Source organism: Actinoplanes sp. NPDC021490, from assembly GCF_055562135.1.
Window position 1 is genome coordinate 127634 of the sequence record NZ_JBVHFW010000018.1, and the last position, 55160, is coordinate 182793.

The following is a 55160-nucleotide window of genomic DNA, read 5'->3' on the forward strand; positions in this document are numbered from 1 at the left end:
GGCGGCTCGGGCGGGCCAGCGGCCGGGGCGGCTCGGGCGGGCCAGCGGCCGGGGCGGCTCGGGCGGGCCAGCGGCCGGGGCGGCTCGGGCGGGCCAGCGGCCGGGGCGGCTCGGGCGGGCCTGGCGGGTTGAATGGGAGCGGCGGGCGGCGGGCGGGTCCGACAGGCAACGAGCCAGCGCGGGGTCGGACGGGCTGCGGGCGAGCGGGTCCGACGGGCTGCGGGCGGGTGCGGGTCCGACGGGCTGCGGGCGGGTGCGGGTCGGGCGGGGTGCTGGGGTGAGGGAGGATGTGGCTGTGCCGCGGATTCGGGGAGCCAGCATTGAAGAGCACCACGAGATGGTATGGGCGGACCTGGCCGAGGCGCTGCGGCAGCTGCTGCTCGAGCGGGACTACGACTCGATCAATATGGGGCACATCGCCTCTCGGGCCGGGCTTGCCCGGAACACGCTGTACAACTATGCGCCGGACAAAGGGGCTCTCGTTCGGGCGCTGACCGAGCGGGCCGCCCGGCCGGCGCTCGCCCGGATCGCCGCCATCGCTGCACGGTCGGCAGAACCGGCGGCCGGGCGGATGCGGGAGATCGTCGAGGCGTTCCTGGAGGCCTCCACCGACCAGGCGTTGCAGCCGATGTTCCGGCCCGGCTCCGGCCCGCTGGTGGCCGAGGTGCCCAAGGGACCGGACAATCCGTTCAACGCGATCGTGGCCGAGGTCGAGAACGTCGTCCGGCAGGGCATCGCGGGCGGCGAATTCCGCGACGTCGGCGACGTGCCGCTGACGGTGGAGATGCTGTCCGGCGTCATGCGCGCCGGCGCCGAACGGATCGGCCGCGACCCGGGCTCCTTCGCCACCACGGGCCGCGCCGCGCAAGAGATCATCCTGGCTGCCCTGACCTGAGGGTTTGGGCGTTACCACTCACTCACGTCGCCCGGGTGGGGGAAGCGTCCTGGACGCGCCAGCGGCCAGCTTGCCGCGCCCGGGCCCTCGGCGTGAGCAGCGATCTGCAACCCCCCACCCCGCTACGACATCTGCCGTTGTCTTTGAATCTCGGCCTCATCCACCTCGTCTTCTCCGTCTCGGCTTCATCCGCCGTCGTCTGAGTCTCGGCCTTATCCGCCCTCGCCTTCTCCGTCTCCGCCTCATCCGCCGTCTGCGTCTCGGTCTCCGCAACTAGTGATGCGTCGAACTACCAGTTGCCATATGGAGTTCAATTGCCAAGACTTTGCAACAGCAGGTTTCGCTCATAAGCTGCGGTCAAGATCTGCGGTGGGAGGCGTCATGGAGACGACGGCGATGCACATCGCCAACGGGATCGTGGATGGGCCGGTGTCGGCGGTGTTCGCGGTTCTTGCGGTGGCCGCGCTGGCTTTCTGCGTACGGAAGGCCCGAAACGATCTCGATGAGCGGCTCGCCCCGATGGCGGGGCTGGTGGCGGCGTTCATCTTCGCCGTGCAGATGCTGAACTTCCAGGTCCTGCCGGGCGTCTCCGGGCACCTGCTCGGCGGCACGCTGGCGGTGATTCTGGTCGGGCCGTGGGTGGGCGCGCTCTGTGTGTCGACGGTGCTGATCGTGCAGTGCCTGCTGTTCGCGGACGGCGGCCTGACGGCGCTCGGCCTCAACATCACGAACATGGCGCTGCTCGGCACGGCCGCCGGATATCTGCTGGTCGCCGGGCTGATGCGGGTCGTGCCGCGTACCGCTCGTGGTCTGGCCGTGGCCGCGTTCGTCGCGTCGGTGATCAGCGTGGTCGTGGCGTCGCAGGGCTTCGTGCTCGAGTACGCGCTGGGCGGCACCACCCAGCTGTCGCTGCCGTGGGTGTCGGGCACGATGGCCTTCTCGCACGTCCTGATCGGCATCGGTGAGGGCCTGATCGCCGCGACCACGGTCGCCACCGTCGCCAAGGTCCGGCCCGATCTCGTGTACGCCCTGAGGCGCTACCGGCAGGCGCCGCTCGTCGAGGCAGGAGTCAAGGCATGACCAGAAAACTGGGCTGGTTCCTGGCCGGCGGGCTGCTCGTGGCCCTGCTGCTGGCCGGCGTGGTGAGCAACTTCGCGTCGTCGAGCCCCGACGGGCTGGACGCGACGGCCCGCGAGGGCTGCACGTTCAACGCCGCGGGCGAGATCACCGGCGGGCACTGCATTGCGCAGGAGGAGAGCGAGCACCAGATGGGCGACTCGCCGCTGGCCGACTACGGCATCCGCGGCGTCGGCAACAGTTTCGTGTCGACGCTCCTGGCGGGCACGGCCGGGGTGCTGATCACCTTTGGCGTGGGGGCCGGGCTGTTCTGGCTGGCCCGTCGCCGCTCCCCGCAGGATCAGGACGCCTAGATGGGCGCCGGTCACGCCCACCCGCTGCATCTCGACAAGGCCAGCCCGGTGCACCGCCTGGCGCCCGAGGTGAAGATCGCCGCCGTCCTTCTGTTCACGATCATCGTGGTCATCACTCCCCGTACGGAATTCTGGGCGTTCGGGGGTTACGCGCTGTTGCTGGCGATCGTGACCGCGGTCGCGCGCGTCCCTGCCCTGTGGCTGGCCAAGCGGGCCAGCATCGAGCTCCCGTTCGTGCTGCTGGCCGTCGCGCTGCCGTTCGCCGGGCAGGGCGAGCGGATCGACTGGTTCGGGATGTCGCTGTCGCTCGACGGGTTGCACGGGGCGTGGAACATCTTCGCCAAGGGCACCCTCGGCGTGGTCGCGTCGCTGCTGCTGGCGGCCACGACCACGATGCGCGACCTGATCCTCGGGCTGGACCGGCTGCGCTGCCCGGCCGTGTTCACGCAGATCGCGACGTTCATGCTGCGCTACCTGGACGTGCTGGCCGACGACGCCCGCCGGATGCGGATCGCCCGGCTGGCCCGCGGCTACGACCCGCGCTTCCTGTGGCAGGTGAAGGCGTTCGCGGTGAGCGTGGGCGCCCTGTTCCTGCGCGCCTACGAGCGGGGGGAACGCGTGTATCTGGCCATGGTGTCGCGCGGGTACTCGGGGCGGTTGCCGCGGGCCTCCGAGGAACGGGCGCCGGTGTCGCAGTGGGTGGCGGCCGCGGTGCTTCCGGTCGCTACCGCAGGGATCGCCCTCGCCGCAACCCTGGGCTGAGCCGCCTGTGGACAACCGGCGCCCTGTGGACAACTCGAGCCGCTTCTCAGCCGCGGCGTAGGCTCAGATCCCCAGGGTGGGTGGGGGCTAGGGATGGCCGTACAAGGATCTTGAGCAAACAGGAGCAACGATGAGTGACGGGGCAGAGGCTGCTCTCCGTGTCGAGGGCCTGCACTTCGCCTACCCCGACGGCACGCCCGTGCTGCACGGCATCGACCTCACGCTGACGCGCGGCGAGCGGGTCGCGCTTCTCGGCCCGAACGGCGCCGGCAAGACCACGCTGGTGCTGCACCTGAACGGCATCCTGCACGGCGGCCCCGGCACGATCGATGTCGCCGGCGCCCGCGTCAACCCGGCCGACCGGGCCGGCCTGGCCGAGATCCGCCGCCGCGTCGGCATCGTCTTTCAGGACCCGGACGATCAGCTCTTCATGCCCACGGTGGCCGAGGACGTGGCTTTCGGGCCGCAGAACCTGGGCGTACGCGGCGCCGAACTGGACCAGCGCGTCGACGAGGCGCTGGCCGCGGTCGGCATGAGCGAGCACCGCGACCAGGTCCCGCACCACCTGTCGTTCGGTCAGCGCCGCCGTGTCGCCGTGGCCACCGTGCTGGCAATGCGGCCCGAGATCCTCGTGCTCGACGAGCCGTCGTCCAACCTCGACCCGGCCAGCCGGCGCGAGCTGGCCGAAATCCTCGAGCCACTGCCGGTCACCGTGCTGATGGTGACCCACGACCTCCCGTACGCGTTACAGCTGTGCCCGCGCTCGGTCATCCTCGACGCGGGCCGCATCGTCGCCGACGGCCCCACGGCCGACTTGCTGACCGACGAGCCGCTGCTGCGCGCGCACCGCCTGGAGCTGCCGTTCGGCTTCAACCCGGCCGTGGCTGGGCTGCACCGGGCGGGCTGACCCACGTGGACCTGCCCACCGACGACGAGATCCGCGCCCTGCACGAGCGGTTCGCCCCTACGCCCGAGGCGTTCGACCTGGTGTGGACGCACTGCCTGATCGTCCGCGACCTGACCGCCCAGTTCCCGGCGGCGGGTGCCGACCCCGATCTCGTACGGGCCGGGGCCCTGCTCCACGACATCGGCGTCTACCGCCTGCGGCAAGGCGAGGCCTACATCCGCCACGGCGTGCTGGGCCACGAGCTGCTGCGCTCGCTCGATCTGCCCGAGCCGCTGGCCCGCGTCTGCTCCCACCACACGGGCGTCGGCATCACCCGCGACGACGTCCTCCAGCAGGGCCTGCCGCTGCCCCCCGACGACTATCTGGACGAGACACCGTCGGAAACCGTCATCATGTACGCCGACAAGTTCCACAGCAAAACCACACCGCCCCGCTTCGTCACGCCGGAGTCGTACGCGACCTCGGTCAGCCGTTTCGGAGAAGCGAAGGCCGCGCGGTTCGCCGAGCTGGTGGCGGCGTACGGGAAGCCCGATCTGAGCAGGCTGGCCGTTCGTTATGGCCACGAGGTGCGCTGACCCTGGCGGAAGCCCCACCGGAACAAGCAGGGTCAGGCATCGTCGTCGCCGGGCCGGTCGTCGTCTCGGCCCTTAGGAGGAACGCGGTGAGCGATGGAGAGGGCAGCCGCGATGGCACTGAGCAACGCGGCGACGAACTCGATGGCGGCGACTGGATCGGGCAGCCACATGATCGGGGACTCCTTGCCAACATCAACGTGAATGAGTCGGGATGAACCGAATTTCATTCAGATTGACGGGTCGGCAAGTGTCCATGGCCGCGCCGGACGAACCCGGACGGCACGATGGTCGACACGGAGAGGAGTTGGGAGATTACATAGAGACATGTCTCCCCGACCACTCGATCCACGCGAACTTTACGCCACGCGGCTCCGGTTGTGGCGAAACCAATGCGGCAATCCATCCTTTCGAGACCTCGAGCGCGCGACCGGGATCCCACGCGCGACGATCCACGACCGGTTCGCCAACGGCCGCGCCCTGAACTGGAACTTCATCGAGACGATCGTTCAAGGCATCCATCAGTTCGCGAAGCACCTGGAACTGGACTTGACGGTCTGGCGGCGCCACTACGACCAGATGGTGCGAGCAGTCGAGCTCGCCGAGCGACCCGCCGTCCGCCTCGGACCGATCGTGCCGCCGGCCGACGCCTACCAAAGCCGCGAGGCCGTCGCGGGCGTCAACCTCATCGAGGACACCGGATGCACCTACGTGATCCAGGGAACCGGCGGCGCCGGAAAGACCCAGATCGCCGCCAAGCTGGTCGATGAGGTCTGGCGCAAGAATGCCGCAGATGCGGTGATCTGGGTTACTGCTACCTCACGAGCCGCAATCTTGAGCGCTTACGCGGAGCTGGCGGAAGCCCTCGGGCTAGATCAGGAGGCCTCCCCTGTCCGCATCCTCGCCAAGCTTGCCGACCCCACCTGCCCGCGGTGGCTGATCGCACTCGATGACCTGCAGGATCCCGCCGACATCCACGGGCTTTGGCCGCCTGTGGGAAATGGGAACGTGCTGGTGACCACGCGACGCCAGGACTCGATCCTCAAGACCAATGGCCGGACAACGGTGCGAGTGGAGGAATACACGGCGGCCGAGTCGCAGGCCTTCCTGCTGGAGAGACTCGGAGTCGAGGTGGCGGACGGCGCGAACCGGGTCGCCGCGGAACTCGGCCACTTGCCCCTCGCCCTCGACCTGGCTGCGGCATACATGATCGATTTCCACCTCGACTGCGACGAGTTCCTCCGCCGGTTGCGTGGGCGCCAGCTCGAGGTTCTCGACCCGGAGGATGCCTCCCGGACCGGGGTTACCTCCCTGTGGACGATGTCGGCGCGCGACGCCGATCGCCATCAGCCCACGGGTGTGTCCGGGCCCCTGCTCGACGTGGCCGCCGTCCTCGACGCCAACGGCATCCCGATGGAGGTCTTCTCCAGTGCCTCCGTGGGCGCCCTCATCGCCCGCCGCCGCGGCCGGAAGACCGACGAGGACGACGTCAGGGACGGACTTTCCTGCCTGCAGCGGTTCAGCCTGGTCCGGCTGGGCGACGAGCCCCACCGGACCGTGCGCGTTCATCAGCTGCTGCAGCGAGCGGTCCGCGAGTCGCGTCCCAGCGACTGTCTCGACGCGGCGAGGGTAGCCGCGGACGCACTCGAGCAGAGCTGGCCGGAGCATGAACGCGACCGGCCGCTCATCCAGTTGCTTCGAGACAACGTCCAGGCCGTACGCCGGGCATGCGCCGACGCCGTGTGGGGCGAGAACCTGCACCAGGTGGTGTTTCGTGCGGGCAACAGCCTGACCCGTGACAGCCTCTTCGCCGAGGCCGTCACCTACTGGACCGGTCTGCGGGCCGAGGCCGAGCAGCGACTCCCTCCCGACCACCCTGACACGCTGACCGTCCGGAACAATCTCGCCTGGTCGCGCGGCCGGGCCGGGGACTCTGCCGGCGCACTGGCGGATCTCGCCGAGTTGCTGGAGATCCGGCGCCGTGTGCTCGGCCCGGAGGCCGTGAACACCCTCGCCACCGCACACGGTGTCGCCGTGTGGCAGATCGTGCGGGGTGAGGTGGACGCGGCGATCGCGATCCTCGGCGAATTGATGAAGAGTTACCAGCGCCTGCTCGGCCCGGATCACCAGGACACCCTCAATACCCGCCTGACTTCGATCGACCTCGTGGGCACGAGATTTCCGGCACTCGCAACGAATGATCTGCGCTTGCTTCTCGACGACTACCGCCGGGTGTTCGGCCCGGACCATGAACGGACCTGGGAAATGGAAACGCACCTGGTCGACAACCTTGCCGAGGTCGGCGCCGTCGACGAGGCGATCCTCCGGAGCGAGCAGATCATCTCGGCTCAGATCCGCGTCCTCGGACCCGAGCATCTCGACACGCTCGAATCCCGCTTCCACTTCGCCGTTCTGACGGCCAGAGCGGGGCGATCGGCCGAAGCCGCGGAGCTGATGCAGGTGCTGCTCGAGGACGTCGCTGAGCCGGGTCTCCCGACCACGTACGGATTGCAGCAGCTCCAGCGAAGTATCGAAGACTGGTCGAGGTCGCACGGCGTCGAAGGGTGACCGGCCGACGCGGGACGAGGGTGGGGAAAACCGCTGGAGCGCCCCACCGCGTTCACGCGATCATCACCGGGTGAACGACATTCCGCGGCGGCAGATTCGGGCCGTCCATGACCGGGACACCGTTGTGGTCTATCAGGCCTACTCGCCCGCTATTGCCGGGCCCGCGGTCGCGGCCGGGCGGTTCGTGCCGCCGTTCAAGCGCGACCGGATGACCTGGGTCAAGCCCTCGTTTCTGTGGATGATGTATCGCTGCGGCTGGGCCACCAAACCCGGGCAGGAACGCGTTCTGGCCGTTTCGCTCCGGCGGGACGGATTCGAGTGGGCTCTGGCCCACGCGTGCCTGAGCCACTACGACCGGGATCTCCACGCCGATCGCCAGGCGTGGGCGGCCGCGACCAGGACCAGCCCGGTGCGCGTGCAGTGGGATCCGGAGCGGTCGCTGCGACTGCAGCCGCTGCCCTACCGGTCTCTGCAGCTGGGGCTGTCGGGGGTCGCGGCCGGCCGGTACGTGGACGAATGGATCACCGGGATCGCCGACGTCACGGGGCTGGCCCGCGACATCCGGGGGCGGCTCGACGCCGGGGACGAGGCGGGTGCCCGCGAGCGGCTGCCTGTGGAGACGCCGTACCCGCTCACGGCGGAGATCGGGACAGCACTCGGGGCGAGCCTTTAGCGTACGGGCCGGAAGTCGTCGTCGATGAGGCCGAGCCGGTGGGCCATGACGGCGGCCTGGACCCGGTTGCGCAGGCCGAGCTTTTCGGTGACCGCGGCCACGTGGGACTTCACGGTGGTCACGCCCAGGTGCAGGGTGTCGCCGATCTCGGCGTTCGAGCGGCCGGCGCCGACCAGGGCCAGCACCTCACGTTCCCGCGGGGTGAGGACGTCGAGCTCGTCGGGCTGAGCCTGTTCGCGGTGGGCGCTGAGGGCGCGCGCGACCACGCGGGACAGGACGGCCGGCGCGAGCAGGGACTCGCCGCGGGCGGCCCGGCGTACGGCGTCGATCATGGCCTCGGGAGCGCCGTCCTTGAGCAGATAGCCCACGGCGCCCGCGCGGAGTGCCCCGTACACCTCGGCGTCCTCCCCGAACGTGGTGAGCATGACGACGCGGGTGGTGGGCGCGGCGGCCAGGATGCGGCGGGTCGCCTCGATGCCGTCGACCCGGGGCATGCGCAGGTCCATCAGGATGACGTCGGGGCGCAGGCGCTCGGCCAGCCGGACGGCCTCATGCCCGTCCGCGGCCTCGCCGACCACGTCCTCGCCGGCCGTGCGGAGCAGGAGCGTGACCCCGGCCCGTACGAGCTCCTGGTCGTCCACCACGAGCACCCTGATCATGACGGCTCCAAGGGGAGGGTGACGGCGACCTTCCAGCCCTGGGCCCAGGGCCCGGCTGTGAACCGGCCGCCGAGGATCTCGACGCGTTCGCGCATCCCGGCAAGCCCGTGCCCGGACGACGGGAGCGCGGTGCCCGAGGTGTCCGGCACCGAGTTGTCGATGGTGACCGCGACGTCGGCGGGGCTCTTGGCCACCACGACGCGGACGGAGGCACCCGGCCCGGCGTGCTTCAGAGCATTGGTCAGAGCTTCCTGTACGACCCGGGCCGCCGTCACCCGCAGAGCGAGCGGCGCCAGGGCCGTCCGCACGTCCACGGTGGCCTCGACCGTCAGGCCGGCCGAACGGCTGCGCTCCACCGCGTCGGTGATCATCTGCTCGGGGTCGACCAGCGGGTCGGCGCTGCCGGGGTCGCGCAGCACGTGCAGCAGTCCGCGCAGGTCGACGAGCGCCTGACCCGCGCTGGTGTGGATGGCGTCCAGGGCCGTCGCCGACTCCTCGAGCCGCTCGGACGCGGGTCCGCTGCCGTGCCGGGCCGCGTACTGCGCCGACCCGGCCCGCATGGCGATCGCCGACACGTGGTGGGCGACCAGGTCGTGCAGGTCGTTGGAGATGCGCGCCCGCTCGCCCATCCGGGCCGCCTCCCGTTCGGCGGTCGCGCGCTCCCGTTCCTGGGCGGCGACCTTGCGCTGGCCGGCCAGCCAGCAGCCGAACGCGACCGGGGCGGCGACCGCGGCGGCGATGGACAACAGCCGGAGCACCCCGTTCACGCCGGACAGCAGGCCGGGGTCGTGCCGGCCCACGGTGAAGACGACGGCCGCGTACGTGGCGATCCAGCCCACCGTCATGACGCGGTCGCTGTGCCGGTTGGCGACGGCGCCGAGCGCGAGCCCGGCGGCCAGGGGTGCGACGTGACTCGCGTACGGGAGCACGATGTCGGTCACGACGATCAGCACGACCTCGAGGCCCAGCAGCAGCAGGGGCACGCGCCGGATCAGCACGAGCGCGACGACCGACGCCTGCACGAGGACCCACTGCGCGACCGGCCGATCGGACGGCATGCCGAGCACGATCGTGACCGCGCCGATCAGGGCGGCCACCAGCGCGATGCCCAGGTCGATCAGCGCTTTCACAAGGTCACGATACGTCCGGCGGCGCATGCGGTCCCCCTGCCACCGGCCACCCGGCCTCCTCCTTCTGGCCGCCGATGCGCCTCGCCGCACGAGATCATCCGGCCGCTCCCGCCCCTAGCGTCGCGATCATGACTTTCCTCGTGGAGTTCGCTCGCAGCCCTTTACAGGTCGGCGCGGTGGCGCCCAGCGGACGCACGCTGGCCGAGGTGATGATCGCGCCGGTGCCGCGCACCGGGAACCCGCTGGTGGTCGAGCTGGGGCCGGGCACGGGATCGTTCACCGCGGCGATCCAGCGGCGCCTGAACGGCCGCGGGCGGCACCTCGCCGTCGAGATCAACCCGCGTTTCGTCTCGGCGCTGTCGCGGGCCCATCCCGGCGTCGAGGTCGTCCGGGCCGACGCCCGTGACCTGCCGTCGCTGCTGTCGTCGCCCGCCGACGTCGTGGTCAGCGGCCTGCCGTGGGCCGCCTTCTCCCCCGGCTTGCAGGGCGAGGTGCTCACCGCCGTGGCCGGCTCGCTCGCGCCGGGTGGCGCCTTCACCACTTTCGCGTACGTGCATGCCCGCTGGGCGCCGCCCGCGCGCCGGCTGCTGCGGTCGCTGCGTTCCCGGTTCGACGAGGTCGTGATCGGCCGTACGGTCTGGGGCAACCTGCCGCCGGCCCTGGTCTACCACTGCCGGCGGCCGCTTTAGTGGTACGACTCGGTCAGGGCCTCGACGACCCGCTGGGCGTCGGCCGCGGCCACGTCCTCGGGGTATTCGGGCAGCAGGTCGTCCCACACCGGCAGCCACGACCCGTACAGCTGGGCCTGTCCCTCGGGCCGGGCGAAGAACCAGAGATGCAGGTGGGCGCCGCCGTCACCGATCCGATAGACGTGCGCGCGGGAGACACCGGGCAGGGCCTGGATGTGTTTGACGATGTGCTTGGTCAGCACGCCGAGCGACGCGGCCAGCTCGTCAGGCAGGTCGGCCATGTCGTAGTGGTCGCGCGGATGCAGCATCAGGATCAGCGGCACGCCCGCCTTCGGGATGCGGGTGAGCCGCCAGTGCTCGTCGAGCCACAGCCCTTCGTCGCGGTGGGCGCACGACCGGCAGTCGGCCGGGTCCTCGCCGTGGCGCGGTTTCTCCGGCACCGGCGGCCGCAGCCGGGACACGCGCAGCCCGTCCTGTTCGAACGGGCTGACGTCCCAGTCGGTCATCTTGGCGCGCGGCAGCCGTTGCTCGTCGTCCGCTGCCGCCAGCGCGTGCTGGTAGAACTCGTCGGGTCGCAGAGCCATGGTCAGGATCGTCCCACGTGGACGTCGAGCCAGTCGTTGAGCGGTCGGCTCGCCCGCAGGAAGGCGACGATCCGGGTCTGCGCCTTGCTCGTGCCCAGCCAGGCCGCGGGCTCCCACTCCGTCCAGGTGGTGAGGCCCTTGTGCCGCAGCAGATCCACGCGCGGGTGGTCCTTGGCATAGCCCCGCGGCGCCGTTTTCAGAGACCCGTGCCCGCGTACGCCGATCGGCCCGTCCTCGATGGCCGCGACGATCCCGGTCAGCTCCTCGCCGGTCTTGTCGTCGGCCACCGCACGGCGGTAGCGCTCGAGCTGCCCGGTGTCCATCTGGTACATCCCGCAGCCCGCGGCGAGCCCGTCCGAGGACAGTTGCAAGTAGTGGCCGGCCTCGAGCCAGGCCCTCAGGTGCGTCTTGTAAGGGGACTTGTCCTTGCTGAACCGCACATCCCGATAGGGCCGGAAGATCTTGCCCGGCCCGAACTCGGGTTCGAGCGCGGCCAGCAGTTCCCGCATCGGTGCGCGCACCTGCTCCTCGTAGAAGCTCTGATGCGCGGTCCAGTAGGTCTTCGAGTTGTCGGCGGCGAGGCCCTCGTAGAACTCGAGGGCCTCGCTGGGCCAGCCACGGAACGTCACGTGCGCAACTTACCGGGTGGCCGGGACGATGCCTCCGAAGTCACGCCACGCGGTTCCGTAGTCCTGAAAACCGATCCGGGCGCCCGCCGTACGGGTGGTGGTGCCCTTGGCGACGAGCTTGCCACTGGCCGCGATCGAGTAGATCGGGCCGCCGCTGTCACCGGGCCGGGCGGCGGTCTGGCCCTCGGTCTGCTCGGCCTCGACCAGATCCTCGCGGTCGGCGTAGTAGAACAGCACCTTGAGGTTGCAGACCGGCCGGCCCAGCTCGCGGGCACTGGTCATACCGGACTGGCACAGGTATTCGCCGACGAACGTCCAGCCCCAGCCCTCGACCGCCGCGGCGACGCTGTCGGTGGGCGTGCCCACATAGACGTAGCCGTCGACGCTCGAGGTCGGCACCAGCTCCACGTCGTGGTCCTGGTGGCGCGGCCCGATCGTGCCGATGAACTCGCCCCGCGGGTCGGTGAAGCGCTGCCCGCTCTGCCCGCAGTGCCCCGCGGTCAGAATGTAGCTGGCCGACCCGTTGCGTACGCCGAAGCCCGCGGTGCAGGCCGTGCCCTGGTCGGAGTTCACAATCGTGGCGCCGCCCTTCCACGGCGCCCAGTCGTCGTCGCGGCTGACCGTTTCGAGGGCAGCCTCGGCGGCCACGGTGACCGGCACGCCCACTTCCGGCGCGGCCGCGCGCAGGGCCGCGGGAACCGACACGACCAGCCCGCTCCCGTCCGGCCGCAGCTTGATCGCCTGCACGGCGTCACCGCCGCCCGGCCAGCCCGCGCGCAGCTTCGCCGCGGACCGGCGCAGTTCGGCCATCGAGAAGTCGGCCCTGTGTACCTTGACCGGCGCTTGCCCGGAGGCCTGGTCGACGACCCGGCGCATCGGGGCGGGCAGGGCGCCCTTCCAATAGAGGGCCACGTCGTCGTCGTTGAGGACGATGCCGGCGTAGCCCGGGTAGGCGCCGCGCTCGACCGCCCACCGTACGGCGGAGGCGGCGGCGACCAGGGGCCGCTGCTGCTCCATCCGCCCGCGGTCGGCCGGCGCCAGCAGGGAGCTTGCGTCGACGAGCACTGCCGCCGTCGTCGTCGGGGCGGCTTCGGCGGGGACGGCGCTAAGGGCTGTCACGGTTGCGGTGGCCGCAGCCAGGGCCAGCCAACGGCGACCCGTTGACATCGTTGTCATTGTCGATCAACCTCCTGGGGGAAGAGGAAGGAACGGGGATTTCCATCGATCGATGTAAATGGAAAGTAACCTTCCATCAGCCGATGCGCCAGACCACTTCCCCATCGCCGAGCCGACCGTGCCCCTCCGCCCCACCCCACATGTGGTTGGATCACCCACCGTGACCACCGTGACAGCACCGACCGGCCGGTACGGCTCTCCGGCCCAGGTGGCCGGCTACGCGGGCGTGTTTCTTCTTCTGCTGCTCTTCGCGGCCTTCACCCTGGCGCTGTCGGCACCGCTGATGTCGAACAGCTGCATCGGCGACGCCGGCCAGATGACGTGCCCGATAAGCGGCCCCGGCTGGACCCGCCCGGTGCCCGGAGCGGCCGCCCTTGTCGGCGTGCTGACCGGCCTCACCGGCATCGCCGCCGGGCGCCCGCTCCGCAGGCCCGCCCTGATCGCAGGCTTCGCGCTGGTCGCCGCCGGCCTGGCCGTCAACTTCGCCGTCGGCTGAGCCGACGCCGTACCACAGCATCACCGGCCGCCCGCGGTTGTCCACAGCGCCGCGTTGTCCACAATGCAGCGCTCGAACTCCCTCCAAGATCGCCCCCAAATCGGTAAAATGGCCGAGGGCGGGGGTCCCCCGGTAGGGTGGGCCCCTGTTTTGGGGTGACCAGCAGCGGACGGGTCTACGGCCCCCAGCAAAGGCACGACCGATCAGGGCTGCAGGTTCTCCAGGTCCTTGAGCAGACCCGGGTGGGACGGCAGCCAGCCCAGCGTCTCCCGCGTGTACGCGCTGGAGGCCGGCTGGTCGGTGGCGAAGATCGGTCCCAGCGGGCCGAACGTGTCGGTCGGCACCGATTCGACCGGCAGGCCCAGCCGGCGGCCGATGACCGTGGCGATGTCGCGGACCGTGTCGCCCTCGTCGTCGACCGCGTGCCACGCCGTGCCGGGCCGGGCCTGTTCCAGGGCCAGCCGGAACAGCACCGCGGCGTCCAGGGCGTGCACGGCCGGCCAGCGCATCAGGCCGTCGCCCGGGTAGCCGGAGACACCGGTCCGGCGGGCGATGTCGGTCAGCAGGCCGGCGAAACCACCCTGGCCCTCGTTGTGCACCGTGCGCGGCAGCCGGATCGCCGTGCTGCGCACGCCGCGGGTGGCCAGGCCGAGGACGGCCATGACGGCTTGGCCGCGGCCGCCGACCGGGCCGTCGGTGGGCACCGGGTCGGACTCGACCGACGGGCGGCCCGGGATCCACGGGGTTCCCGACACGGTGACGTAGGGCCGGTCGCCGCCGGCCAGCGCCTCGCCCATGGCGGCCATGGCCGCGCCCTCCTCGGCGACGGACCGGGCGACCGCGTCGGCGCTGCTGAAGTCGTTGCCGAAGGCCAGGTGGATGACGCCCTCGGCCCGGGCGACACCGGCGCGCAGCACGTCGAGATCGGCCAGGCCGCCGCGCAGGGGTTCGGCGCCGGCCGATTCGACGGCGCGGGCGGAGTCCTCGGAGCGGGCCAGGGCCAGGACGGTGTGGCCGTGGCCGAGGAGTTCGGCGACCACGGCCGAGCCGATCAGGCCGGTGCCGCCGGTGATGAAGACGTGCATGGGTTCTCCCCAGAAGCAGTGATGGGACTCTTGTCCCGTCACGCTACCACGGTGATGGGACAACAGTCCCATCGCTTATGATGGGGGCATGGGTCGATGGGAACCGGGGGCACGGGAACGGCTGGTCGTCGCCGCGGTCGATCTGTTCGCCGAGCAGGGCTACGACGCCACGACGGTCGCCCAGATCGCCGAGCGGGCGGGCGTCACGAAAAGCACGTTCTTCCGGCACTTCCCCGACAAGCGTGAGCTGCTGGTGGCCGGGCAGGAGACGCTGCGCACGCTGCTGGCCGAGGGCATCGCCGAGGCGCCCGCGACGGCCAGCCCGCTCGAGGCGGTCGCGGCCGGTCTCGAACGCGCGTCGAGCGCGATGGGGCCGATGAACCGCGAGCTCGGCCCCCGCCTCAAGGCCGCCGTCGCCGCCAGCACCGAGCTGCAGGAACGCGACGCCCTCAAAAGCGTCAGCCTGGCCGCGGCCATCACCGAGGCGCTGGTCGCCCGCGGCGTGCCCGACCCGACCGCGGCCCTCGCGGGCGAGCTCGGCGTGCTGGCCTTCAAGCGGGGCTATGCGGAGTGGTCCGAGTCCGCCACCCAGCAGGGCCTGGCGCCCCACACCCTGGCCGCCCTGCGCGAGCTGCGGGCGGCCACCGTCAGCCTGAGCTGATCCGATAGCCGACGCCGGGGGTCGTCGTGATGACCTGCGGGTCGCCCAGCTTGCGGCGCAGCCGGCCGACCGTGACGGTCACCGTGTTGGTGAACGGGTCGGCGTTCTCGTCCCACACCTGCTCCAGCAGGGCCTCGCTGCTCAGATAGCCGGGGGCCGCCCGCAGCAGGGCCTCCAGCACGGCGAACTCCTTCACCGACAGATTCACCGGCACTCCCCCACGGGTCACGACCCGCACGACGGGGTCGAGCACCAGGCTTCCGGCGGTCAGCACGCGCGGCCGGGCCGACGGGCGGCGCCGGGCCAGCGCGCGGATCCGCAGCACCAGCTCGGGAAAGTGGAACGGCTTGGCCAGATAGTCGTCGGCGCCCAGCGTCAGCCCCCGTACGCGATCGTCGGCCGTGCCCGAGGCGGTCAGCATCAGCACCATCGCCCGGCCGCCGGAGCGGGCCGTGATCATCTGGCACAGGGTGTCGCCGTGCAGGCCGGGCAGATCACGATCGAGGACCACGACCTCGTACGCCGTGTGGTCGAGCTTGGCCGCCGCGTCGAGCCCGTCGAGCGCCACGTCCACGGCCATCCCCTGATCACGCAGTCCCTCGGCGACCACCTCGGCCAGCGCGGGCGCGTCCTCGACGACCAGGACCCTCACGCGGGGACCCCGACCGGCGCGACCGGCAGCGTCACGGTCAGCCGCAGGCCACCGCCGGGGCGCGGGGCCAGATCGAGAACGCCGCCGTGGGCCGACGTGACCGCGGCCACGATGGCCAGGCCCAGCCCGGTGCCGGGACCCGTACGGGCGGGGGCGATCCGCTGGAACGGCCGGCCCAGGCGCGACAGCTCGGACGGGTCGAGCACCGGCCCGTCCGATTCGACGGTCAGCGCGGCCGCCGAATCCGAGACCGTGCCCGAGATCCAGATGCCGCCACCGGGGACGTTGTGCCGGACGGCGTTGTCGATGACGTTGTCGACCAGCCGGGCCAGCAGCACCGGGTTGCCGAGGGCGGGCAGGGTCGCGGGCTGATCGGCGTACAGGGAAAGGGTCTTGATCTGCTCCGAACGCCCGCTGACCGACCGGGCGGCCAGATCCGAGAGATTGACCACCGTACGGTCGTCGAGCGCGCCGTGCTGGGCCCGCGCGAGCAGCAGCAGGCCGTCGAGCAGCGCGTCCATCTGGTCGAGCGAGCCCCGCAGGCGCCGGGCCAGCGGGGCGGGCACGGGGTCGGGCTTGGCCATCGCGACGTCGAGCGCGGCCCGCATGGTGGCCAGCGGCGTGCGCAGCTCGTGCGACGCGTCGGCGACGAAGCGGCGCTGGGCCGCGAACGACTCCTCGAGCCGGCCCAGCAGGTCGTCGATCGTGTCGGCCAGGTCCTTGACCTCGTCCGACGGGCCACCGGCGGCCAGCCGCGAGTGCAGGTTGTCGGCGGTGATGCGGCGGGTCGCGGCGGTGATCTTCCGCAGTGGACGCAGCACCCGCCCGGCCGCAGCCCGCCCCAGCACCAGCGAGAACAGGAACATGACGATCAGCGCGATCGAGGCGCCAACCAGCAGCTGGCGGGTGTGGGCGGCGTCCGCGTCGGTCAGCCGGTGCTGCAGCTCGGCGACCTGTTCCGGCAACGGCGTGCCCACGGGGATGCTCTGACGGGTGTTCTGCAGGCCCACCCCGGCCGTGATGGCCAGCAGCGCCGCCCCGGAGAGCAGGAACATCGTCCCGTAGAGCAACGTGTATCGCATGCGGACGCCCATCCGCACAGCATGCCCGCCGGCACGTAACAGCGGGGTGACAGCCACCGTGCGGGCCCGGTTAGGCCCGGCTCCGTAGAACTTCCGGGCATGGAAGCCATCATCGAAGTCGACGGATTGCGTAAACGCTACGGTTCGGCGGTCGCGCTGGACGGCATGACGTTCCGGGTCACGCCCGGGCGGGTCACCGGTTTCGTCGGGCCGAACGGGGCCGGCAAGACCACCACCATGCGGGTGCTGCTCAGCCTGGACCGGCCGGACGCCGGCACGGCCCTCGTCGGGGACCGCCCCTATTCCGCCCTCACCCACCCGCTGAAGTCGGTCGGCGCCGTGCTGGACGCGAGCGCGCTGCACCCGGCCCGGTCGGGCCGCAACCACCTGCTGTGGCTGGCCCGGTCGCAGAACATCGCGCCGGAACGGGCCGACGAACTGCTGGAGAGCGTCGGGCTGGCCACCGCCGCGCGAAGACGGGCCGGCGGCTACTCCCTGGGCATGCGCCAGCGCCTCGGCATCGCGGCGGCCCTGCTCGGCGACCCGCGGATCCTCATCCTCGACGAGCCGTTCAACGGCCTCGACCCCGAGGGCTTCGTCTGGATGCGCACCCTGCTCAAGCAGCAGGCCGAGCAGGGCAAGGCCGTCCTGGTCTCCAGCCATCTCATGTCCGAACTGCAGGACCTGGCCGCCCACGTGATCGTGGTCCGCCGGGGCCGGGTCATCGCCGACTCCCCCACCACCCAGATGCGTTCCCGGTACGGCTCCCTCGAGTCGGCCTACCTGGAGCTGACCCGATGATCCGCGCCGAGCTGCTCAAACTCCGTACGGTCCGCTCCTGGGTCCTGACCCTCGCCGCCGCGGCCGCGCTCTATCTGGGGCTGGGCTTGCTGACCGCGGCCGGAAGTCACACGTCATGCGGCGACCAGGCCTGCCCGTCCCCGCCGGTCGGACCCGGGGGCCAGGCGGTCGACGACCACTTCGGCTTCGCCCACCGCACACTCGACGGCGACGGCACGCTCACCGCCCGGGTCCGCGACTTCACCGGCATCCGCACCTATCCGCCGCCGGACCACGACCGGATCGTCGAGGGTCTCGTGCCCTGGGCCAAGGCCGGGCTCATGGTCAAGGACACCACCAAGCCCGGTTCCCCGTACGCCGCCTTGGTGCTCACCGGCGAGCACGGCATCCGGCTGCAGCACAACTACGTGCACGACCGGTCCGGCGGCCCCGGCGGCGCCCGCTGGCTGCGCCTGAGCAGGACCGGGGACGACGTCACCGCGTACGCGTCCCTCGACGGCTCGACCTGGACGACGGCCGGCTCGGTGACCCTGCCCGGGCTGGCCCCGACCGCGGAGATCGGCTTCCTGGTCGCCTCACCCGGCGACATCACGGTCCTGGACGACGGCTTGGGCGGGCGGGCCGTCCAGGCCCGGTTCACCCAGGCCACCGCGGTGTTCGACAGCATCACGACGACCGCCGGCGGGACGTGGCGCTACGACGAGATCGGCGACAACGGGCCCGGCACGGACTGGGAGAGGTTCCACCAGCCGGCCGGCCTGCGGGTCTCCGGCGACGCCCTCACCCTGACCGGCAGCGGCGACATCGCCCCGCTCACCGGCGGCCCCGGTCCGCCCTACCTCGCCGGAGCCGTGCCCGCCCTGCTCGCCGTCCTCGTCGTGTCCGTCCTGTTCATCACCAGCGAGTTCCGCCGCGGCCTGATCCGCACCACCCTGCTGGCCGCGCCCGACCGCCGCCGCGCCCTGCTCGCCAAGGCCGTCGTGATCGGCGCAGTCACCTTCACGACCGGGCTGCTCGCGGTCGCCGTCACCCGGCCACTGTCCGAACTGATCTTCCGCCACAACGGCAACATCGTCATGCCGACCGGTCTCGGCACCGACCTGCGCCTGGGCCTTGGGACGGCCGCGCTGCTCGGTCTGGGCGGGCTGCTCGCGTACGGGCTGGGGCTGCTGGTTCGTCGCGGTCTCGTCGCGTTGCTGCTGGCCGTGGCGCTCACTGTCGTGCCGTATCTGCTGGCCACCACGACTGTGTTGCCCGTAGGCGTCGGCGAGTGGCTGCTCCGGTTGACTCCCGCGGCGGGGTTCGCCGTTCAGCAGGTGTTTCCCGCGTATGAGCAGGTGTTTCTGCCCTATACCGCGGCCGAGGGCTATTTTCCGCTCGCCCCTTGGGCCGGGCTCGCCGTCACCGCCGCTTGGGCCGTCGCCGTCCTGCTGCTGGCCGTGCGCCGCCTATACAACTCCGACATTTAACGCATTTTCCTGGTACGGCCATCCCAAGCCCCCACCCACCCTGGGGATCGGGCCGAACCATACGCCGCGCCGACAGCCCAAATCCCGTTGTCCACAGGAGAAACCGTGCCAAGTTTCCGCAGCAGATCCCGATCGTCCCCTGTTGATCACGGCGGCTCACCGGCCGACCGCGACGCCCCGACAGCCCTTCCGATCCGGCCCGCCGCCGTACGCACCGCCGCCGTACGCGCCGCCGCCGCAGTTCACGCCGCCCTACGAGCCGAATGGACCAAGGCCCGCACCACCCCCGACCTCCCTCTGGCCTTCCTCTTGACCACCGCCTGCGCCCTAACCACAAACGGCAAGCTGACCCTGCACCTAACCCAGGCCATAGTGGCCGTAGCCGGCATCCACATCCTCGGCGGCGAATACGCCACCGGCCTGATCCGCTCCACCCTGCTCACCTCCCCCCGCCGCTGGCCCGTCCTGACCGCCAAGGCCCTGCTACTCACGACCGGCACCGCACTGGCCACCGCAGCCTCCACCCACCCAGCGACCATCACCTATCTAGCCTTGATCGCCCTCTTCTCTTTGGGCACAGCCGCCCTCCTACGCCATTCCACCGCCGCCGCCGGCCTGGTCTTCGCCGTCCTCTACGTCCTGCCGGTAACCGTCCGCTGGTTGCCGGATCCCGACTGGGCGCTGCGTCTCTATCGGGCCGCCCCTTCCTCGATAGACCTGACCGATCCCGTACGCGGCCTGACCGTGACCGCCGCCTGGACAGCGGCCGCGTTCCTGCTGGGCACCCTGGCCCTCCGGCATCGTGATCACGGCACCTAGGCTTGCGCCCGTGTTCACGGGGCTGGATGACATCGACTGGGATTCGCTGCAGCACGCGTACGGCCCGGCGGGAGACGTTCCGGGATGGGTTCGTGGCCTCGTCGATCCCGATCCGGCCGTCCGCGAGCAGTCCCTCGACGCCATGTACGGCGCGGTCCACCACCAGGGCGACGTCTACGACTCGACGGTGGCCGCGGTGCCCTACCTGATCGAGGCTCTGACCACACCGGGCCTGCCCGGCCGGGAGGACATCGCGCAGCTGCTCACCAGTGTGGTCGAGCTCGGCGAGTGGCCCGACGAGGCCGGGCTGGACGAGGACACGGCCGAGATGCGCCGTCAGGCCGTACGGGCCAACGCGCTCGCCGTGGCGGCGGCGCCCGCCCTGCTCGGCCTGGCCGACGACCCCGACCCGGCGGTGCGGGCGGCCGCACCCCGGCTGTTCCTCGCGCTGGGGGCGGCGGTCCCCGATCTCGGCGGTCTGCTGATCGGCCTGCTCGGCACCGAGGACGACGCCGCGGTGCGGATGGGGTTGTTCGACGCCCTCGGCGACCTGGAACTCGACGACGACGCGGTCGGCCGGCTGGTGTCCCTGGCCCGGTCGGCTCCGGCGTCCACCGCGCTGGCCGCCCTGATCGCCGTGGCCCGCAACGATCCGCACCGGGCGCCCCTCGCCGGGGTGCCCGAGCTGGTCGACCGCGCCTACGCCGAGGACGGGCCGGTGAGCGCGCCGGGCGGCCACACGGACACGCTGATCGGGTCGCTGCGGGTGATGCGGGAGGAGATGGAGGAGGGTCGCCGGGCGCCGCACTGTTCGCGCATGGTCGAGGATCTGACCGACGCGCTCGGGCCGCGTGTGGCCGAGCGGATCGCGATCGTCACCCCGCTGCTCGCCTCGACCCACGACGACCTGGCCGGGGACGCGCTGTTCGCCGCGAACAAGCTCATCTCGGGCTGGCGGGGCGATTATCGCGAGGCGGTGACCCGGGTCGCCGGGTTCCTCGAACGTTCCCGGCCGCTGGCCGGCCGGGCCGCCGACATGCTCCGCGACTGGGGGCCGGTGGCCGCGCCCGCCGCGGAGACGGTCGCCCGCCGGCTTGCCCGCATCGACGCGCGGCCGTGGCGGGACGGGCTGCCGGAGTGGACCGTCCGATACCCGAACGACCGGCCGGGGCTGCACCCGTACGTGGAGATCCTGGCCGGTCTGGGCGACGAGCGCGCCTTGCCGATGCTGCTGACCGCGCTGCGGCTTCCGCGGCGCCCGAAGAACACCGGGTACAAGCTGGCCCGGTTCGCCGGGCACGCTGACCGGATCACCGCCGAGATCGTGCCGCACTTCCCGGTCCTGGCGGCCGGCGAACGGGAACCCCTCGAGTGGTTCGCCTTTCAGATGGCCCTGCGCGCCTTCGGGCCGGCGGCCGCCCCGGCCGTGCCGCGCCTGCTCGCTTCGCCGCTGCGGGACTGGTCGGCGGCCACTCTGGGCCGGATCGGCCCGGCCGCCGCCGAAGCCCTGCCCGCGCTGCGGGTGGCCGCGGCGGGCGACGATCCCCGGCTGGCCGTCGCGGCGGCCGGCGCCCGGTGGCGCATCGACCGGTCGCCGGACGCGCTGGCCCGGCTGACCAGCCACCTGGACGGTCCGGCGGCGAACGCGGCGTTCGAGGAGATCGCCGCCATGGGTCCGGCCGCCGCCCCGGCCGCACCGCTGATCGCCACCTATCTGGATGTGGCTCCGGTGCCGGCCGCCCTCGCGCTGTGGCACCTCACCGGCGAGGCCGGTCGCGTGGCCCCGGTCCTGGCCACTGCCTGGCGCGACGACCCCCGCAGCCGGCCGGCGATCGCCGGTGCGGCCACCGGACCGCTGGCCGCGGCGCTGGAGATGCTGTTCCGGGCCGAAGCCGCGGCCGGCCGGCGGTTCAACGTCTCGCCGCACTCGTGGTCCAGTTCGCAGGTGGCCGAGGACGAGCGCCTGCTGGAGCTGTGCCGGCGGCGGTGAGGGACGCGCCTCAGCCGTCGTCGGTGGCGACGGCGTCGACGGCCAGCCGCTGGTAGGACCGGAACAGCTGATGCTGAATCCGGATCTTTTCCTCCCCGATGGTCCGGCCGCCGGCCCAGCCCCGGAGCCGGTCGCGGGCGATGCAGTCCTCCACGTCCACCGCGGTCAGGTCCCAGATCACCAGGTCGGCGCCGCACCTCTCGGCCACCTCGCGGACGGCCTCGAGATAGTGCGGCAACAGGAACGGGTCGTCGCACACGACGTCGATCCCCGACCGCAACAGCGCCTCGATCGCCGCGTTGACGACGAGTTGCTCGCGCTGGGCGTACCGGGCGCCGTAGGCGTCGCCGTCGTCACCGAACACGTGCGGATGCAGCATCGCCGCGATCTCGTCGCTGCCCACCCGGGCCCGGCACTCCGGGTCTTCGGCCACCCAGCGCAGCGCCTCGGTCGTCTTCCCGGAAGCCGGCAGGCCCCGGGTCACGATGAGCGTCCGCCGCCGGTTCCGGCACCGCGCCGCGCTCACTGCCCGGCCGTGCCGGGTCGAAAGTCATGGTCCACGCAGCGATGCTGACCGGCGGCGGCCGCCTGGATCTAGATAGCAGCCACGAACGTGCTCGCGGTTACTCGCCCGGCTTCTTGAACTCCACCGGTTCGGTGTCCTCGAGGTAGTCGGCCAGGGTCCGGTAGGTCACCGGGTTGACGATGTCGTGGCGCATGTCGTCGCTGTGGTTGGCCCAGTCCGGGTTGACCATGTAACCGGCCACGACCAGGCTGGCCGAGCCCACGACCAGCGACGCGGTGCGGTTGGCGTCGGTGGTTCCGGTCTTGCCGAAGATCGGGTGCCGGATCGTGCGGTACGCGTTGGGCTCGGTGCTGCCGGAGCAGTTGCCGAGTTGCGCGCGGTCGCCGACCGGGCAGCGGGCCGCGTCGATCGTCTTGCGGGCCACGTCGGCGTCGGTGGCGCGCTTGCAGGACGGCTGGCCGGTCTTGAGCTTGCTGCCGTCCGACGCGGTGATCTGCCTGATCGGGGTGGGCGTGCAGTACATGCCATCGCCGGCCAGGGTGGCGTACGCGTTGGCGATGTCCAGCGGCGTCGACGCGGTCACGCCGAGGGTGAACGCGCCGAACTGGTGCGCCGCCTCCTCGGTCTTCATCAGGTCGCGATCGCCGGACGAGCGGTACTGCATGCCGAACCGCTTGGACACGTCGATGACCTTCTCGGCGCCGACCTGTTCCTGCAGCGGGACGAAGTACGTGTTGACCGACTTGCCGAAGCCGCTCCACATGTTGAACGTGCCCTTGGTGTTGGGCGACGAGTTCGACGGGCAGTAGAACGACGTGTTCGGGCAGGCGGCCGGCGAGTCGAAGGCCACCGGGTAGCTCGACTTGTAGGTGGAGTCCGAGGTGATCGGGTGGTCGAGCTCAAGGCCGTTCTCGAGCGCGGCCACCATGGTGAACATCTTGAACACCGACCCCGCCTGGTAGCCGTCGATGTCGCCGCCACCGGTGATGATCGGGTTGGTCGTGTACGGGTACGTCGCCCGCTGACCGGCCCGGCGCAGCCCCGGGTTCGAGCTGGGCGGGTTGGTGCCGTCGTCGAGCTTGAACTTGCGGTTGGCGGCCAGCGCCTTGACGTGGCCGGTGCCCGGCTCGACCCCGGCGATCAGGACGGCGTTCTTGTTGTTGTCCTTGATCTTGCGGGTGATCTGGTGGCGGGCCGCGTTCTGGGCCTTCACGTCCATCGACGTGATGACCGTGTAACCGCCGCTCTTGAGCTGACGCTCCCGGTCGTACGAGTTGGCGCCGAAGTCCTTCTGCTCCATCCACCAGCGGTAGAAGTAGTCGCAGAAGAAGCCCCAGCTGTTGGTGGCGACCGACGTGCACCCGTTTCCGGGCCGGTTCGTCGTACGGGCGAGCTTGGTCTTCTTGGCCGCCTCGCCCTCGGCCTTGGTGATCTGGCCGAGCCCGACCATGTTGTCGATGATGTAGTTGCGCCGGTCGAGCGCCTGCGGATAGCCCGACTTGCTGGTCGGGTCGAACGCGGTGGGCGCCTTGACCATGCCGGCCAGCAGCGCGGACTCGGCGATCGTGAGGCTCTTGGGCGACTTCTTGAAGTACACCTGGGCGCCGGCGTAGATGCCGTACGCCCCGTTGCCGAACGGCGCCAGGTTGAGGTAGCGGGTCAGGATCTCCTTCTTGTTGAGATCCTTCTCGACCTGCAGCGCGTACTTCATCTCGGCGATCTTGCGTTCGGGGCTGTCCTTGGTCGCGTCGATGGCCTCCTGCGCCGTCTTCGCGCCGTAGGCCTGAGCCATCCGCACGTACTGCATGGTCAGCGTGGAGGCGCCCTGCTGCGACCCGCCCTGGCTGTTGTTGACGAACGCGCGGGCGATGCCCTTCACGTCGACGCCGTTGTGCTCGTAGAACTTGTGGTCCTCGGCGGCGACGATCGCGTTCTGCATGTTGACCGAGATCTGATTGTTCGGCACGTCGCTGCGGAACTCGTCGTAGAGCACGGCCAGCTGCGTCTTGCCGTCGGCGGCGAAGACCCGGGTCACCTGGGGCGCGGCCTGCTGCACGAGCGTGCTCGGCAGCGATGCGAACTCCTCGGCGCCGGCCTTGGCCACCAGCCCGCCCAGGGCGACGGCCGGGAACGAGGCGGCGGACACCACCACGGCGGTCAGCAGGCCGCACGTCAGTAGCAGCCCGGCCTTTCCGAGAAGAGATCGGTTGCTCGCCACGGGTCGCCGGACCCCTTCCTCGACGCCGACAGGACGCCGAGGAAGGTACCCGATCGAGTCGAGGGTTAACTGAAAGCCCTCGACCGGCTCAGCGCAGCCACCGGGACGGCACCGCGGCGGCTATCGCTCGGTATCCGGTGGGGTTCAGGTGCAGGTGGTCGCCGGTGTCGTAGGCCGCGAGCAGCCGGCCCGGGGCCTGCGGATCCCGGACCGCGGCATCGAAGTCGGCCACCCCGTCAAAGATCTTGTTGTGACGGATCGCACTGTTCGCCGCCGTACGGGTGTCCTCGCGGTAACCGTCCGGATCGTCGTATCCGGTATTGCCCCCGAACGGTGTGATGGTGGCCCCGTAGACCTTGATGTCCACCGCGTGGGCCCGCGTCACGAGCTGCTCGTACGCGACCAGCAGATCCTCGGTCACGGCCTTCTGGGCGGCCACGGTGGCCGGGGCCGTGCCGATGTCGTTGACCCCCTCGAAGATCAGCATCCGGTCGACGCCGCTGGTCGACAGCACGTCGCGGTCGAGCCGGGCCAGCACGTTGGGGCCGAGCCCGTCGTTGAGCACGCGGTTGCCGCCGGCCGCCTGGTTGAGCAGCGCGACCCGCGAGCCGCGGACCTGGTCGGGCCACCGGTCGTTCCCGTCGGTGGTCGAGCCGCGGCCGTCGGTCAGCGAGTCCCCGACGATCGCCATCGCGGACGCGTCCGCCTCGACTTCGACCCCGCTGATCAGGTACCAGTGCGCCACGCCGACGGCCCCGGGCAGGTCGGCGTCCGTGTGCCGATCACCCGCGATCAGGTGCGAGGTGGTGCGCGACCCTGGGTGCGAGGTGAGGTTGAGCGTCGCCTGCCCCGAGGCCAGATAGACGGTGATGGTCAGGTTCGCGCCGCGGCCGACCGGGAAGGCCACCGGGTCGGAGACGATCTGCGCGCCCACCGGCACCGTCACCGACGGCCGCCCGCCGAACGTGAGCGGGCGGCTCGACCCGGGCACGATCGCCGGCGCCCCGGCCCGCCCGCCGGCCGGCTCGGCCACCGCGGCCGCGGTGATGGGCAGCGCCGCGCCGCCGAAGGCGTTGGACAGCCGCACCCGCAGGCGCGGGCCACCGACCGTCACGTGCACGGTCTGCCGCAGCGTGGTGTCGACCAGCACCGACGACTCCCCGGTGAAGGGGGCCGGGGGCAGGTTCGCCGGCTCGGTCAGTTGCGGCATGGCCGTCCAGGTGTGGATCCACCGCGGGCGGTCGGGCCGGGGCAGGGCGGGCACCAGGGCCAGCCCGCCCGCCCCGAGCAATGTACGGCGTCTCATCGGACCCTCCGGCTCTCCGGCGGGCCGAAGCAGCTGTACTTCTCGCCTCCGGTGTCGACGACCAGACGCTGCACGATCGCCGTCGGGTCGACCGCCCGGAAGGTCAGCGTGTGCGTCCCCGGCGACGAGATCTGGTGCGTGGTCGTGGTCCGGTTGATGTTGTCGGACGTGTTGCGGGCCCACTGACGGTTCATCGTGGTGTCGTTGGCGCCGGTCGCCTTGGTGATGTTGACGACCTGGGGCGTCTGCCCGTCGATCGACACCGCGTACTTCAGCCCGTCACCCGGCAGCACGTTGTTGCGGGGCGACAGATAGGCGGTCACCTTGACCGGCCCGCTGCTGGTGAGCGTCATCTTGTAGTCGAGACTCGCGCCCTCGCTCAGCGGCGTGAGCCCGTTGCCGGTCTTGCCGATCCCGGGAAGCAGCCGCCACTGGCCGGCCTTGCCCGTGTAGTGGTCGGCCTCCATCGCCACATAGCCGTCGGCCTCGAGGAAACCCTTCGCGGGAAGCGCGGGGTGGTTCACCGGCGCCTGGACGACCACCGACGAACCGGCGCCGGTGACGGTGATCGGCACGCTCGTCGCTCCGCGCGGCGCCCGCTTCCAGTCGACCCTGACGACGGGCCGGACCTGGTCGGTGACGACACCGGAGGCCGGGCTCACGTGCACCCATGATGCGCCCGTGGTGATCCGGTACCGGAACGGCGTGGTGCCCTTGTTGTAGATGTCGAGGGTGGGCGGGCGCATGCTCTGCCACGGATTGAGCTCGGGCAGCCGTACGGAACCGACGCCCAGTTCGGCCGCGGCGGGCACGGTGATGCGCTTGAGGTACGGATAGATCTCGTCCGGCAGCGCGACGTTGTTGAGCTCCGGCTGCTGCCAGGGCGCGTTCGGGCCGTAGCGCTCGACGTTCCCGTACCCGATCTTGGGTTGCAGTTGCCAGTTCTTCCACTTACCGCCGGCCAGGGTCGTGTTGTAGTAGTCGCTCATCGCCTGGTCCTCGGCGAACAGCCGCTCGGCCTGATCGGCGAGCCGGTTGGTGGCCGCCCGGCCCTGGGCCGCGTACGCGATGTTGGTGAACTCCGCGCGCCGCAGCTCGTAGATGATCGCCGTGTCCTTGATCTGGTAGTAGACGAGCTGGTAGAACGCGTCCTGCCAGTCCTTCGGCACCCGTTGGCGCACGTGCTCGGCCCGGCGGGCCAGGCCGATCCAGTCCTCGGTCACCCGGTCCATCTCGCCGTAGTCGGTCAGGCTGAACGGCGTGGCCTGATCGTCGTAGACGACCGCGCCGGTGGCCGGGTCGAGCGTGATCCGCCGGTTGAGCAGCTCCGGCTTGCGGCGCGACTGCAGGAAGCCGTACGTGTCGAGCAGTTCCGCGACGGCCAGGGCAAGCCGGTCACCGAAGTTCTGCGCGGCGAACTGTTCGGTCCACTCCCCCAGCCGCGTCACCGGCCAGGCGTCCGGGTTCCAGGCGTAGTCGAGGAAGAACTGCGTGGGCAGCTCCTCGTTCTTGAGGTCGCCCACGTTCACCATCCACAGGCGATTGACCCCTTTCCCGTACGCCAGATTGAGCTGTTCCCAGGTGTTGGTGAGGTTGACCGTGTCGGCCCACTTGTAGTTGCGGCCGTCGCCCACGTAGTCGAAGTGGTAGTACATGCCGTAGCCACCGCTGCGCGCCGGAAGGGACGCGTCCGGGAGCTTGCGCAGGTTGCCCCAGTTGTCGTCGCAGAACACGACCGTGACGTCGTCCGGTGGCCGATAGCCGTTGTCCCAGTAGCGCTGCACCTCCTTGTAGAGGGTCTGCACCTGGGGCCGGTCGATCAGCCCGGTGTCGCGCAGGATCTCGCGCTGGCTGTCGATGATCGAGGACATCAGGTCGATCCCGTCCCCGTCCGGCAGCGAGACGTCGCCGTTGCCGCGCATGCCCAGCGTGATGACGCCCTCGATGTTCTGGTCGCGCATCCGCTCGGCCCCGTCCCGCCAGTACGCCTTGATGGCGTCGGCGTTGCGGCGGAAGCTCCACTCGCCGGTGCCGGTCGGGTGCCGGTTCCACTCCTCGATGCCGCGCATCATCGGGGCCTCGTGCGAGGTGCCCATGACGACCCCGTACAGGCTCGCGGTGGCGTGGTTGAGCGGGTCGTCCTCGGCGAACGCCCGCCCCCACACCGCCGGCCACAGGTAGTTGGCCTTGAGCCGCAGCATGGTCTCGAACACCTTGGCGTAGTAGGCCGAGTTGAGCCCGCCCGGATAGCCGGGGGCCTTGCCCGGTCCGAAGTAGCCCGGGGCCCAGGTGCCGGTGGCCGGGTTCTCGTCGTTGATGAAGAAGCCGCGGTACTGCACCTTCGGCGTGCCCTGAGTGTGGCGGCCGGGCAGCACGTACAGCGCGGCCTTGCGGGCTACCGGCACGTCGTCCCAGAAGTACCAGGGCGAGACGCCGATGCTCTTCGACAGGTCGTACGCGCCGTAGATGCTTCCCCGCTGGTCGCTGCCGGCGATCACGAAGGCCCGCCGTACGCCGGGCAGGGGATCACTGACGACCTGTTCGACCGTGGTCTCCCACTTGCCCTTCACGCCGCTCACCTCGAGCTTGCCGCGCGCGATGATGCGGTCGATCAGCGGGCTCTTGCCGATGGTGCCGACGATGATCGGGTCACGGCCCGCCGGGATCGTGTCGTGGCCGACGGCCGGTTCGACGCCGGTGACCTTCTTGATGTCGCTCTGCAGATCGTCGGCGACCCGGATAACGCCGGCGTAGTCGTCCTTGCTGACCACGATGGGCGCCGCCGTGCCGCCGGCCACGAGCGGGAAGCGGCCGGGTCCGCCGGTCGTGGCCACATAGCCCGCCGGCGCCGGCGCCGGGGACGTGGTCCGTGTTGCCTGCACCGGGGCCGGCGCGATGACGACGAGGGCGGCCGTCGTCAGCACGGCCATCACGGCCCTCACTTGAGCAGCCTCAGCGGCACGGCGTCGGCCATCGCGGCCATGCCGGCGTCGTTCGGGTGCAGGTGATCACCGCTGTCGTACGCGGGATTGAGGCGCAACGGATCGGCCGGATCACCCATCGCCCGGTCGAAGTCGATCACGCCGTCGTACTCGCCGCCCGAGCGGATCCAGCGGTTGAGCACCTCCCGCTTGCGCTCGTTGGCCTCGGTGAAGAAGCCGAGCGTGTCGCCCTTGAACGGCAGGACCGTGCCGCCGATCGCGACCATCCCGGCCGCGTGGGCGCGGGCGATCAGCTGCCGGTGACCGGCGATCAGGTCGTCCGCGCTGACCACCTCGGAGGCCGGGGCGACCGTGCCCGGGTGACCGAGGTCGTTCACGCCGAGCAGCACGATCAGGTATTGCGCGCCGGGCTGGGCGACCACGTCGCGGTCGAACCGGCGCAGGGCGCTGTGCCCGAAGTACGCCGCGAACGACTCGGCGTCGCTGCCCGCCGCCGGGTTCGGGTCGTGCAGCAGCCGGTTGCCCGAGATGCCGACGTTGGCGATGCCCCGGCGCAGACCGGCCGCCCGCAGCCGGGCGGCCAGCAGATCGGGCCAGCGGTGGTTCAGGTTGTTGGCGGTGTTGGCGCCGTTGGTGATCGAGTCGCCCAGGGTGATGATCGCCGCGCCGCGGTCGCGCACCGAGACACCGGAGAGGAACAGGTACTGCCCGATCGTGGCGACCGGGGTGACCGTACGCGCGGCGGTGACGTCGCCGTCGGCGATGACGTTGTCCTGGAACGCGAACGCGGCCAGGGTCGTCACCGGCGTCCGGGCCGGCAGATAGAGGCTGATCGCCAGGTCGCCGCCGGGCGGGACCCGCAGCCGTACGGGATCACTGAGCAGGGGCGACCCGGCCGGGATGGTCACCTCGGCCCGGTTGCCGAAGGTCACCCGCCGGTCGCTGCCGGGCACGATCGCGGTGGCGGCCCCGCTGCCGGAGCGCAACGCCACCCGCACGGCCCCCAGACGCAGCGGGCCCTGGCCGAACTCGTTGGTGACGCGGATCCGGATCTCGTCGCCGCCGGCGCTGCAGTGCACGACGTGCCGGACGGTCTGGTTGGCCAGCACGGTGGGCGCGCTGGGCGGGGTGGGCGGGATGGTGGTGGGTGCGGCGGCCCAGGTGGCGATCCACCCGGGAACGGTCCAGTCGCCGTCGGCGTCCTGGTGGGCGGTTTCCGCGGCGTGGGCGGGCGGGGGCAGGGCAAGACCGGCCGCGGCGGTGACCGCCGCGCCGGAGGTGAGGGCGAGTAGTTCGCGACGGGTGGGCATTTGAACCTCCGCGGTGGATCGGAAGTTTCGGTAACGCATCGGACGAACCCCCGTAACGTAAAGGCGTTCATCTATGTCGTCAATATCCGGACCGCTGGATCATGGGGTTTTAGCGGACTTTGAGGCCGCCGGAACTTTCGGCCTTCCGGCCGGAAAGTACCGCCCTAACTTGGCGGTCGCGTCAAGTTAGAGGTAGCTTGTTGACCATGCAGTCAAGTACCGAGACGGACGACCTGGTCGTCGTCGAACCGGAGGCGGCCGAGCCCGCTCCGGCGCCCCTGATCCTGCTGGAGCCGGCCGACGGCGACTCCGGTGTCTGCGCCGTCGACGGGTGGTGCGACTGATGAGCGCCAGCGTCTTCGGCCGCGCGGCCGAGCCGATCGTGGTCGACGTCTGGAGCGACGTCGTCTGCCCGTTCTGCTACCTCGGCAACGCCGTCCTCAAGGAGGCCGTCGAGCAGTTCCCGCATGGCTCGGCGGTCCAGGTCCGCTATCACAGCTTCCAGCTCAACCCGGGCTTCCCCGAGGGCGAGGCCGTCCTGGCCGACGACTACCTGGCGCAGAACTACGGCATGCCCAAGGCCCAGATCGAGGCCTCGCACGCCCAGCTGGCCGCGCGCGGCGCCCAGTCCGGCCTCGACTACCGGTTCCCGTCCACCATGATGATCAACACGCTGGACGCGCACCGGATGATCCACCTGGCCAAGGCGCACGGCCAGGAGCTGCCGATGGTCGACCGCCTGTTCCGGGCCGAGTTCACCGAGGGCCTCAACCTGGCCGACCACGCGGTGCTGGCCGACCTGGGCGCCGAGCTCGGCCTCGACCGTGCCGAGGCCCTGAAGGCCCTGTCGGCCATGGCTTACGAGCAGGACATCCGGGCCGACCTGGCGCAGGCCCGGCAGCTCGGCATCAGCGGCGTGCCGTTCTTCGTCTTCGACAACAAGCGGGCCGTCTCGGGCGCCCAGCCGGTCGAGATGTTCCGCCAGGCCCTGGACGTGACGTGGCAGGACAGGGCAGCCTCCCCCGCATGAGAGCCGACGCCCGGCGCAACGTCGAGGGCATCCGCCGCGCTGCCCTCGACGTGTTCCGCACCGGCGGCCTGACCACCCCGCTCGACGAGGTGGCCCGGGCCGCCGGCGTCAGCAAGGGCACGATCTACCACCGCTTCGGCAGCCGCCGCGGCCTGATCGACGCGGTGGTCGACGAGCTGGTGGCCGCCCGCATCCACGAGATTATCGACGCCGTGGACGCCCTCGACGGCCCACTGCTCCGCTTCGAGCAGTACCTCCTGCGCACGTGGCTTCTCCAATTCGACGAGCCCGCGGCCAACGACGTCCTGATGCGCGCCCTCCCCGACTCCGAACCCCTGACGTGCCTGTTCGACCGCGCCTGCCACTTCGGCACCCGCCTGCTGGCCGACGCCCAGGCCGCCGGCGTGGTCCGGGCCGACATCACTCCCGAGGACCTGAACTACTTGATCCTCGAACGCGGCGTCATAGTCCGATCCTGCAACCAGCAGACCCGCGCCGACTACCACCGCCGCCTCGACTTCGTCCTGCGCGGCCTGCGCACCCATCGATAGCTACCCCTGGTCGTGTGTTAACCTTCCGGGCGACAAGTAGGGCGGTGGGTCGGACCGCAGGTGAGACCGCGTCGGCTGCTCGCATCGGGCGGTCTTCCATGGCACGCTTAGGGCAGCATCCGCCGAGACGTGAGGCGATCTGATGAGCGTGGCAACGCAGGCACACCCGGAACCGTGGAGCGAGGACGAGTACTTCGCGCTCGGCGAGACCCCCAACCGGATCGAACTGGTTGATGGGAGCTTGTTAGTGAGTCCCGCACCGAGCAAGCGCCATCAGAACATCGTGCTCCTGCTGGCGATGAACCTGTACGTCCCGGCTCGGCGTGCCGGACTCCGTGTGCTGCAGGACATCAATCTTCGTCTGGTGACCGGCCGCATCCTCCAGCCCGACGTGGTCATCGCCGACACTGACTTCGACGGCGCAAAGCTGGAGGCCGCTGAGGCCAAGCTCGTCGCCGAGGTGGTGTCACCGAGCAACGCGGGGACAGATCGGCTGCTCAAACCACAGCTTTACGCGGCCGCCGGCATCGACTGGTATCTCCGGATCGAGCAACCGCAGGACTCGGTCGAAGTACACCTGCATAAGCTCGTCGGCGACCATTACATCCCTTTTGCGATGGCAGTTCCCGGTCAGACGCTGACCATGGACGAGCCGTTTGCTTTCGAGCTCGAAGTGGCGTCCTTACTGGAGTCATAGCCGACGCCCGCGCGCCCGATAGAGGCCGGCGGCGGCGCTGGAAGCGCCGCCGCCGGCTTCATGGAGCGGGTCGGGTCAGGTTGTCGAGCAGGCCAGGTTGTTCACCGACGGTGGCGCGGTGCCGGTTCCCAGCATGCCGAACGTGACGTACTTGCCGGCCGCGACCGTGCCGTTGTAGGCAGCGTTCTTGACCGTGACCAGCGAGCCGGTGCTCGTGGCCGTGCCGTTCCAGGCCTGTTGCAGGCTCTGCGAGCCCGGCCAGGTCCAGGAGACCGTCCAGTTGCCGATGGCGGCCGTGTCGGCGTGCACCATCACCTCGGCCTGGAAGCCTCCGTTCCACGTGCCCGTGATGTTGAACATCGCGTTGCACGCGGAGTTGCCCGGCGGCGGGGTGGTCGGCGGAGGCGTCGTGGGCGGAGGCGTCGTCGGGGGCGGGGTGGTGGGCGGAGGGGTCGTCGGCGGCGGAGTGGTCGGCGGCGGGGTGGTCGTGCCACCGCCGCCCACGCCGGTCACCTCGCCGTTGCCGCCGTCGAAGACGACGTCGGAGCAGCCGTAGAACGTCTCGTTGCTGTCCGAACGCTGCCACACCGAGTAGATCAGGTGGCGGCCGCTCTTGCCGGACGGCAGCGTCGCGTTCCAGTAGTAGTGACCGTCGTCGGAGCCGGGACCGCCCTGGCTGGGCGGGTTGGTCGACGAGTCGAACGGCGTCGCTTCGAGGTCGCTCCAGGCCAGCGCCCGGGTCGGGCTCCAGCTGTCCTTGGTGATGTACATGCGGAACGTGCCGGGGTGCTTGGCCCAGTTGTTGTACTGCACCTCGATCTGCCGGCCCGCGGTCAGGTGGGTCACCGGCCAGTCGTTACGCGCCAGGTTGAAGCCCGTGAAGTTGTACGGGCCTCCGGTGCCACCGGAACAGAGCTCACCGTTCGGGATGAACCCGTCCATCCGGCCCGCCCCGTCCGAGCGGAGCACGGCGAACCAGTTGTAGAGCGAGGTCGTCCCGCTCTGCGCGACCGCGGCGGCACAGGCCGCGTTCTTGGGCTCGATCGCCCCCGTGTTCGGGTTGCGGCCGTCCTTGTAGCAGAGCCAGGTGCGGCTGCCCGGCACCATCATGGCGCCGTGCGCCTGAGCGGCGACGGGAGAGACGACCGCTCCGACTCCGGCGGCGAGTAGTCCCGCCATCGCGTACATCAGAAGCTTTTTTCTCATGAACCAAAACCTCCTAACCGTTGGGGAACAGCCGGGCGAAGTCGGCGTAGCCGGTGGCCACATCGACCTGGGCCCAGAAACGGTGGTAGTTGAACGTGGGCGCCGGTCCGCCCTTCAGGTACGCGTCGACCTTCGGGTAGTCCGGGTCGTTCTTGTAGAAGGAGCGGATGTCCAGGAAGGACACGCCCGGCTTGATCTCGTCGCCGTTCGGCATCTTGCCGCTCCAGCCCGGCGGGATGTAGATGCCCTGGCCGGTCGACGCGTTGTAGGTGTCGTCCATCCGGTTGTAGTCGGCGCGGGTCTCGGTGACCGACACGCCCTTCGAGTCCTTCTTGGTCCAGATCGCGTCGAGCAGGTTCTTCGCCGCGGTCTTGGCCGCGGCGTTGCCGGACTTCGCCGCGTAGTAGGTGAGCAGCTTGGCGTACGAGCCGGCCACGCCGAGGTCCTGGCCGTGGCTGGTCACCGTGACGTGCAGGTTGGTGTTGGCCGCCGGTGACGACGCGTTCCAGGTGGCCGGGGCGCCCGTCCAGGCCATGTCCGACGGGATCGAGAAGTCGGTGGCGCTGATGGTGCTGTTCTCCAGCGCCCACGGCACCCACTTGTCCAGCACCGACTTGGCCTTGGCGTCATTGGTCAGGTAGTAGTACTCGGCCAGGCGCTCCAGCGACCAGGTCTGCATGCCGAACCAGCGGTTCGACGGCGGGTCCTCGTAGACCGGGGCTTCCACGTACGAGAGTCCGTAGAACGTCGGCACGCCGGCCGGACGGGCCTGGTAGCTGCCGTTCCAGCTGTTCGTCGCGCCGCCGGCGATCGCGCCCTCGGACGACTGCAGCCACTGGTAGAACTCGAGCTGCCGGTTCAGGCTGGCCTGCCAGTCGGCCTTGGCCGTCGGCGACTTCGGGGCGAAGGCGCTGACGTTGGACAGCACGTAGGCCGCCATCGGGTTCTGGTAGCCGAAGTGGCTGGTGCTCGAGCCGATCCGCCACGCCCAGCCGGCGTTGGTGTCGGTCGCGCCACCCCAGGCGTAATACCAGGACATCAGGTTGCTGGAGGCGTTCTTGCCGGTGCCCGCCGCGCACGAGGTCGAGGCGCAGCCCGGCTGCTTGAAGTACTTGTCGTAGAAGGAGTAGCGCAGGTAGTCGCCCATCTTGGCCGCGTTGGTCACGGACGACGTCAGCTGCGACTGCTTGCCCTGCTCGGTGGCCCAGGTGTACGCCCAGTACGCCGCCTGCACCGCGCGCGAGTCCGCGTCCGGGGCGTTGGTGTACTTCCACTGCTTGGCGTAGCTGGAGTCCTTGGTGAACAGGTCCAGGAAGCCGTTCGGGCCGCCGTGCTTGAACGTGTCGCAGGAGGGCTGCGGCACGGTCTCGAACGTCGACTCCTGCGGGCCGCGCTGGAAGGTGTTGATGTAGACGTTGCGCGAGGTGCCGTCACCGCAGTGGCCGAAGCCGTACGTGTTGTCCACGTCCAGCAGCCAGTGCATGCCGTAGATGTCGGAGGTGCCGTACGCGCTCTTCAGCTCGGACGCCAGCGGGTCGCTGCCCACCGAGACGCTCGGGTCGAGCTGCGACGGGTACTGCGACGGCAGCGGGTATTCGGCCGCGTACGTCGCCGGCTTGGACGCGTCGTACTTGTCGTTGGTCGGCTGGTCGGCGTGCGACGGGATGATGTACTTCTCCATCGTCGCCCAGGCGCTGTTGAACGGCGCCCAGTTGCCCGACGTGTGCCCGTATTCCGCCTCGAGCCACAGCCAGTAGCTGAACGCCTCGGAGGTGGTCTCGTGGCCGTGGTCGGGCGCCTCGTCGATCAGCGTCTCGATCGAGTGGTAGGGCACGCCGTCCGGGCTGAAGTAGCCGTTGGCCGGGTTCTTGATGTCGTTGTACATCTGGGTGAACCGGGCGTCGGCCGCACCCTCGCGGACGACGGTCGCGTTGATCGTCGCGGCGGTGTGCCCGGTCGCCGAGGCCGAGAACGCGGCGGTCGCGCCGACGGTCGCCGCGCTCGTGGCGGCGATCGTGACGGTCTGGCCGGTGTTCCAGTTGGCCGGGGTGAAGGTGAGCGAGGCCGGCGTGGCCGACACCGCGGTGGATCCGCTGCTACGGGCCACCGCCACGGTCACGTTGGCCGTGGGCGCCTTGGACAGCGCGATCTTGAAGGTGGATGAGGCGCCGGGCGAGACGCTCACCGAGGAGGCGTCCGCGACGATCGCCGGCGTGGTGGCGGCGTCGACGAAGACCGGCACGTCGGCGGTGTTGCTCTTGGTGCCCGCCGAGTCGTACGCGATCGCCTGCAGGTGGTAGGCCGCGGTCTGGGCCGGCACGCCGGTCCAGGTGTACGTGTACGGCGCGGCCGTGTCGGTGTTGAGCAGCAGGCCGTCGTGGTAGAACTCGACCTTGGCGACCGTGCCGCCGGGCACCGCCGTGATCGGGATCGACGCCGGCGCGGTGTAGCGCGTGTTGGCGGCCGGGCTGCTGATCTCGACCGTGGGCGCGTTGGCGGCGCCGTTGCATCGGGTGCCGTTGAGCGTGAACGCGGTCGGCACCGGGTTGGCCGAGCCGAAGGTGCCGTTGAAGCCGGTGCTGACCGACCCGTTGGCGCCCAGGTTGCCGTTCCAGGCCGCGTTGTTCACGGTGACGTGCTGGCCGCTCTGCGCGTAGACGCCGCTCCAGCCCTGGGTCACCTTCTGCGACGCGTCCGGGAAGTCGTACTCGAGCTTCCAGGAGGTCACCGCGTCGCCGGTGTTGGTGATGGCGATGTCGCCGGTGAACCCGCCGCTCCACTGGCTCTGCACCTTGTAGACGACGGTGCAGCCCGGGGCGGCGAGCGCCGGGGCGCCGGCCGCGAGGGCCGCGCCGGCGCCGAGGACGGCGGCGCCGGTGACGGCCAGCACGCGTCTGGCTCTTGATCTGACTTGCACGGGGGAAGTCCTTCCTGTGGGGAGGCGCGCTACGCCGGGGCGCAGGTGACCGGGGAGGGGACGGGATTGGTGCTGCCGCTGGTGCTTCCGAGGAAGCCGAACGTGGTGCTTGCGCCCGCGGCGAGGGCGCCGTTCCAGGAGGCGTTGCGCACGCTGACCGCGGTGCCGGTCTGCGTGTGGGCGCCGCCCCACAGCTGGGTGACGCTCTGACCGCCGGTGAAGGCCCACCCGACGGTCCAGGCGGTGACCGGGGCCGTGCCGGTGTTGGTGACGGTCACCTCGCCCTGGAAGCCACCGCTCCAGGTGCCGGTGACCTTGTACGCCGCCGTGCAGCCACCCGAGGGGGCCGGAGTGGTCGGCGGCGGCGTGGTCGGCACGGGCGTGGTGGGCGCCGGGGTGGTGGGCGCCGGGGTCGTCGGCGCCGGCGTGGTCGGCGTCGGCGTGGTCGGCGCCGGAGTGGATCCCCCGGTCCGGTCGGCGTACAGGATGCCGCGGCCGTTGGTGCCCAGGTAGACGCGGCCATAGACGCGCGGGTCACCGGCCAGGGCGTCGCCCATGTTCCCGTACTGGTGCTGGTCGTCGTTGATCCGGATCCACGAGCCGCCGGTGTCGTCGGAGCGGAACACCCCGGCCACGCCGCCGACCGTGCCGACCAGGAAGATCGCCGGGTGGGTGGCTCCCGGTGCCGCCTTGCCGAACGCGACGTTGATGCCCGAGGTCACCGAGGCCACCTTGGTGAAGGTCGCGCCGGCGTCGGTCGAGCGCAGCAGGCCGCTCTCCCCCGCGAACCAGACGTGACCGGCCGCGCCCGGAACGGCCTTGAAGTGCACCCGTCCGGTCGCGGGCAGGGCCGCCGACGACGCGGTGAACGTCGCGCCGCCGTCCTTGCTCGTGAAGAACTTCCCCGCGGCGTACGCGTAGAAGGTCTTGGGATCGACGCGGTCGCTCTCGACGATCGCGCCGGCCGGCACGCCGCTCGACGCCGTCCACGAACTGCCCCGCGTGGTCGAGTAGTGCACCCCGGCGCCGGCCGGCGACCAGACCATGGCGTTCGCGTCGGCGCCGACCGCGATCGTGCCGCCGCCGGTGACCCCGGCCGGCTCCTGGCCCTGATACCAGTTCTTGCCGCCGTCGGACGAGATGCCGATGTGCGGGGCGGCGTCCGCGTTGCCCACCCGGGCGAACACAGTCGGGCTGAGCTCGGCGAAGTCCAGCGAGGTGTTGCTGCCCAGGGCCGGGGTGTCGTGGAAGGCGGGCGGCACGGCGTCGAGCGAGGCGTGGTGGAAGCCGCCGATGTCGCCCAGCGCGCTGACCAGCGGGGCCCCCGACGGCGGGCTGGCCAGGTCGAGGACGGCGGTCTCCTCCAGGCCCTTGGCCATCGGCTTGATCGTGAAGGTGGTGTCGCTGTCCCAGTTGGTCAGCTGCGTCGTGCCATAGATGGTGGCGCCGGTGCCGTACAGCATGCGGTCGGAGTTGAACGGGTCGATCTCCAGCGACTCGTTCATCCAGCCGAGCTTGGGTGTCGACTCGGGCGGCTGCGGGTTGGTGTTGAAGTCGAGCCACGGGTTGGCCGAGATGTCCATGCTGTAGCGCCGGGACACCGACGGATAGCTGGTGAAGTCCCAGATGCGCGTCCAGGTGGCGCCGTTGTCGGTGCTCCGGAAGAAGATCGCGTCGGGCCACCAGGAGATCTGCGTGGCCACCATGAGCGTGCCCGGGTGCTGCCGGTCGACGGTCAGACCCGAGTAGCCGTAGTACGCGTCGGCGGCCGGGGTGGGCGAGATGTTCGTCCAGACGCCGGTAGTCGTGTCGAGCCGCTGCACCTGGCCCGCGCCGCCGTCGTACGGGCCGCCGGTGTCACTGGTCGCCAGGAAAAGATAGTTTCCCTGTACGACACCCTTGTGCGCGATGTAGCCGGTGGGCTGGCCGGGGACGCGTTCCCAGGTCGCGCCGCCGTCGAGCGACCGGTAGACCGGGTTCTGTTTGTCGGCCACGCCGACGTAGATCTGGTTCGCCGCGCCGAAGGTGACCCAGGTCAGTCCCTGGTTCTGGTTCAGATAGCCGTTCGGGTCGGCCGGGTCCTGCACGTAGTTGCCGGCGTTCGGGAAGTTCGCGACCTCGGCCCAGGTGGCGCCGTAATCGGTGCTGCGCCACAGCCCGTTTCCGCCCTCCGCGGCGAAATAGACGTTCCGGTTGTTGCGCGGGTCGACGGCCAGTCGCTCCCCCATGCCGCGCCCCGGCATGTTGCCGCCGTTCTTGAACGGCAGCTCGGTGATCTGCCAGGTGGCGCCCTTGTCGGATGAGCGCAGGATCGCGCCGTTGTTCGGGTCCCAGCTGTTGGTGTACATGCCGACCGCCGCGTAGACCCGGTTGGTCTCGACCGGGTCGGGCGCGATGCTGAGCACGCCGTTGTAGCCCCAGTTGTCCTGGTCGACCCAGTCGAGCAGCGGCGTCCAGCTCTGCCCGCCCTCATTCCAGCGGTAGGCGCCGCCGATGTCGGTGCGGGCGTAGATCAGGTTCCGCTCGCCGGGGTTGAACACGATGCCGGGCACGAACCCGCCGCCGTCGATCCGGACGTTCTTCCAGGCGTACGGATCGGCCGCCTCCGCGGTGGCCGTCAGCGGGTCGGCGAGCACCGCGGCCGGCGCGCTGAGCAGGGCGGCGGTGATGACCGCCGCGACGGTGGACCTTCGCATCCGAGACCTTCCATCGATGAGCTTCCACATGGGAGCGCTCCCAGAAGAGTCGTGTGCGTGTCACACCGCTGTCAAGCCCCGGAAACCCGGAGTTGACAATCGTGCATATCTTGGGAAATCTGCTGGGCGCCGCCGGGCGCGCTCGCGCGAGGGCGGGCGGTCGCGCTCACGCGAGGGCGGGCGGTCGCGCGAGGCGGGCGCGGGCGGTCGCGCGTGACGGGCCGTGCATGATGCCGCCACGTTGGGGCATGCGGCGCCACACGGGGTGCCGCGTCACCCCTCCGTGGCAAATTTCACCGGCTCCCGCAATGCGCCAGAGTATTGAACGATTTAAATTGCGGTAATGACCGGCGAACACCTTGGCAACTCTAAGGAATGAACCCATAACCGTACGTCAAGGATTTGCACGTCGTTTTTCTACGCTGTGTATCATCTGCCCGTGATTACGGGAGGGGCGCCAGTTGCCCCAGGTCGCCCGCGGTGGAGGAGTGTTTGATGAAGGTTTGCGTTGTCGGCACGGGCTATGTCGGGCTGACCACCGGGGTGAGCCTGGCCTTCCTGGGGCACCAGGTGACCTGCATCGACCTCGATCAGGAAAAGGTCGACATGCTGCGCGGGGGCAAGTGCCCCATCTACGAGCCCGGCATGGAGGAACTGCTGGCCGAGGCCGCGCCCAACCTGACGTTCACCACCAGCTACGCCGAGGGCGTGCCGGGCGCCGACGTCGTCTTCGTCGCCGTGCAGACCCCGTCCGCGGCCGACGGCAGCCCCGATCTGCGCTACCTGCGCTCGGCGGCCGAGAGCGTCGCGCAAAATCTCGACCACGACTTCACCGTTGTGGTCAACAAGTCGACCGTTCCGATCGGCAGTGGCAACTGGGTCGATGCGATTCTGCGCGATTCGTTCGCCCAGCGCGCCGGCCGTCCGGAGAACTGCGAATTCTCGGTCGCGTCGAATCCGGAGTTCTTGCGTGAGGGCAACGCGATCCACGACACTCTGTTTCCCGACCGCATCGTCATCGGCTCCGACAATCCGCGTGCTCTCGAAGTGCTCAACCAGCTCTACCGCCCGCTGATCAACCAGACCTTCACGCCGCCGGCCTTCCAGCCGCGCCCCGACGACACCACGGCCGTCCCGCTGGTGTCGACCGACCTGGCCAGCGCCGAGCTGATCAAATACGCGGCCAACGCGTTCCTGGCTCTGAAGATCAGCTATGTGAACGAGATCGGCCAGCTGGCCGGCAAGGTCGGCGCCGACATCACCGAGGTGGCCCGGGGCATCGGCCTCGACCAGCGCATCGGCTCGCGGTTCCTGGAGCCCGGCGTCGGCTGGGGCGGTTCCTGCTTCGGCAAGGACACCAAGGCCCTGATCGCCACGGCGTCGGAATACAACTACGACATGCCGATCGTGAAGGCCGCCCGCGACGTCAACCAGCGGCAGCGCGAGATCGCGGTCGAGCGTCTGCAGTCTGAGCTGCGCATCCTCAAGGGCCGCAAGATCGGCCTGCTCGGTGTGGCCTTCAAGCCCAACACCGACGACCTGCGCGACTCGCCCGCCCTCGACATCGCCGGCCTGCTGATCGCCCGGGGCGCCCGGGTCAAGCTGCACGACCCGATCGCCGGCGAGCGGTTCCGCCGCGAATACCCCGAGATGGCGCCGCACCTGAGCGACACGCTCGACGGCGTCTTCGACGACTGCGACGCCGTGGTCCTGGTGACCAAGTGGGCGCAGTACATCGAGCTCGACTGGGGCAAGTTCGTCGGCCTGATGCGTACGCCGATCGTGCTCGACGGCCGCAACGTGCTCGACGCCGAGCGCATGGGCCGCCTCGGCTACCGGTACCTCTCGATGGCCGGCTGAGGCCTCTACCCTTCGCAGCTCCAAGGTCGGTATCGACCGATCAGGCCACCCCGCCTCGGATATTCGCCGATATCCCGGACGGGGTGGCCTGTCTTTGGCTAGGGTCCAAGTGAGGCGCTTTTCCCGGCCTGACCAGGGGCTCTACCTTAACCGGTTAAGGTGTCCGGAGCAGCGACGCCGTATCGTTACCGAGACTAGTCAGCGGAAATCATTGCGCAACGTGCCGGTTACCTCTTGACTGTGATCCAAGTAGCGCTTCGGACGGCGACGTCTCCGGACGTCGGAAGCGCGATTTGACATAGGGAGCGGTATGTTCGGTCAACCTACGAGCCCGCGTTTCCGGGCCGCGCTCGCCGGCACGCTGAGCGCGGGGCTGGTTTTCGGCCTCGCGGCGTGCGGCGGCGACGATTCTGGCAGCGGCAGCGACACGGACGCCTCGGCGTCGGCCATCGACTGTGCGCCATACACCAAGTTTGGTGACATCAAGGGCAAGACGGTCACGATCTACACGGGCATCGTGACTCCGGAGGACACTCCGCACATCGAGTCCTACAAGCCCTTCGAGACGTGCACCGGCGCCACCATCAAGTACGAGGGCGACAAGTCCTTCGAGACCCAGATCCTGGTGCGGGCCCGCGCCGGCAACCCGCCGGACCTCGCGATCGTGCCCCAGCCGGGCCTGGTCAAGCAGCTGGTCTCGACGGGCAAGGCCGTGGCCGCGCCGGAAGAGGTGTCGGCCAACGTCGACAAGTTCTGGGACAAGGCCTGGAAGTCCTACACCACGATCGACGGCAAGTTCTACGGCGCTCCGCTCGGCGCGAGCGTGAAGTCCCTGGTGTGGTACTCGCCGGCGGAGTTCAAGGACAAGGGCTACACCGTGCCGACGACGCTCGACGAGCTCAAGGCGCTCAGCGACAAGATCGCCGCGGACGGCGGCAAGCCGTGGTGTGCCGGCATCGCCAGTGGTGACGCCACCGGCTGGCCGGTCACCGACTGGGTCGAGGACTTCGTCCTGCGCACCAGCTCGCCCGAGACGTACGACAAGTGGGTCAGCCACGAGATCCCGTTCAACGCGCCCGAGATCGCGACGGCGTTCGACGCCGTCGGTGGCTACCTCAAGAACGACAAGTACGTCAACGGTGGCCTCGGCGACGTCAAGAGCATCGCGACCACCACGTTCCAGGACGCCGGCCTGAAGATCCTGGAGGGCCAGTGCTCGCTGCACCGGCAGGCCAGCTTCTACGCTGCCAACTTCGAGAAGGGCACGAAGGTCGCCGAGGACGGAGACGTCTTCGCGTTCTACCTGCCCGGCAAGGACGCCAACACCAAGCCGGTTCTCGGCGCGGGTGAGTTCGTGGTGGCCTTCGCCGACCGCCCCGAGGTCAAGGCGTTCCAGACCTACCTGTCCTCGGACGTGTGGGCCAACACCAAGGCCAAGCTCTCGTCGGGCTGGGTCACCGCCAACAAGGGTCTCGACCAGGCCAACCTGACGAACCCGATCGACAAGCTGGCCGGTGGCATCCTGCTCGACCCGAACGCCACGTTCCGCTTCGACGGCTCCGACATGATGCCGGCCGCCGTGGGCTCGGACGCGTTCTGGAAGCAGTCGACCGCGTGGATCACCGGTCAGGACACCAAGGCCACGGTGGACAACATCGAAAAGGCCTGGCCCAAGTAATCACATAGCACTGCCGGGGCCGGTCGGGACATTTTCCCGACCGGCCCCGAACCTCTCTCCACTCCAGCGCAACTAGGAGGGCCGGGCCGCGTGTTCAACACCGCCTCCACCACCCCGGAGAAAATCCTGCAAATGCTCGCGGCGCTGCTCCTCTTCGCCGCGATCATGGGCGTCATTCTTTTCATCGCCGGCCGTTTCGGCGGCAGGCGCGGCGACAAGGTCGTCGCTTACCTTTACCTCCTGCCGGCCGTGCTGATGCTCGCGGTCGGTCTCGTCTATCCGGGCCTCCGCACCATCTACCAGTCGTTCTTCGACGCCGCGGGCAACGCGTTCATCGGCTTCGACAACTACGGCACGATCTTTACCGACAAAGACCAGCTGACCGTGCTGCGGAACACGGTGTTCTGGGTCGTCGTGACGCCGTTCGTGGCCACCGCGATCGGCCTGGTCTACGCCATCCTGGTCGACAAGTCGCGGTTCGAGTCGTTCGCCAAGGCGCTCATCTTCCTGCCGATGTCGATCTCGTTCGTGGCCGCCGGCGTGATCTGGAAGTTCGTCTACGAGTACCGCCCGGACCAGGGCAACGTGAAGCAGATCGGCCTGGTCAACCAGGTGATCGTCTGGCTCGGCGGTAAGCCCATCCAGCTGCTGATCGAATCCCCGCTCAACTCGTTCCTGCTGATCGTCGTGATGATCTGGATTCAGGCCGGCTTCGCGATGACCATCCTCTCGGCCGCGATCAAGGCCATCCCGGACGACATCATCGAGGCCGCCCGCCTCGACGGCGTGAACGCGTGGAGCATGTTCCGCAAGATCACGCTGCCGAGCGTCCAGCCGACCGTCGTGGTCGTGCTGACCACGATCGGCATCGGCACGCTCAAGGTCTTCGACATCGTCCGCACCATGACCGGCGGCAACTTCGAGACCAGCGTCGTCGCCAACGAGTTCTACCGGCAGACGTTCAACGCCGACAACCAGGGTCTGGGCGCCGCCCTCGCGGTCCTGCTGTTCATCCTGGTCATCCCGATCGTCATCTACAACATCCGCTCGCTGCGTCGTTCGGAGGCATCATGAGCACCAGCACTCCGTTGACGACCACGCCACCCCTGGTGGCCGACAAGCCGAGCGCCTCGTCGATCGCCAAGAAGCGCCTGAGCTCACCGTGGGCGTCGATCGCCGCGATCGTCATCGCGGTCCTGTGGACGCTGCCGACCTTCGGCCTGCTGGTGTCCTCGTTCCGTCCCGAGCGCGCCATCAAGACGACCGGCTGGTGGACGTTCTTCAGCGACCCCACCACCACGTTCGAGAACTACAGCAAGGTCTTCGGCGAGGAGGGCGGCGTCAACCTGGCCGCGTTCTTCGTCAACTCGCTGATCATCTGCATCCCCTCGGTGCTGATCCCGATGTCGATCGCGGCCCTCTCGGCGTACGCGTTCGCCTGGATCAAGTTCCCCGGCCGGAACGTCCTGTTCCTGATGATCTTCGCCCTCCAGATCGTCCCGCTGCAGGTCACGCTGATCCCTCTCCTCAAGATCTTCGTGAGCATCGACATCACGGGCACGTTCTGGACGTTGTGGCTGTCGCACGCGACGTTCGCCCTGCCGCTGGCGATCTACCTGCTGCACAACTTCATGCGGGAGATCCCGGCCGGCCTGATCGAGGCCGCCCGCGTCGACGGCGCGGGCCACGTCTCGATCTTCTTCAAGGTGATGCTGCCGCTGCTCACCCCCGCACTGGCGGCGTTCGGCATCTTCCAGTTCCTCTGGGTCTGGAACGACCTGCTGGTAGCCCTGGTCTTCGCAGGCGGCGGCGACGAGGTCGCCCCCATCACCCTGCAGCTGGCCAACCTGTCCGGCACCCGAGGCACCGCCTGGCACCTGCTGTCGGCCGGCGCCTTCGTCTCCATCATCGTTCCCGTAACGGTGTTCCTGCTGCTCCAGCGCTACTTCGTACGCGGCCTGCTGGCAGGCAGCGTCAAGGGCTAGGGCCCGCTCTCGCCCCGAGGGGCCGCGTCCACGTCCGGACGCGGCCCCTCCCCTTTCCCGCGCACCAGGCCCACCGTCGACCCGGGAGTCGGGTGACGGTGGGCCACGCCATCAGCGTGAGCGGTCAGTCGATGAGGATGTCGCAGAACACGCCGGTAGCGATCCCGTACGGCCCCTTGGCCAGCGAGCCGAGGCCGCCGCAGAACACGGACTTGCCGACCTTGGCCTCGCCGGACAGGTTCAGGCCCGGCACGGCCGCGCCGATGTCGCAGCCCCAGCCCAAGGCCGTGTTGCAGGGCAGGCCCGTGCCGTGCGAGTTGGCGGACCGTTCGGACTTGGTTACGAACCACTCGCGCAGCGCAGCCCGTGATTTGTCGCCGAACATGCCGTTGGGGTTGACGCCAGGCACGTACTTGCGCTGGAAGGTCTGCACGAGAGCGCGGGTCTGCTCGGTGTAAAGGCCGTCGATGGGGATGCGGGTCTGCTTGTTGCCGACGGCCCAGTTCATCCAGGTCTGCAGGCTGATGATGCAGGAGCCCGCGGTGCCCAGGTACATCAGATCGCATTCGCTCATGTCGAGCGTGATGCGAGTGTTGTACGGGGACTCGATGCCGGAATCCGCTTGGGCCGGAGCGCCGGCCCCGATGATGACAGCGCAGACGATGGCCAGGGCCGCGAGCGCCTTGCGGAAGGGTCCGTACCGTCTCATGGCTCTCCTTTGAGTCGGCGAGATCTTGCTGCTGACACGGCCGAATCAGAAGTGCAGTTCAGCCGAGCCGGCCCGAAGGTAGCGGCTTCACCCAAACGGGTGGCCCCAGGCGTTCGGGATATCCATAGTGGACGTTGCGCCCTTCAGGACCGGCCAGAAACTACACCTCGGCGGCGTGCCCGAGACGGTTATCCACAATTGGCGGTTATCCACAGGGGCGCCGGCGTGGGGTCAGCGAAGCTGCTTCAATGCCTCCAGCACACCACCGGCGCCGTCCTCGGCCGACAAGTCGACGGCCAGTTCCTGAGCTCGACGCCGATAGCGCGGGTCGGTCACGGCCGTCGCCATGGCGGTCGCCAACCGGTCGGCGCTCAGGCGGCGGAACGGGACCACGGCCGGCGCCACCCCCAGCAGTTGCAACCGGCGCGCCCAGAAAGGTTGATCGACCATGAGAGGCACAGGCACCGCGGGCACGCCCGCACGCAGCCCGGCCGCGGTTGTGCCGGCCCCCGCGTGGTGGACCACCGCGGCCATCCGCGGGAACAGCCACTCGTGCGGCACGTCCCCGACCGTCAGCACGTCGTCGCCGGCGCCGCGAAGCCCAGCAGCGCCAAGCCCGGCGGCGTTAACCCCGGCGGCGTCAAGCCCAGCGGTGCCGAGCCCAGCGGCGTCAAGCCCAGCTGCCCCAAGCCCAGCGGTGCCGAGCCCCGCGGCTTCCAGCCCAGCGCCGTCCAGCCCTGCGGCGTCCAGGCCGGCCCAGCCCGCGCTGAGCACCGCCCGCACCCCGGCGGCCCGCGCGGCCGACACCACCAGCGCCGAGAGCGCCCTGCGGTCGGCGGCGGGCATGCTGCCGAAGCCGATGTAGACGGGAGGCGGCCCGGCCTCCAGGAAGGCGGCCAGCTCGGGCGGGGGCGTGAAGTCGGGTTCGGGGGCGGCCCACCAGTAGCCGACCGTGGTGCACGAGGACGGCCAGTCCGCGGGCTGCGGCACGACGCGCGGGCTGTAGCCGTAGCAGATGGGCCAGCCGGATTCGTCGAGGTTGCGCAGCCACTGGCGGTGCCCGATGGGGGGCAGGCCGAGTTCGGCGCGCAGCGCCCGCACCCCGCGCCGGTAGGGTTGCGAGCCCCACTCGAGCACGGCCCGGGCCGCCGCGCGGTTGCCGCGGGCGCCCAGCGAGCGCGTGGTGACGGTGGACGGCGGGAACTCGCGCGTGGGGGTCATCGGCTGCAGGTAGACGCCCAGGCTGGGCCGCCCGAGCCCCTCGGCCACGTGGCCGCCGATCCAACCGGCGGGGGTCAGCAGCAGCACGTCGGCGGTCCGGGCGGCTTCGGCCATCGCCCGGCCCAGGGGCAGTGCCTGCGCGCCGACCGACCGGTTGACCGCGAGGATCCCGGTCAGGGAACCGCTGCCCGCCTTGGCGCTCAGCTCCTCGTGGGTGTCGAGCGGCAGGGCGGCGTACCGGAGGCCGTGCCCCACGACCATCTTCTCGAAGAGCATGTGCGTGGCCACGGTGACCTCGTGCCCGGCCTGCTCGAGCCGCACGCCCAGGCCCACGTAGGGCACCACGTCGCCGCGGCTGCCGACGGCCAGGATGGCGATCCGCATCGTCAGCTCCTCGAGATCTGCCGGGCGCCGATGGCCAGCATCACCAGCGCCGGCACGTAGATCAGGCCGACCGAGGCCGCGCCGATGAGCACAAAACCGGTCAGCAGACCGGCGCAGCCCCACACCAGGATCCGTTGCGGGCCGGCCAGAAGCGGCAGCACGGTCAGCACCACCGGCACGGCCAGCACGAACGCGACGCCCGGGCCCTCCTGCGACACCAGGCTGATCAGCAGAACGATGCCGGCGGCCACCGCATAGACGGCCGCACCCCCGAACCAGAACCGTCCCATGCCTTCATTGACGCACATGCCCTCTGTCAGCATGCTGAGGCACCCCGTGACAGATCATTTCCCGTACGGGCGGTCGCGCCGGGCGACGCGCAACGTCTCCGACCACCAGTCGAGCTCGCCCAGCGCCATGTCGAACGCCTTGGCCACCGGTTCGGGGGCGGTGTAGCCGGTCGGGCCGAGGTCGTACCAGGGCGCGTGCAGCCCCACCACCCGGCGGGTGGTGACCATGTGGAGCTCGGCGAAGACGCCGCGCAGATGCTCGGTGGCCAGCAGACCGCCCTGCACCCCGTACGACAGGACGGTGGCCGGTTTGAACATCCACTCGCGGTAGTGCCAGTCGATCGCGCGCTTGAGGCTGCCGGGATAGGAGTGGTTGTACTCGGGCGTGACGAACACGAAACCGTCGGCCTTGTCGAGACGCTCGGCGATCGGGGTCGGGGTGCCGCCACCGGGCTGCAGCAGCTCGTCGTCGGGCAGCACGCATTCGGCCAGGTCGACCAGGTCGTGGGGGCCGAACTGGGCGGTGACGCGGGTGCCGGCCCAGTCGGCCAGGACCCGTCCCATTCGCTCCCCGCGGACGCTGGCGGCCAGGACGACGATGTGCGATGTCGAAGTCATGGGCACCACGCTGGGCCTTCAACATATGTTTAAGTCAAGTCATGACCACCACGATCTCCCACACCCGTTCGGTCGGCGACGTGGCCGCCGAGAGCGGGGTCGCCCCGTCCGCGGTCCGCTTCTACGAGCAGCACGGCATCATCACGGCCATCCGTACGGCGGGTGACCAGCGCCGCTTCGACGCGAGCGCGGCCTGCCGCATCCGGGTGGCCAAGGTGGCGCAGCGGGTCGGCCTGACGGTCCGCGAGATCGCCGACGTCTTCGCCGCCCTGCCCGATGACCCCGCGCCCGCCGACTGGAGCCAGGTGGCCACCACGCTGATAGCCGAGGCCGAAGCCCGCACCGCGGCGCTCAAGTCGTACCTGAACGACATGCGAGGCAACGGCCGCCTCTGCGAGATCGACGCCTGAGCCGTACGCCGCCGGGCGGCGACCCGGGTCAGTCGCGCAGGTTGGTGGGGTTGAGGTCGGTTTCCTCGTGCCGGACGTAGCGGTTGTAGAGGAACGTGATCAGCCACAGGATGACGCCGATGACCAGCAGGATGCCGGCGATCCGGTAGTCGGCGGCGGCGCGGCCGGAGAGGGGGCTGGCCAAGTAGGCGCAGGCCAGGGCGCCGATCACGGGGATGACGGTGGGGGCCTTGAAGTGGTTGTGGTCGACCGGGTCGCGGCGCAGGACCAGGACGGCGATGTTGACGACGGTGAAGACGCACAGGAGCAGCAGCGAGGTGGTGCCGCCCAGGGCGGTCAGGTCGGCGAACCAGATGAGACCGAAAGCGATTACCGTGGTGAAGACGATGCCGACCCACGGCGTACGGCGGCGGGGGTGGACCTTTCCGAGGATCTTGGGGAGCACGCGCTCGTTGGCCATGCCGTAGAGCAGGCGGCTGGCCATCAGCATGTTGATCAGGGCCGAGTTGGCCACGGCGAACATCGTGATGAAGGCGAAGATCCAGAGCGGGAAGGCGGAGGCGCCGGCCTCGACGACCTTCAGCAGCGGGGCGTCGCCCTCGCCCAGTTCCGCCGGGGGCACGAGGGCGACCGACGAGATCGAGACCAGCACGTAGATGAGGCCGGTGATGCAGAGCCCGGTCAGCATCACCTTGGGGAAGATGCGTACGGGGTCCTTGGTCTCCTCGGCCATGTTGACCGAGTCCTCGAAGCCGACCATGGCGAAGAAGGCCAGCGCCGTCGCCGCGGTGACCGAGAAGAACGCGGACTCGCCCTCGGCCGCTGAGAAGTCGGTGAGCCGGGACAGGTCGCCGTTGCCGCCGCCCAGCGCCCACGCGCCGATGCAGATGACGATCAGCAGGCCGGTCAGCTCGACACAGGTGAGCAGCACGTTGAGCTTCACGCTCTCGCCCACACCGCGGAAATTGATCAGCCCGATCAGCAGCATGAAGCCGAGCGCGATGGCGGTGAGCGCGAAACCGTCACCGATCGACAGGTCGAACGCCTCGACGAAGTTCGACGCGAACGCCTTCGACGCGCTCGACGCCGACGTGAGGCCCGAGCACATCACCGCGAAGGCGATGATGAATGTCAGGAAATGGATGCCGAAGGCTTTGTGGGTGTAGAGCGCGGCCCCGGCCGCCCGGGGATATTTGGTGACCAGTTCGAGATAGCTGAACGCGGTCAGCAGCGCCACCAGGAACGCGATGAGGAACGGCAGCCACACGGCGCCGCCCACCTCGTTCGCCACCCGGCCGGTGAGCGCGTAGACGCCGGTGCCGAGAATGTCGCCGACCACGAAAAGCAGGAGCAGGCCCGGGCCCATGACCCGCTTGAGTTCCGGTTCGCGTCCTGTTTCCTTCACCACCGCGTCGTCCGCCATAACCGCGAGACTGGTACAGATCTGCGGTTCTGTCGAGTCAGAGCTATCGACGGGTCGCGATCACCCGCTAACGTCTAGTGATGCGCATCGTCGTAGCTGCGAAACCCGAAGCCGACCAGCCCTGGCTCGCCGACGCGGTGATCGGCCTGGCCAAACAGACCGGCGCGACGATCTCGGTGGTCGCCGCCGACGGTGTCGAGCTCGAACGGCTGGCCTCCGTGCCCCGCACGGTGTTCTCCGACGCCGCGTACGCCGCAGCCACCTCGATCGCCCGGCGGCTGGCCGGGGCCGGGGTCGAGGCGACCGTCACGGTGCTGCCGGGGCGGCCGGTGGCGGCGATCCTCGACTTCGCCAAGCAGAACAACGCCGACCTGATCGTGGCCGGCTCGAGCACCCGGCCGAGGGTGGCCGAGCGGCTGCTCGGAAGCGTGCCGCTCGACCTGATCAAACAGTCCGCCAAACCGGTCCTGGTGATCACCCATCCGGGACATCCAGCCTGAAAGCCGGACTGTGGAAATCTAGGCGCCGGTCACCACACAGCTGACGCCGTCGGGACCCGACCCGATCTTGGTGGGCTCGTCGCCCGTGTCGTTGCCCTCGAACAGGTCGCACAGCGAGATCTCCCCGCCGGTCAGTGTCACCCCGTCGATCGTGAGCCGGTCACCGAGGTTGACGTTGACGCCGGCCAGGGTGTCGCCCGGCGCCGTGGCCGTGATGTTCTCCATCCGCACGGTCCGGGCGGCCTGGGTCGAGCAGTTGCCGCACGAGCGGTACAGCTTGCCGAAGTCGGACACCTCGAAGTTGCGGATCGTCACCGACCCGCCGGCGCCCCGGTTGTCCTGGAACACCTTGTCCGAGGCGGCGGCCGCGCTGCCGCCGTCGATCACCACGGTCGCGTTCGCGCCGCGGAAGGTGGCCGCGTCCTCGCCGACGTCCTCCCAGTGCACGTTGGTCAGGGTGCAGCTGCCGGCGCAGTGCACGCCGTCCGCCGCCGGGCTGCCCAGGATCACGTTTTGCAGAGTGGCGCCCGGGGCCAGGTCGAACAGGGCGTCCTGCCCCTCCTCCTGACCGTCGCCGCCGAGGTCGCCGCCGCCGATGAACCGCTTGTTCTCGCCGTCGAACACGCCGCTGACCTCGATCGTCTCGGTCACGACCTGCTCACCGGTGGCGGGCGGTACGGCCGCATCGGCGAAGTTGGCGAAGAGCACCGCGGCGCCCACCCCGACCACACCGACCGATGCGGCGAGGACACGCTTGAGTCCAGTCATAGCTGGCCTTCCACTATCAAGCCCCCACAGCCGACAGATGTCGGCAAGGGGTACGGACCGGCCGCGTGTCCGGTTCAGCCCGCGAGCGCCTCGTTGATCTGCCGGGTCGTCGACGCGGCCACGTCCGGGCGGGTGGCGGAGTACGAGCAATAGGCGTTGAGACCCGCCGCGAGCGCCCATCCCCGGCCGCGCGCCCAGGTCGCGTCGTCGACCCCCAGACGCTCGCGGAAGACCGCCCGGGACGCGGCCGACATGAGCGTGAACGGCATCATCATGTCCCGCGCCGGGTCGCCGCGGCCCAGCCCGCCGAAGTCGATGACCGTCGTGACCCGGCCGCCCTCGGCGAGCAGGTTGCCGGTGTGGAAGTCGCCGTGGAACCAGACCGGCGGCCGGTCCCAGCCGGGCGCGTCGAGGGCCGCCCGCCAGACCTCCGACAGCGCCGCCGCGTCGAACGTCCCGGCCACCTCAGCGATCGCCGCCCGGGTCGCCTCGTCCCGCGCGGCCAGCGCCTCGTCGTCAGCCAAAACCCGGCCGGGGACGGGCGCCCGCTGCAACGCCGTCAGGAAGTCGGCCAGGACCACGGCGGTTTCCCGCGAGCCGGCGAACTGGTCCACAGTGGCCACTCTGCCGGGAAGCCACCGGGAAACGGCCCAGTGCCATGGATAGCCGAGGTCCGGTTCGCCCACGGCCACCGGCGACGGAATGACCAGCGGCAGATGCGGGGCCAGCCGGGGCAGCCACTCGAACTCCAGCCGGGCCTGATCCACCGCGCCCGCGTGCCGCGGCAGGCGTACGGAGAACTCGTCGCCCAGGCGGTGGATCACGTGGTCGGAACCGGCCGGGTCGACCAGCGTCAGCGGCCACCCGGACCACTGCGGGAACTGCCGGTCGACCAGTCGCCGCACCAGAGCCGTGTCGATCTGCACCCGGCCATCACAGACGACCGGCGGCCGGCTGTCGACCTCATTTCACCGTCACAGCGCGTCCGGGCCGCCCACGTTGCGGATCATCCGCTGGAGCACGGCAACCGTGGTGGCGTAGTCGGCGTCGTCGATGCCCTCGTGGATGGCGTCCCGGATGGCCGGGGTGAACTTCTTGAGGCCGGCCAGCGCCTCCTCCCCCGCGTCGGTGATCCACAGGCGATCGTCGTCGTCGCGGCGCAGCCAGCCGCGCTCGATGAGGGGTTCCGCGGCCTCGGCGAGGTCGTCCTCGCGGCGCAGATAGGTAGACATCGCCTCTTCGAGCTCGGCCAGGGTCATGCCGTGGCCGTCGGGCGAGATGTCGCGTGGGGACAGATTGCGCAGCAGCCAGAACTGCGGCTGAGTGTATCCGTGGGCGGCCTGCTGGTCGCGGATGAAGGCGATGATGGCCTCGTACGCGACACCGGTCCAGTAGGCGACGGGCTGGGCGGCGAGATCGGTGGTCGTCATCGCGACACCGTAGAAAGTGAACCCGGCTTGAGGTCAAGACGCACTCACTGCCGGGATGGTGCAGTCTTCTCCTCTGGATAGTTGAAAGCAACACCAAATCCGGAAATTAACCGGTCGGGTGGCACAGAAGGGACCGATCGCCATCGATGGGAGTTACTCGTCCAGTCACCCATCCATAACGTCGGATATGCAGAAGGTGACGAACGCGTTTAGGTAGATCTCGCTCGGATATCGAGAGTCATCAGACAGTCACGCCGGCCGGGTGAAGGGATGACCCCGTGGTCAACGCAGTAATTTACGTTCGCCCTGAGAACTACAGCGCGAGCGCTGCCCGATGCCTGGACTACTGTTCGGCCCGCCGCTACAACGTCGTCGGCATCATTCCGGGTGACTGGACGGCGGCGATGCGGATGCTGGACCTCGGTTCGGCGTCGGTCGTCGTGGTGTCGTCGGTCGAGCAGGTCGAGCCGCGGCCGGGGGTCGAGATCGCCCCGAAGCCGTCGTCGCGCCGCAAGGCGGGCGCCCGTTCGGCGGCCAACTCCGCGCGCAACCGCTGGTCCGACACCCCTGCGCAGTCCACAGGGGAGCCTGCCGCGGCCCGGCACTACCGCTACTGACAGCGAATGCCCTTCTGCCCGCCGTGTGCACGGCGGGCAGTTTGCATTTCCGGCGACCGCTGATAACGTACAACCAAATGGTTGTAGATGCCGATCGCGTGTTCCAGGCGCTCGCGGATGCGACCCGGCGCGACATCCTCGCCCGGGTCCTGCACGAGGGCCATTCCGTCTCGGCGCTGGCCCGGCTCTATCCGATGAGTTTCGCCGCGGTGCAGAAACACGTGGCGGTGCTGGAACAGGCCGGGCTCGTGTCCAAGGAACGCCGCGGCCGGGAGCAGCTTGTCCACGGCGACGTGGCGGCGCTCCGGCGGGCCGGCGGCGTGCTGACCGAGCTGGAGTCGCTCTGGCGGCACCGGGTCCGCGGCATCGAGGACGTTCTCAGAGGAGACAACGATGACAGTGCTGGACGTGCACCGTGACGAAGAAGATCTGACGCTCAGGCTGGTGGCCGAGTTCGACGCCGAGCCGGCCCGGGTGTGGCAGGTCTGGGAGGATCCGCGCCAGCTGGAGCGCTGGTGGGGCCCGCCGGCCTGGCCGGCCACGTTCGACACGCACGACTTCCGGGCCGGCGGCCGCTCGGCCTACTACATGACCGGCCCCGACGGCACCAAGGCGCACGGCTGGTGGCAGATCACCGCGATCGAGGCGCCGGGCCGGCTCGAGTTCGACGACGGCTTCGCCGACCAGAACGGCGTTCCCGTTCCCGAACCCGCCGCCACGCACTCGACGGTCACCCTGGAGGCGGCCGGCGCCCGCACCCGCATGACGGTGACGACGCAGTTCAGCACGCTCGACCACCTGCAGGAGATGGCCAAGATGGGCATGGAAGAGGGCCTGCGCCTGGCCGTGGGACAGATCGACGAGGTGCTGGGCTCATGAGAGAAGTCGTGGTCGTCGGTTCGGTCAGCCTCGACGGCGTGATGCAGGCGCCGGGCACACCGACCGAGGACAAGACCGGCGGTTTCCCGTACGGGGGCTGGCTGGCGCCCTTGTGGGACGACGAGGTCGGCGCGTTCCTGTCCGAGACGATGAGCAAGCCCTTCGACATGCTGCTCGGCCGGGGCACGTACGACATCCTGGCCGCCTACTGGCCCGGCGCCCCCGAGGAGGCCGGCGCGAAACCGTTGAACGACGCCACCAAGTACGTCGCCTCCCACGGCGCCCCGCCGCTGCCGTGGGCGCGCTCGGTGCTGCTGACCGGCGACGTGCCGGCCGAGGTGGCCGCCCTCAAACGCACCGACGGCCCCGAACTTCAGATCCACGGGAGCCCGATCCTGATCCAGTCGTTGTGGCGGGCCGGCCTGATCGACCGTTTCCGCCTGGTGATCGCGCCTGTGGTGCTGGGCCGCGGGAAGCGGATGTTCGCCGACGGCTCGGCGGCCGGCGCCCTGCGTCTGGTCGGCAGCCGGCCGTCGCCGAACGGGCTGACGCTGGCCACCTACGAGCCCGCGGGCCAGGTCAAGACCGGCTCCATGGCGTGAGGACGGGCGGATAAAGTCCTGCCATGACGTTCTCGATCGTGGCCCGGTCGGCCGACGGCCAGGCTCTGGGTGTCGCCGTGGCCAGCAAGTTTCTCGGGGTCGGGGCGGCGGTGCCGGCCGCGCTGGCCGGCGTGGGCGCGGTGGCGACCCAGTCCTACGCCAACCTCGCCTACCGGCCGCAGGCTCTCGCGCTGCTCGGCACCGGCGTCGCGGCCACCGAGACGGTGAAGGCTCTGCTCGCGGGCGACGCCGGGCCGGTGCAGCATCGGCAGGTCGGCGTGGTCGGACCGGAGGGGCCGGGAGCCACCTTCACCGGGGACCAGTGTCACGACTGGGCCGGTGGCGCGGCCGGGGACGGCTACGCGATCCAGGGCAACATGCTGGCCGGGCCGGAGGTCGTGGCGGGCATGGAGAAGGCGTGGCTGGCGGGCGCCGGTCAGACCCAGCTGGCCTACCGGCTTCTCGACGCGCTGCGGGCCGGTGACCTCGCGGGCGGTGACCGGCGCGGGCGGCAGAGCGCGGCGCTCTACGTGGTGTCCGCGGGCAGGGGCTACGGCGGCACCAGCGACGTGTGGGTGGACCTGCGCGTGGACGACCACGCCGACCCGGTGGCCGAGCTCGGGCGGCTGCTCGAGATGCACAGCCTGTATTTCGAGTT

At 70.1% G+C, this 55160-nt stretch carries 55 protein-coding genes (1 of these 55 cut by a window edge); 30 read left to right on the forward strand and 25 right to left on the reverse strand.

The window, feature by feature from the left end:
* Positions 1–337: 337 nt before the first annotated feature.
* From ACZ3I4_RS36790 to ACZ3I4_RS36815, 6 genes are all read left to right on the forward strand, one after another.
* Positions 338–895 (forward strand): TetR/AcrR family transcriptional regulator, encoded by a 558-nt coding sequence (locus ACZ3I4_RS36790; protein WP_465386715.1) that lies wholly within the window; start codon positions 338–340, stop codon positions 893–895.
* Positions 896–1276: 381 nt separating this feature from the next.
* Positions 1277–1975, forward strand: coding sequence for an energy-coupling factor ABC transporter permease (locus tag ACZ3I4_RS36795; protein WP_465386716.1), 699 nt, complete (start codon positions 1277–1279; stop codon positions 1973–1975).
* Positions 1972–2325 (forward strand): PDGLE domain-containing protein, encoded by a 354-nt coding sequence (locus ACZ3I4_RS36800; protein ID WP_465386717.1) that lies wholly within the window; start codon positions 1972–1974, stop codon positions 2323–2325. Before ACZ3I4_RS36795 ends, ACZ3I4_RS36800 begins: the two co-directional genes overlap by 4 nt.
* Positions 2326–3087 (forward strand): cobalt ECF transporter T component CbiQ, encoded by a 762-nt coding sequence (gene cbiQ, locus ACZ3I4_RS36805; protein WP_465386718.1) that lies wholly within the window; start codon positions 2326–2328, stop codon positions 3085–3087.
* Positions 3088–3217: 130 nt separating this feature from the next.
* The gene (locus ACZ3I4_RS36810; RefSeq protein ID WP_465386719.1) at positions 3218–3994 is read left to right on the forward strand and encodes an energy-coupling factor ABC transporter ATP-binding protein; all 777 of its coding nucleotides are present in this window, start codon (positions 3218–3220) and stop codon (positions 3992–3994) included.
* A 5-nt stretch (positions 3995–3999) separates the two neighbouring features.
* The gene (locus ACZ3I4_RS36815; protein ID WP_465386720.1) at positions 4000–4569 is read left to right on the forward strand and encodes an HDIG domain-containing metalloprotein; all 570 of its coding nucleotides are present in this window, start codon (positions 4000–4002) and stop codon (positions 4567–4569) included.
* A 32-nt stretch (positions 4570–4601) separates the two neighbouring features.
* On the opposite strand, the gene ACZ3I4_RS36820 is transcribed toward ACZ3I4_RS36815, so the two are convergent.
* Positions 4602–4739, reverse strand: coding sequence for a hypothetical protein (locus ACZ3I4_RS36820; RefSeq protein ID WP_465386721.1), 138 nt, complete (start codon positions 4737–4739; stop codon positions 4602–4604).
* Between the two features lie 154 nt (positions 4740–4893).
* Between ACZ3I4_RS36820 and ACZ3I4_RS36825 the strand changes: the two genes are divergently transcribed.
* Together ACZ3I4_RS36825 and ACZ3I4_RS36830 are read left to right on the forward strand one after the other, a co-directional pair.
* Entirely contained in the window at positions 4894–7134 is a 2241-nt protein-coding gene (locus ACZ3I4_RS36825; RefSeq protein ID WP_465386722.1) for a tetratricopeptide repeat protein, read from the forward strand.
* A 70-nt stretch (positions 7135–7204) separates the two neighbouring features.
* Positions 7205–7807: a DUF4291 domain-containing protein gene (locus tag ACZ3I4_RS36830; RefSeq protein WP_465386723.1), complete on the forward strand. Its 603-nt coding sequence runs from the start codon at positions 7205–7207 to the stop codon at positions 7805–7807.
* Here the strand turns inward: ACZ3I4_RS36830 and ACZ3I4_RS36835 are convergent.
* Positions 7804–8466: a response regulator gene (locus ACZ3I4_RS36835; protein WP_465386724.1), complete on the reverse strand. Its 663-nt coding sequence runs from the start codon at positions 8464–8466 to the stop codon at positions 7804–7806. The two genes, ACZ3I4_RS36830 and ACZ3I4_RS36835, sit on opposite strands and share 4 nt — an antisense overlap.
* The gene (locus ACZ3I4_RS36840) at positions 8463–9596 is read right to left on the reverse strand and encodes a sensor histidine kinase (protein ID WP_465386725.1); all 1134 of its coding nucleotides are present in this window, start codon (positions 9594–9596) and stop codon (positions 8463–8465) included. Before ACZ3I4_RS36840 ends, ACZ3I4_RS36835 begins: the two co-directional genes overlap by 4 nt.
* A 128-nt stretch (positions 9597–9724) precedes the next feature.
* Between ACZ3I4_RS36840 and ACZ3I4_RS36845 the strand changes: the two genes are divergently transcribed.
* Positions 9725–10285: a class I SAM-dependent methyltransferase gene (locus tag ACZ3I4_RS36845; protein ID WP_465386726.1), complete on the forward strand. Its 561-nt coding sequence runs from the start codon at positions 9725–9727 to the stop codon at positions 10283–10285.
* Here ACZ3I4_RS36845 and ACZ3I4_RS36850 read toward each other — a convergent pair.
* From ACZ3I4_RS36850 to ACZ3I4_RS36860, 3 genes are read right to left on the reverse strand one after another with little or no spacing between them, the layout of a single operon-like run.
* Positions 10282–10869, reverse strand: coding sequence for a hypothetical protein (locus tag ACZ3I4_RS36850; protein ID WP_465386727.1), 588 nt, complete (start codon positions 10867–10869; stop codon positions 10282–10284). The genes ACZ3I4_RS36845 and ACZ3I4_RS36850 overlap by 4 nt on opposite strands.
* 2 nt (positions 10870–10871) lie before the next feature.
* Positions 10872–11498 carry a DUF2461 domain-containing protein gene (locus ACZ3I4_RS36855; RefSeq protein WP_465386728.1) on the reverse strand — a complete coding sequence of 209 codons (627 nt, stop codon included), beginning with the start codon at positions 11496–11498 and terminating at the stop codon, positions 10872–10874.
* A 9-nt stretch (positions 11499–11507) separates the two neighbouring features.
* Positions 11508–12617 carry a chymotrypsin family serine protease gene (locus ACZ3I4_RS36860; protein WP_465386729.1) on the reverse strand — a complete coding sequence of 370 codons (1110 nt, stop codon included), beginning with the start codon at positions 12615–12617 and terminating at the stop codon, positions 11508–11510.
* Positions 12618–12843: 226 nt separating this feature from the next.
* On the opposite strand from ACZ3I4_RS36860, the gene ACZ3I4_RS36865 reads away from it, so the two are divergent.
* Complete coding sequence (locus tag ACZ3I4_RS36865) at positions 12844–13170, forward strand: hypothetical protein (RefSeq protein ID WP_465386730.1); 327 nt, start codon at positions 12844–12846, stop codon at positions 13168–13170.
* 203 nt (positions 13171–13373) lie between these two features.
* Here ACZ3I4_RS36865 and ACZ3I4_RS36870 read toward each other — a convergent pair whose 3' ends face one another.
* Entirely contained in the window at positions 13374–14255 is an 882-nt protein-coding gene (locus ACZ3I4_RS36870; protein ID WP_465386731.1) for an SDR family oxidoreductase, read from the reverse strand.
* Between the two features lie 88 nt (positions 14256–14343).
* Between ACZ3I4_RS36870 and ACZ3I4_RS36875 the strand changes: the two genes are divergently transcribed.
* Entirely contained in the window at positions 14344–14916 is a 573-nt protein-coding gene (locus ACZ3I4_RS36875) for a TetR/AcrR family transcriptional regulator (protein WP_465386732.1), read from the forward strand.
* Here the strand turns inward: ACZ3I4_RS36875 and ACZ3I4_RS36880 are convergent.
* Together ACZ3I4_RS36880 and ACZ3I4_RS36885 are read right to left on the reverse strand one after the other, a co-directional pair.
* The gene (locus ACZ3I4_RS36880) at positions 14903–15568 is read right to left on the reverse strand and encodes a response regulator transcription factor (RefSeq protein WP_465386733.1); all 666 of its coding nucleotides are present in this window, start codon (positions 15566–15568) and stop codon (positions 14903–14905) included. The genes ACZ3I4_RS36875 and ACZ3I4_RS36880 overlap by 14 nt on opposite strands.
* Positions 15565–16662, reverse strand: coding sequence for a sensor histidine kinase (locus tag ACZ3I4_RS36885; RefSeq protein ID WP_465386734.1), 1098 nt, complete (start codon positions 16660–16662; stop codon positions 15565–15567). Before ACZ3I4_RS36885 ends, ACZ3I4_RS36880 begins: the two co-directional genes overlap by 4 nt.
* Positions 16663–16749: 87 nt before the next feature.
* Between ACZ3I4_RS36885 and ACZ3I4_RS36890 the strand changes: the two genes are divergently transcribed.
* The 4 genes from ACZ3I4_RS36890 (at position 16750) to ACZ3I4_RS36905 (ending at position 21729) form a co-directional block, all read left to right on the forward strand.
* Positions 16750–17451: an ABC transporter ATP-binding protein gene (locus ACZ3I4_RS36890; RefSeq protein WP_465386735.1), complete on the forward strand. Its 702-nt coding sequence runs from the start codon at positions 16750–16752 to the stop codon at positions 17449–17451.
* On the forward strand, positions 17448–18920 hold the full coding sequence (locus ACZ3I4_RS36895) for a DUF1349 domain-containing protein (protein ID WP_465386736.1): 1473 nt from the start codon (positions 17448–17450) through the stop codon (positions 18918–18920). The genes ACZ3I4_RS36890 and ACZ3I4_RS36895 overlap by 4 nt, the downstream gene beginning before the upstream one ends.
* A 105-nt stretch (positions 18921–19025) precedes the next feature.
* On the forward strand, positions 19026–19739 hold the full coding sequence (locus ACZ3I4_RS36900; protein ID WP_465386737.1) for a hypothetical protein: 714 nt from the start codon (positions 19026–19028) through the stop codon (positions 19737–19739).
* A gap of 10 nt (positions 19740–19749) precedes the next feature.
* A complete protein-coding gene (locus ACZ3I4_RS36905; RefSeq protein WP_465386738.1) occupies positions 19750–21729 on the forward strand; it encodes a hypothetical protein in 1980 nt (659 codons plus the stop codon).
* Positions 21730–21739: 10 nt separating this feature from the next.
* On the opposite strand, the gene ACZ3I4_RS36910 is transcribed toward ACZ3I4_RS36905, so the two are convergent.
* The 5 genes from ACZ3I4_RS36910 to ACZ3I4_RS36930 all read right to left on the reverse strand — a co-directional run bounded on the left by ACZ3I4_RS36910 (position 21740) and on the right by ACZ3I4_RS36930 (position 30031).
* Positions 21740–22213 carry an AAA family ATPase gene (locus ACZ3I4_RS36910; RefSeq protein ID WP_465386739.1) on the reverse strand — a complete coding sequence of 158 codons (474 nt, stop codon included), beginning with the start codon at positions 22211–22213 and terminating at the stop codon, positions 21740–21742.
* A gap of 139 nt (positions 22214–22352) precedes the next feature.
* Positions 22353–24473: a transglycosylase domain-containing protein gene (locus tag ACZ3I4_RS36915; RefSeq protein ID WP_465386740.1), complete on the reverse strand. Its 2121-nt coding sequence runs from the start codon at positions 24471–24473 to the stop codon at positions 22353–22355.
* An 88-nt stretch (positions 24474–24561) separates the two neighbouring features.
* A complete protein-coding gene (locus ACZ3I4_RS36920) occupies positions 24562–25779 on the reverse strand; it encodes an SGNH/GDSL hydrolase family protein (RefSeq protein WP_465386741.1) in 1218 nt (405 codons plus the stop codon).
* Positions 25776–28721 carry a glycosyl hydrolase 115 family protein gene (locus tag ACZ3I4_RS36925; protein WP_465386742.1) on the reverse strand — a complete coding sequence of 982 codons (2946 nt, stop codon included), beginning with the start codon at positions 28719–28721 and terminating at the stop codon, positions 25776–25778. Before ACZ3I4_RS36925 ends, ACZ3I4_RS36920 begins: the two co-directional genes overlap by 4 nt.
* The gene (locus tag ACZ3I4_RS36930) at positions 28718–30031 is read right to left on the reverse strand and encodes an SGNH/GDSL hydrolase family protein (RefSeq protein WP_465386743.1); all 1314 of its coding nucleotides are present in this window, start codon (positions 30029–30031) and stop codon (positions 28718–28720) included. Before ACZ3I4_RS36930 ends, ACZ3I4_RS36925 begins: the two co-directional genes overlap by 4 nt.
* Before the next feature lie 206 nt (positions 30032–30237).
* On the opposite strand from ACZ3I4_RS36930, the gene ACZ3I4_RS36935 reads away from it, so the two are divergent.
* From ACZ3I4_RS36935 to ACZ3I4_RS36950, 4 genes are all read left to right on the forward strand, one after another.
* Entirely contained in the window at positions 30238–30375 is a 138-nt protein-coding gene (locus tag ACZ3I4_RS36935; protein WP_465386744.1) for a hypothetical protein, read from the forward strand.
* On the forward strand, positions 30375–31061 hold the full coding sequence (locus ACZ3I4_RS36940) for a DsbA family oxidoreductase (protein ID WP_465386745.1): 687 nt from the start codon (positions 30375–30377) through the stop codon (positions 31059–31061). Before ACZ3I4_RS36935 ends, ACZ3I4_RS36940 begins: the two co-directional genes overlap by 1 nt.
* Entirely contained in the window at positions 31058–31612 is a 555-nt protein-coding gene (locus ACZ3I4_RS36945) for a TetR/AcrR family transcriptional regulator (protein ID WP_465386746.1), read from the forward strand. Before ACZ3I4_RS36940 ends, ACZ3I4_RS36945 begins: the two co-directional genes overlap by 4 nt.
* Before the next feature lie 142 nt (positions 31613–31754).
* The gene (locus ACZ3I4_RS36950) at positions 31755–32309 is read left to right on the forward strand and encodes a Uma2 family endonuclease (RefSeq protein WP_465386747.1); all 555 of its coding nucleotides are present in this window, start codon (positions 31755–31757) and stop codon (positions 32307–32309) included.
* A 75-nt stretch (positions 32310–32384) separates the two neighbouring features.
* Here ACZ3I4_RS36950 and ACZ3I4_RS36955 read toward each other — a convergent pair whose 3' ends face one another.
* Genes ACZ3I4_RS36955 through ACZ3I4_RS36965 form a run of 3 tightly spaced genes read right to left on the reverse strand, consistent with a single transcriptional unit; the run spans position 32385 to position 39128 of the window.
* Positions 32385–33515, reverse strand: a complete 1131-nt coding sequence (locus tag ACZ3I4_RS36955; protein WP_465386748.1) for a lytic polysaccharide monooxygenase — start codon at positions 33513–33515, stop codon at positions 32385–32387.
* 13 nt (positions 33516–33528) lie between these two features.
* Entirely contained in the window at positions 33529–36402 is a 2874-nt protein-coding gene (locus ACZ3I4_RS36960) for a glycoside hydrolase family 48 protein (protein ID WP_465386845.1), read from the reverse strand.
* Positions 36403–36461: 59 nt separating this feature from the next.
* Positions 36462–39128 carry a cellulose binding domain-containing protein gene (locus tag ACZ3I4_RS36965; RefSeq protein WP_465386749.1) on the reverse strand — a complete coding sequence of 889 codons (2667 nt, stop codon included), beginning with the start codon at positions 39126–39128 and terminating at the stop codon, positions 36462–36464.
* Positions 39129–39623: 495 nt separating this feature from the next.
* Between ACZ3I4_RS36965 and ACZ3I4_RS36970 the strand changes: the two genes are divergently transcribed.
* The 4 genes from ACZ3I4_RS36970 (at position 39624) to ACZ3I4_RS36985 (ending at position 44651) form a co-directional block, all read left to right on the forward strand.
* Positions 39624–40988, forward strand: coding sequence for a UDP-glucose dehydrogenase family protein (locus tag ACZ3I4_RS36970; RefSeq protein ID WP_465386750.1), 1365 nt, complete (start codon positions 39624–39626; stop codon positions 40986–40988).
* A gap of 310 nt (positions 40989–41298) precedes the next feature.
* Positions 41299–42666, forward strand: coding sequence for an ABC transporter substrate-binding protein (locus ACZ3I4_RS36975; RefSeq protein ID WP_465386751.1), 1368 nt, complete (start codon positions 41299–41301; stop codon positions 42664–42666).
* 132 nt (positions 42667–42798) lie between these two features.
* Positions 42799–43740 carry a carbohydrate ABC transporter permease gene (locus ACZ3I4_RS36980; protein ID WP_465386846.1) on the forward strand — a complete coding sequence of 314 codons (942 nt, stop codon included), beginning with the start codon at positions 42799–42801 and terminating at the stop codon, positions 43738–43740.
* Positions 43737–44651 (forward strand): carbohydrate ABC transporter permease, encoded by a 915-nt coding sequence (locus tag ACZ3I4_RS36985; RefSeq protein WP_465386752.1) that lies wholly within the window; start codon positions 43737–43739, stop codon positions 44649–44651. Before ACZ3I4_RS36980 ends, ACZ3I4_RS36985 begins: the two co-directional genes overlap by 4 nt.
* A 124-nt stretch (positions 44652–44775) precedes the next feature.
* Here ACZ3I4_RS36985 and ACZ3I4_RS36990 read toward each other — a convergent pair whose 3' ends face one another.
* The 4 genes from ACZ3I4_RS36990 to ACZ3I4_RS37005 all read right to left on the reverse strand — a co-directional run bounded on the left by ACZ3I4_RS36990 (position 44776) and on the right by ACZ3I4_RS37005 (position 47873).
* Positions 44776–45360: a peptidoglycan-binding domain-containing protein gene (locus ACZ3I4_RS36990; RefSeq protein ID WP_465386753.1), complete on the reverse strand. Its 585-nt coding sequence runs from the start codon at positions 45358–45360 to the stop codon at positions 44776–44778.
* 231 nt (positions 45361–45591) lie between these two features.
* The gene (locus ACZ3I4_RS36995) at positions 45592–46965 is read right to left on the reverse strand and encodes a glycosyltransferase (RefSeq protein WP_465386754.1); all 1374 of its coding nucleotides are present in this window, start codon (positions 46963–46965) and stop codon (positions 45592–45594) included.
* A 2-nt stretch (positions 46966–46967) separates the two neighbouring features.
* Positions 46968–47288 carry a hypothetical protein gene (locus ACZ3I4_RS37000; RefSeq protein ID WP_465386755.1) on the reverse strand — a complete coding sequence of 107 codons (321 nt, stop codon included), beginning with the start codon at positions 47286–47288 and terminating at the stop codon, positions 46968–46970.
* 21 nt (positions 47289–47309) lie between these two features.
* Positions 47310–47873: an NADPH-dependent FMN reductase gene (locus ACZ3I4_RS37005; RefSeq protein WP_465386756.1), complete on the reverse strand. Its 564-nt coding sequence runs from the start codon at positions 47871–47873 to the stop codon at positions 47310–47312.
* Positions 47874–47914: 41 nt separating this feature from the next.
* On the opposite strand from ACZ3I4_RS37005, the gene ACZ3I4_RS37010 reads away from it, so the two are divergent.
* Entirely contained in the window at positions 47915–48283 is a 369-nt protein-coding gene (locus ACZ3I4_RS37010) for a MerR family DNA-binding transcriptional regulator (protein ID WP_465386757.1), read from the forward strand.
* A 28-nt stretch (positions 48284–48311) separates the two neighbouring features.
* On the opposite strand, the gene ACZ3I4_RS37015 is transcribed toward ACZ3I4_RS37010, so the two are convergent.
* Entirely contained in the window at positions 48312–49706 is a 1395-nt protein-coding gene (locus tag ACZ3I4_RS37015) for an APC family permease (RefSeq protein WP_465386758.1), read from the reverse strand.
* An 80-nt stretch (positions 49707–49786) separates the two neighbouring features.
* On the opposite strand from ACZ3I4_RS37015, the gene ACZ3I4_RS37020 reads away from it, so the two are divergent.
* Complete coding sequence (locus tag ACZ3I4_RS37020) at positions 49787–50206, forward strand: universal stress protein (protein ID WP_465386759.1); 420 nt, start codon at positions 49787–49789, stop codon at positions 50204–50206.
* An 18-nt stretch (positions 50207–50224) separates the two neighbouring features.
* Here ACZ3I4_RS37020 and ACZ3I4_RS37025 read toward each other — a convergent pair whose 3' ends face one another.
* From ACZ3I4_RS37025 to ACZ3I4_RS37035, 3 genes are all read right to left on the reverse strand, one after another.
* The gene (locus tag ACZ3I4_RS37025; RefSeq protein WP_465386760.1) at positions 50225–50974 is read right to left on the reverse strand and encodes a pectate lyase; all 750 of its coding nucleotides are present in this window, start codon (positions 50972–50974) and stop codon (positions 50225–50227) included.
* A gap of 74 nt (positions 50975–51048) precedes the next feature.
* Entirely contained in the window at positions 51049–51900 is an 852-nt protein-coding gene (locus ACZ3I4_RS37030) for an aminoglycoside phosphotransferase family protein (protein ID WP_465386761.1), read from the reverse strand.
* 48 nt (positions 51901–51948) lie between these two features.
* Positions 51949–52404 carry a MarR family winged helix-turn-helix transcriptional regulator gene (locus ACZ3I4_RS37035; protein ID WP_465386762.1) on the reverse strand — a complete coding sequence of 152 codons (456 nt, stop codon included), beginning with the start codon at positions 52402–52404 and terminating at the stop codon, positions 51949–51951.
* Between the two features lie 278 nt (positions 52405–52682).
* On the opposite strand from ACZ3I4_RS37035, the gene ACZ3I4_RS37040 reads away from it, so the two are divergent.
* The 5 genes from ACZ3I4_RS37040 to ACZ3I4_RS37060 form a co-directional block, all read left to right on the forward strand.
* Positions 52683–53021 carry a hypothetical protein gene (locus ACZ3I4_RS37040; RefSeq protein WP_465386763.1) on the forward strand — a complete coding sequence of 113 codons (339 nt, stop codon included), beginning with the start codon at positions 52683–52685 and terminating at the stop codon, positions 53019–53021.
* A gap of 77 nt (positions 53022–53098) precedes the next feature.
* The gene (locus ACZ3I4_RS37045; RefSeq protein WP_465386764.1) at positions 53099–53440 is read left to right on the forward strand and encodes an ArsR/SmtB family transcription factor; all 342 of its coding nucleotides are present in this window, start codon (positions 53099–53101) and stop codon (positions 53438–53440) included.
* A complete protein-coding gene (locus tag ACZ3I4_RS37050) occupies positions 53415–53900 on the forward strand; it encodes an SRPBCC family protein (RefSeq protein WP_465386765.1) in 486 nt (161 codons plus the stop codon). Before ACZ3I4_RS37045 ends, ACZ3I4_RS37050 begins: the two co-directional genes overlap by 26 nt.
* Entirely contained in the window at positions 53897–54502 is a 606-nt protein-coding gene (locus tag ACZ3I4_RS37055; RefSeq protein ID WP_465386766.1) for a dihydrofolate reductase family protein, read from the forward strand. Before ACZ3I4_RS37050 ends, ACZ3I4_RS37055 begins: the two co-directional genes overlap by 4 nt.
* Before the next feature lie 23 nt (positions 54503–54525).
* Positions 54526–55160, forward strand: partial view of a DUF1028 domain-containing protein gene (locus ACZ3I4_RS37060; protein WP_465386767.1) — the 5' portion only. It continues 211 nt past the right edge of the window; only the first 635 of its 846 coding nucleotides appear in the window; the start codon lies at positions 54526–54528; its stop codon lies beyond the right edge, outside the window.

Excerpts from the sequence above, each read along its gene's own strand:
- ACZ3I4_RS36985 (WP_465386752.1), top strand. The coding sequence starts at position 43,737 with ATGAGCACCAGCACTCCGTTGACGACCACGCCACCCCTGGTGGCCGAC.
- ACZ3I4_RS36890 (WP_465386735.1), top strand. The coding sequence starts at position 16,750 with ATGGAAGCCATCATCGAAGTCGACGGATTGCGTAAACGCTACGGTTCG.
- cbiQ (WP_465386718.1), top strand. The coding sequence starts at position 2,326 with ATGGGCGCCGGTCACGCCCACCCGCTGCATCTCGACAAGGCCAGCCCG.
- ACZ3I4_RS36845 (WP_465386726.1), top strand. The coding sequence starts at position 9,725 with ATGACTTTCCTCGTGGAGTTCGCTCGCAGCCCTTTACAGGTCGGCGCG.
- ACZ3I4_RS36820 (WP_465386721.1), bottom strand. The coding sequence starts at position 4,739 with ATGTGGCTGCCCGATCCAGTCGCCGCCATCGAGTTCGTCGCCGCGTTG.
- ACZ3I4_RS37020 (WP_465386759.1), top strand. The coding sequence starts at position 49,787 with ATGCGCATCGTCGTAGCTGCGAAACCCGAAGCCGACCAGCCCTGGCTC.
- ACZ3I4_RS36945 (WP_465386746.1), top strand. The coding sequence starts at position 31,058 with ATGAGAGCCGACGCCCGGCGCAACGTCGAGGGCATCCGCCGCGCTGCC.
- ACZ3I4_RS36975 (WP_465386751.1), top strand. The coding sequence starts at position 41,299 with ATGTTCGGTCAACCTACGAGCCCGCGTTTCCGGGCCGCGCTCGCCGGC.
- ACZ3I4_RS37000 (WP_465386755.1), bottom strand. The coding sequence starts at position 47,288 with ATGCTGACAGAGGGCATGTGCGTCAATGAAGGCATGGGACGGTTCTGG.
- ACZ3I4_RS37010 (WP_465386757.1), top strand. The coding sequence starts at position 47,915 with ATGACCACCACGATCTCCCACACCCGTTCGGTCGGCGACGTGGCCGCC.
- ACZ3I4_RS36990 (WP_465386753.1), bottom strand. The coding sequence starts at position 45,360 with ATGAGACGGTACGGACCCTTCCGCAAGGCGCTCGCGGCCCTGGCCATC.
- ACZ3I4_RS36955 (WP_465386748.1), bottom strand. The coding sequence starts at position 33,515 with ATGAGAAAAAAGCTTCTGATGTACGCGATGGCGGGACTACTCGCCGCC.
- ACZ3I4_RS36895 (WP_465386736.1), top strand. The coding sequence starts at position 17,448 with ATGATCCGCGCCGAGCTGCTCAAACTCCGTACGGTCCGCTCCTGGGTC.
- ACZ3I4_RS36810 (WP_465386719.1), top strand. The coding sequence starts at position 3,218 with ATGAGTGACGGGGCAGAGGCTGCTCTCCGTGTCGAGGGCCTGCACTTC.
- ACZ3I4_RS37015 (WP_465386758.1), bottom strand. The coding sequence starts at position 49,706 with ATGGCGGACGACGCGGTGGTGAAGGAAACAGGACGCGAACCGGAACTC.
- ACZ3I4_RS36790 (WP_465386715.1), top strand. The coding sequence starts at position 338 with ATGGTATGGGCGGACCTGGCCGAGGCGCTGCGGCAGCTGCTGCTCGAG.
- ACZ3I4_RS37035 (WP_465386762.1), bottom strand. The coding sequence starts at position 52,404 with ATGACGACCACCGATCTCGCCGCCCAGCCCGTCGCCTACTGGACCGGT.
- ACZ3I4_RS36835 (WP_465386724.1), bottom strand. The coding sequence starts at position 8,466 with ATGATCAGGGTGCTCGTGGTGGACGACCAGGAGCTCGTACGGGCCGGG.
- ACZ3I4_RS36970 (WP_465386750.1), top strand. The coding sequence starts at position 39,624 with ATGAAGGTTTGCGTTGTCGGCACGGGCTATGTCGGGCTGACCACCGGG.
- ACZ3I4_RS36825 (WP_465386722.1), top strand. The coding sequence starts at position 4,894 with ATGTCTCCCCGACCACTCGATCCACGCGAACTTTACGCCACGCGGCTC.
- ACZ3I4_RS36935 (WP_465386744.1), top strand. The coding sequence starts at position 30,238 with ATGCAGTCAAGTACCGAGACGGACGACCTGGTCGTCGTCGAACCGGAG.
- ACZ3I4_RS37025 (WP_465386760.1), bottom strand. The coding sequence starts at position 50,974 with ATGACTGGACTCAAGCGTGTCCTCGCCGCATCGGTCGGTGTGGTCGGG.
- ACZ3I4_RS37050 (WP_465386765.1), top strand. The coding sequence starts at position 53,415 with ATGACAGTGCTGGACGTGCACCGTGACGAAGAAGATCTGACGCTCAGG.
- ACZ3I4_RS36940 (WP_465386745.1), top strand. The coding sequence starts at position 30,375 with ATGAGCGCCAGCGTCTTCGGCCGCGCGGCCGAGCCGATCGTGGTCGAC.
- ACZ3I4_RS36980 (WP_465386846.1), top strand. The coding sequence starts at position 42,799 with ATGCTCGCGGCGCTGCTCCTCTTCGCCGCGATCATGGGCGTCATTCTT.
- ACZ3I4_RS37045 (WP_465386764.1), top strand. The coding sequence starts at position 53,099 with ATGGTTGTAGATGCCGATCGCGTGTTCCAGGCGCTCGCGGATGCGACC.
- ACZ3I4_RS36870 (WP_465386731.1), bottom strand. The coding sequence starts at position 14,255 with ATGCACGTCTTCATCACCGGCGGCACCGGCCTGATCGGCTCGGCCGTG.
- ACZ3I4_RS36995 (WP_465386754.1), bottom strand. The coding sequence starts at position 46,965 with ATGCGGATCGCCATCCTGGCCGTCGGCAGCCGCGGCGACGTGGTGCCC.
- ACZ3I4_RS36885 (WP_465386734.1), bottom strand. The coding sequence starts at position 16,662 with ATGGGCGTCCGCATGCGATACACGTTGCTCTACGGGACGATGTTCCTG.
- ACZ3I4_RS36795 (WP_465386716.1), top strand. The coding sequence starts at position 1,277 with ATGGAGACGACGGCGATGCACATCGCCAACGGGATCGTGGATGGGCCG.
- ACZ3I4_RS37005 (WP_465386756.1), bottom strand. The coding sequence starts at position 47,873 with ATGACTTCGACATCGCACATCGTCGTCCTGGCCGCCAGCGTCCGCGGG.
- ACZ3I4_RS36930 (WP_465386743.1), bottom strand. The coding sequence starts at position 30,031 with ATGCCCACCCGTCGCGAACTACTCGCCCTCACCTCCGGCGCGGCGGTC.
- ACZ3I4_RS36800 (WP_465386717.1), top strand. The coding sequence starts at position 1,972 with ATGACCAGAAAACTGGGCTGGTTCCTGGCCGGCGGGCTGCTCGTGGCC.
- ACZ3I4_RS36965 (WP_465386749.1), bottom strand. The coding sequence starts at position 39,128 with ATGCGAAGGTCCACCGTCGCGGCGGTCATCACCGCCGCCCTGCTCAGC.
- ACZ3I4_RS36875 (WP_465386732.1), top strand. The coding sequence starts at position 14,344 with ATGGGTCGATGGGAACCGGGGGCACGGGAACGGCTGGTCGTCGCCGCG.
- ACZ3I4_RS36920 (WP_465386741.1), bottom strand. The coding sequence starts at position 25,779 with ATGAGACGCCGTACATTGCTCGGGGCGGGCGGGCTGGCCCTGGTGCCC.
- ACZ3I4_RS36950 (WP_465386747.1), top strand. The coding sequence starts at position 31,755 with ATGAGCGTGGCAACGCAGGCACACCCGGAACCGTGGAGCGAGGACGAG.
- ACZ3I4_RS36850 (WP_465386727.1), bottom strand. The coding sequence starts at position 10,869 with ATGGCTCTGCGACCCGACGAGTTCTACCAGCACGCGCTGGCGGCAGCG.
- ACZ3I4_RS37055 (WP_465386766.1), top strand. The coding sequence starts at position 53,897 with ATGAGAGAAGTCGTGGTCGTCGGTTCGGTCAGCCTCGACGGCGTGATG.